Raw genomic sequence first — 54,593 nt, 5'->3', positions numbered from 1 at the left:
CACCGAGCCGAAGATCCGCGTCTACGCGGAATCCGCCGACGCCGACCGCGCGGAACAGCTCGCGACCGACATGCGGGTCGCGGTCGAAAGCGGACGATAGCGGACGACAGCGGACGATAGCGGTCGACGGCGGTAACACAGTTCTTCCGATACCGTGACCACTGACGGTGCGCGGCACACTCGCTCGACACGGCCATCCCGTCGTAGTTTTCCGGCTGTGACGGTGGACACCGATCGTTTCGGCTTCGAAACACGCGCACGTCGAATCTGCACAGGTACACAGACACACAGACGCATAGACACACAGACACACAGACACACGGACGCATAGACACACAGACGCACAGACACACCCGTCGAGGGCAGCGCGAGAGGCACTTGTTCGTCGGTTCCCTTCCGGCCGCACAGGAAGTGTCACCTAGCGTATGATAACCGGTAGAAATATATTAACTCGATATGTAGTAAGAATCGACATGGCCGCCACAACCCCCGACATGACATCGCAAACCGATCAGCGCAGCCCAGCCGACTCGGCCGAAATCGTACGGATTCTCGACAGCGACACGGAGACGCTCACCGGTGCCGTCGCTGCCGGAACGCTCTCGCTGGAGGATTTGGACCAGTTCGTGCGGGAGGCTGATCGCGGCGTCGTCGGCGGTCGCGGCAGTGCTGGCGCTGTGATCCGCATCGTCCGGTCGTTGCTCGGAGACACCGCGCCCGCGTGGGAGGAGATGGAGCCTGCGGGATTGCCGGTCGGAGCCTGAGTCCCGTCGAAATCTGCCTCGATTCGTTCTCTCTGCGCTCTTCGTTTTCTCCCGTTTCGAACTATCGATCGAGCGCCGCGAGCGCCTCCGCCGCCTCCCGCGCGGCCCGAAGGTGCTCCCGCGCGCGCCGCGGGTCGTCGGTCTGTTCCGCGGCGCTCGCGAAGCGGGTCAGCGTCCGGACCAGCGACTCCCGCGCGTCGTCGACAGCTCTCGGCCCGGCCGCGTCGGGTGTGGTCTCCGTCACCGGCGACGACGTCTGTGCGGCCGACGCCCTCGTGCCGGGCGCGTCCGCGGTGCCGACCCCGTTCGCCGCGTCCGCCCCCTCCGCCGTGTCACCCGCATCCGTCACACTCGTCAGGTCCCCGCCGTCAACTCCCCCTGCCGGTGTCGCCGCCGCGTCGCCGTCTCGCCCCGTCGGTTTACCGGCTCCAGCCTCCGGCACATCCGCGGCGTCGACCGTGTGACACGTCGGGCAGAACTCCCGGCCGTCCTGTCGGAAAATCGGATCGCCGCAGTCGTCGCAGTGGCGGTTCGTCATCGTGGCGCCCTTCAACAGGAGTTCCGACATCCGCTGGGTGTGTTCGCGCTTCTCGTCGTCGTCCGCGAGCTTCTCGCGGAGCTTCTCCCGTTCGGCCTCCTTGTCGAACCCGTCGCTCATACGCGGATGAACGTGACTCACGAGCAAAAGTCCGGTGGGCTCGGGACGGCGGGGTTCAGAGGGCGATCTCGGCCCCGTGACAGCTACTCCTCGGTGATGGTGTGGTCGTCAGGGTCCAGCTCGCCGCGGTGGATCTTCGCGCCGTCCTGTGCGACCTGCCGGCCGAGCACCGCGCACTTCACGCGCATCGGCGAGATGTCGACGCCGAGCATCTCGGTGATGTCGTCGGTGTCGAGCGCGTCGAGGTCGTCGACCGACATCCCGTGGAGTCGTTCCGAGAGCATGCTCGCGGAGGCCATCGAGATGGCGCAGCCGTCGCCGGTGAACCGCACCGCCTCGATCGTCTCTTCGGCGTCGTCGAGAGCGATTTGCACCCGTATCGTGTCGCCACAGGAGGGGTTCTCGCCGACGTGCGTGAAGTCCGGATCCTCGAGTTCCCCGTAGTTTCGCGGGTTTTTGTAGTGGTCGAGAATCTGCTGCCGGTACATGTCCGAGCCCAGTCCCATATCGCCTCACCGTAGGGTTGTATCGGTCAAAAGGGTTCCGTCACCCGGGGAGTGGGGGAGTCCTACAGAAGGATAGCGGCCCCCGCCGGGGACGAAGCCACGAGAAACAAGGTAGGCTTGGGACCGTTTCGCGTTCCGGTGTTGGGGAAATCGGGGGTGCTACGTTTGCGGTTGCTGGCATCCTCAGCGGGGTCGCGAACGGAATCGCACCGCAATGAATCTCCGGCGTGTTGCTGTTCAGAATCGGCTTAGTGCTCGCATCCGTGTTCCGGAGAATATTCAACTAAGCTAGATTATCAATAAATCTATGACAAAGCCGCGTCACCGATGAGTATGAAGTGCGACCACTGCGGTCGCGAGATCGAGGCGCTTGGGCATACTTGCCGCCGGTGTGACGGAACATTTTGTACCCAGTGTCGACTACCCGAATCGCATGATTGTGTCGCTCTTAAAATTAAAAAAGCGGAACAACAACTGAAGCATGAAGCGGATCAGGTGGAACCGTGGTTTAAGGACGATTTTCGCTTATCGAACGTCGACGCTTCAGATCCTGCGGATCAATCCCGAAAACAACCAGATGACGAGAAAAAGGAGCCAATAGCCGAGTGTGAACGCTGTGGAACACCGCTACGCGACCACGAGATTGCGGGCTGTCCGCATTGTGACGAGGTGTACTGCGGTGAACATATCGGCGGACACCGCTCGAAGTGTTTCGATCCTCCCACAGCAGGCGCCTCAACCGATCAAACAGACAAGGCCCCCGATACCAAGTCTGAAAACGCCGAGTCAGAGGAGCGTAAGCGGCGTACAGTAGATCGACCCGCGAAGGATGAATCCGAAAGTCATGGAGATACACTAGACAACGTTCACGAGGACAAAAAGAGAGGGGAAAATCTACGTGAGGCAGCTAAGGAAGCTGAAAACAAGAGATATCCCAATACTGAAGGGTCACCCGACGTCGCACCTGACGGTTCGATAAATCATCATAGTGTAAACAAAAGTAAGAAACCTAGAAATGAAAGTACCGATAGCAGTGGGTTCTCAGACGCTTTTTCGCTCGTATTGGATGTGCCAATGTGGTTGGTCTCATCAGTAGCCGGTTTCGCGAAGCACGTGTTTAGATATCCAGTTGACAGCGTCTGGAAGGTGACTAAACTGGCCTTAATAGTCGGTGCCGTACTCTTAGTCGCTGGTCAGATAGGCGTGGGTCCTGTCGGTTCATCTCCCGGGGAGATAGTATCCCCGCTGGTAGATGCAGCGTCGAACGCTACCGAACCGAGACAGCTCGACGAGCAGAAGGTTGAGCGGCTCGTTCGAGAGGGTATCAACGAGAAGAGGGCAGAAAGAGGATTGGCCGGACTTTCATCGTTAGCTAGTCTGCAAGAACGAGCCCGGTTACACAGCGTTGATATGGTCGAACACGACGAACTAGCGCACGATCTCCCGGGGTCAACCACAGATGAACGTCTCGAAATGGCAAATTGCGACATCGGCGGTGAAAACGTCGCACAGTCGTGGTATCAAGAGCGAGTAGAAACATCGGAAGGAGAGGTCTACATCGGGGATGAAGAAACTCTCGCCGAGGAACTCGTTGCCCAGTGGATGAACTCACCGGGGCACCGCGAAAACCTGCTTCGGCAAGAGTGGTCACAAACTGGTATTGGTATCGAACTCACAGAAGACGACAAGATCTACGCGACGCAGAAGTTCTGCGCCTGAGTTGTTAAATCTGATTATATACCGTATGCCCGCAGCTCTTACACTCCGTGGGTTCTGAGCGGTATTTTTTCCCACAACTAGCACATTCCCATTTTTTAAATCGGTCAAACAAACCCATACAAGACATACTTGATGAATAATATATAAAATATTTGTTTAGATAGACAATATATACTTCTGCTTCGCTCCCTGACTGGCTTTTTTATACCCACGTGTCTCGGCTGAGACACGCCAGTTCACAAACAACAGGTTGTGCTCCGAAAATATTCCATCGAGCGCGCTATTGGTGTCCGAATGTGTACACTTACGCGAACAAGTCGCGCGCCTCGCCGACCGCCTCGACCAAGGCGTCGATCTCCTCGACGGTGTTGTAGATATAAAAAGAGGCACGCGCCGAGGCGGCGACCCCCATCTCGTCGTGGAGGGGTTGCGTGCAGTGGTCGCCGGCGCGGATCGCGACGCCGTAGTCGTTGAGGATACTGGAGAGGTCGTGCGCGTGGACGCCGTCGACGTTGAACGCGACGAGGCCGCCGCGCTCGTCGCCGGGCGGGCCGTAGATCTCGACGCCGCCGAGCGCCTCCAGCTCGTCGTAGGCGTACTCGGCCAGCAGATCCTCGTGGGCCTCGATGCTCTCCATCCCGATCTCCTCTAGGTACTCGATCGCGGCGGCGAAGGCGATCCCCTGCGCGATCGACGGGGTTCCGGCCTCGAACTTCCACGGGAGGTCCTCCCACGTGGAGTCCTCGAAGGAGACCCGGCGGATCATGTCTCCCCCGTAGAGGTACGGCTGCATCTCCTCGAGCAGCGCCTCGCGGCCGTACAGCGCGCCGATCCCGGTGGGGCCGCACATCTTGTGGCCGGAGAAGGCGAAGAAGTCGACGCCCAACTCTTTGACGTCGACGGGTCGGTTCGGGACCGACTGCGCGCCGTCGGCGAAGATGAGGGCGTCGTGGTCGTGAGCCAGCTCGGCCAGCTCGCCGATCGGGTTGATCGTGCCGAGCGTGTTCGAGACGTGCACGGCGGACACCATCTCGGTGTCGTCGTCGATCAGCGCGGCGGCGTCGTCCATGTCGAGTCGTCCCTCGTCGGTGACGTCGATGAACCGGACGTCCGCGCCGGTTCGCTTGCCGATCTGCTGCCACGTGACGAGCGACGCGTGATGCTCCATCTCGGTGAGGACGACGTTGTCGCCCGGACCGAGTTCGTTGAGCCCCCACGCGTACGCGACGAGGTTCATCGCCTCGGTCGTGTTCTTTGTGAAGACTATCTCCTCGCGGCCCGACGCTCCGATGAAGTCGGCGACGGTGTCGTGCGCCTCCTCGTAGGCGACGGAGGCCTCTTGGCTCAGCTGGTGGATACCGCGGTGGACGTTGGCGTTGTAGCCGCGGTAGTAGTCCGCGATGGTGTCGACGACGGGGTCCGGCGTGTGCGAGGTCGCCGCGTTGTCGAGGTAGACGAGCGGCGTGTCGTCGCCCGGACCCTCGCCGGGCGACTCCGGATCGCCGCCGACGAGCCGGTCGAGGACCGGGAAGTCGGCGCGGACGGCCTCGACGTCGAACGGGTACTGTTCCTGAACTCCCATTACGTCGAGTTGGACCCCGAGCACTAACACACCTTCGGTCCGGTACGTGTTGCCCGTACCTCGGAGGCCGCGTTGGTGAACCCCACTGCTGGTTCGACCTGATGAACCCCGTTATGGCCTCTCGTGCAAGAGAGTACATTTCGTGTGTTCTTCGCCGGACGCGGAAGTGGTCTCGTCCACGCTCTAAGAGAGTGCATTTCGTGTGTTCTTCGCCGGACGCGGAAGTGGTCTCGTCCACGTTCAGAGAGAGTACATTTCGTGTGTTCGCGAAATACGGAGAGCGCCTTTCGTCTGTTCCCCGGTGCTGAATATAACTACAGACTTAGGACCGAAATCCACTCAGCGGGTCTGTTCAGCGATTTTCTTCCGCGTTTGGACGATGATGCTAGGATCGAGATCCAGTTCGTACTCGTAGTACTGTCCGCCACTTCGACCGTGATTCTGTTCGTGCCGGATGAGGAAGCCGAGCATGTGGAGATCGGAGAGATGGTCCTGCACGCTTTTCAGCGTCGTCAGCGGTGACGCTCCGTGAGCGTCGGCAACCCTCTCGTATACTGTCTGGATCTCCTTGGATCGTGCCGGGAGTTCACCTTCGTTGGCAAGCGTGGCGATCCCTTCGAGGATATACTGGGCGTGCTGGGTCTGATCACGGATCTTGTTCTGGAGACGGCCCCGCTGGACGAGCGTCCGTGCCCGCTCGATGTGATCGTCGATCACGTGTCGGTCGCCTTCCCGTTCTGCGACTTCCGATCCGACACGGAGAAAGTCGATCGCTTGTCGTGCGTTCCCCATATCTTGTGCGGCGAGTGCTGCCGCTTTCGCGATAGCCGACTGGTCGCAAACATCGTCAACGAACGCCGTCTCCGCCCGATGACGAAGGATCGTTTGGAGTTCACCTGCGTCGTACGGGCTGAACGAGATCTCCGTCTCCATCAGCGTGTCTTTGACCTTCGGCGACAGCGACCGACGAAACGTGTAATCGTTGCTAATTCCGACGATACCGATGAGCGCCTCCGAGATGTGGTTGTTCGCACGTGCCCGCGGCAGTTCGTACAAGAGCGTGTTTGCGTCGTCGAGGTGGTCGATTTCGTCGATAACGAACAGATGGGTGCCACCGATTCGATCGAGTTGTGTGTACAGTTCGTCGAACGCGTCGCCCGTGCCGAGCCCCCGCTTCGGGAAGTCACTGGCCGCTTCGGGTAACAACCTATTGACTAGTTGTCGAACGACCATAAAGAGCGTCCGACCGTTACAGTTTATCTGGTGGATATGCAGGTCGTCCGCCTGTTCGCGGGTTGCTGCCTCCTCCCGCAACTCGTTCATCATATACTCCGTGACAGCAGTCTTCCCGAGACCGGCCTTTCCGTACAGAAAGACGTTCTCAGGCTCGCGTCCGAACAACACGTCCTGAAGGGCATGACTGTACGCGTCGATCTCTTCGTCGCGTTCGAGGATCGTCTCTGGTTGGTAGCTTTCCGTGAGAACCGACTTATCAGTGAAAATCGTCTCCGTAATATCGCTGAAGGGCCCCGACATCCGTTGAAAACAGCAACGACCCATTTTAATATAAAACTACTGTTCGTGAGTTTCATATGTTTCTACGTCACAGCGTATCTCTTGTGACCAGCCTACATACACTCGATTTGCTACGCTGGTTTCTCAAGAACACACGAAACCTACTCTCTCATTCTGAGCAGCTTGCGGGTCTACGGTATCCGCTGTGCCACGTAGCTGTCTCAAGAACACACGAAACCTACTCTCACCCCAAATAATTCGTCGGACTGAGTATCCGACTCAGCCCGCAATGACCTCGAAGAACACACGAAATGTACTCTCTCACTGTCAGCGAGGCTCAGACCGTTTCGGGCTCGTGATAGTGTTATTCGTGCACATCGACGCCTCGAATATCGGCTATCACTCGTTGCTATCGCAGTAGCCGCATTCAACTTCCCGGCTGCTCGCTTATAAGTAGTCGGCGGTAGAGTGGCGGTGAACACCGCCAAAGCCCCGCGCAACGACCGCAGCCTCACGCCTCCCCAACCTCGTCGCCGGTGGCGGAGCCGCCGGCTGTCAGAGAGACCAAAGGTCTCTCCCTCCTCGCGCCCTTGTCAGGGCGCTCGGAGGCACGCGCCGACTACTTTCATACGCGCTCACTCGCATCTCCCCGTCCGCGCTCCGGTAGCACGGCCGAACTAATGCCCTTTTGAACGCGGGGGACCTCACGTCGGGTATGACCGAGACCCTTAGGCTCGCCACTCGCGGCTCCGACCTGGCACTCCGACAGGCCGGAACCGTCCGCGACGCCTTATCGAGCCGGCGACTTGACGTCGAACTCCGGCACGTCGAGACCCGCGGCGACCAGATCCCCGACGAACTGATCCACCGCCTCGGCAAGACCGGCGCGTTCGTGCGCGCGCTCGACGAAGAGGTGTTGGCCGGTGACGCCGACCTCGCCGTCCACTCGCTGAAGGACGTTCCGACCGAGGGCATGGACGATATGGCCGTCGCCGGCGTCCCCGAGCGCGCTCCCTCCGGCGACGTGCTCGTGCACCCCGACGGACTCGGGATCGAGGACCTCCCGGCCGGGTCGGTGATCGGCACGGGCTCGCTCCGGCGGACCGCCCAGATCAAGGCGGCGCGACCGGATCTCGTCGTCGAACCGCTCCGTGGCAACGTCGATACCCGACTGGAAAAACTGCTCGCGCCGCGGCTGCAGGCGGAGCACGAACGACGACTGATCGCCTCGGGCGAGGCCAGCGCGGAGACGGCGGAGGAGGGTGGAAGCGGCGACGGGAGCGGAGAGAACGGCGACGACGAGCCGAACTGGGACGCGCTCAGCGACGACGAAGACGACGGGGAGGACGCGGGCGACGGAACCGAAATCGACGAGGAGTTCGACCGAACGGTCGAGGAGTGGTTCGACTCGCTCTCGGACTTGGAGCGGGCCGCGATGGAGCGCAAGGTGGAAACGGAGTACGACGCCATCGTCCTCGCGGAGGCGGGCCTCCGGCGCTCGGACCTCTTTTATCAGGTCGAGACGACTCGGCTCCCGCGCGAGGAGTTCGTTCCCGCCGCGGGACAGGGCGCGATCGCGGTCACCGCGACCGACCCCGACGTGATCGAGACGGTTCGCTCTGCGATCGATCACCCGCGGACCCGCGTCGCGGTCACCGTCGAGCGGACAATTCTCGGCGAACTCAACGGCGGCTGCGTCGCCCCGATCGGCGTCTCGGCGCTGGTCCAGGGCGAGCACGTCCACACACGGGTTCGCGTGCTCTCGACGGACGGCACCGAGGAGGTGGCCGGCACTCGCGACCTCCCGATCCGGTCCCACGCCAAGGCGGCCGAGGCGTTCGCGGCAGACCTGGCAGACCGGGGCGCGGCGGACCTGATCGCGGCCGCACGAGCGGAGACGGAGCGAGACGCCGAACCGACGCGTGAGGGGACGGGAGACGATGAGTGACCGCGGCGCGGCGGACGCGCACGGGACCGCCGATACCCCTCCCACCCGCGAGCGCGACGACGACGTGGGGAAGGTGTACCTCGTCGGTTCCGGCCCGGGCGACCCCGACCTCCTGACCGTGAAGGCGGCGCGGCTCCTCGACGCGGCCGACGTAGTGCTCCACGACAAGCTCCCCGGCCCGGAGATACTCGGGCGGATCCCGGAGGCGAAACGCGAGGACGTGGGGAAGCGCGCCGGCGGCGAGTGGACCCCGCAGGAGTACACGAACCGTCGACTGGTCGAACTGGCGAGCGAGGGGAAGTCGGTCGTCCGGCTGAAGGGCGGCGACCCGTTCGTCTTCGGTCGCGGCGGCGAGGAGGCCGAGCACCTCGCGGACGCGGGGATCCCCTTCGAGGTCGTTCCGGGGGTCACCTCGGCCATCGCGGGACCCGCGGTCGCCGGGATCCCCGTCACCCACCGCGATCACGCCTCTTCCGTCTCCTTCGTCACGGGCCACGAAGACCCGACCAAAGACGAGTCGGCCGTCGACTGGGAGGCGCTCGCGGCGACCGGCGGGACCATCGTCGTGCTGATGGGCGTCGGGAAGCTCCCGGGGTACACCGCCGCGCTCCGGGAGGCCGGGCTCGACGGCGACACCCCGGTCGCGCTGGTCGAACGCGCGACGTGGCCGGACATGCGCGTCGCGACGGGTACGCTCGATACCATCGTCGACGTCCGCGACGAGGAGGGGATCGAACCGCCCGCGATCACCGTGATCGGCGACGTGGCAGCGACCAGAGCGCGAGTCGTCGCGTTCCTCGAAAACGCCGGATCGGCTCCCGTGCGGAGCGCGGGCGATGCGGAAGGCGGTGCGGAGGAGGGTGGAAGCAACCACTCTCCCGACGACGAGACCGGGGGTGACATCGCGTGAGCGACGGCGGTAGCGGTGTCGGTACCAGCGGCGACACCGACCGCGACGGCGATATCGACGCCGAGGGAGATACCCCCCGCATCGCCGTCTTCCGCCCGGACGACGAGCGGATCGACGACGCCGTTGCGCTGCTGGAATCGCTCGGTGCCGATCCCGTACCGGATCCGATGCTCGCGGTCGAACCGACGGGTGCGATCCCCGCGGACGCCCCGTACGTCGTCCTCACGAGCAAGACGGGCGTCGAACTCGCGGCCGAAGCGGGATGGGAGCCGGGCGACGCGACGCTCGTCGCGATCGGGCCAGCGACGGCGGACGCCGCCCGCGACGCCGGCTGGAGTGTCGACGTCGTCCCCGACGAGTACACCTCCGCGGGGCTCGTCGCGGCCCTCGAAGGCCGGGTCGACGGCGAGCGTGTCGAGGTCGCTCGCTCGGACCACGGCAGTGACGTGCTCTTGGACGGGCTCCGAGCGGCGGGGGCGAGAGTGAACGAGACCGTGTTGTACCGCCTGACACGCCCGGAGGACGCAGGGGAGTCAGCCGAGCTGGCCGCGGCGGGCGCGCTCGACGCCGCCGCCTTCACCTCGTCGCTCACGGTCGCCCACTTCCTCGACGCCGCCGAAGAACGAGGAATTCGGGATGCAGCGCTCGCGGGATTGAACGACGCGGTCGTCGGTGCGATCGGTGCGCCGACCGCGGAGACGGCTGCCGAACACGGGATCGACATCGACGTGGTCCCGGACGACGCCGAGTTCGAGACGCTCGCGGAAGCGGTAATCGAGGCGGTGAAAGGCGAGGAATCGGCTAGCGACGTCGATACGAGACGGTAGCTCTCGAGATCGATACTCGATCGCAACCCGATTCGGAAATCGCCCGGGCCATCGTTTCGGATGTTCTCACTGCATCTTACGTCGTCCCGTTCTGTGTGACGAAATCAGAATAGATAATTTGGAGGGTGCATTTATCATCCGACAAGTGAGAAGACGTGACATGCAACCGAGCGAGCGCTGGTCGCTGCGGACCGACGATGAGGTGTTGGTCGTCGAGTTCCCACACGGGACGGGGCTCAGCCCCGCCGACGGCGAGGCGCTGCTCGATCGGTGGCGGGCCGTTATCACCGAACGCGCGGTCGACGCCGTCGTGATCGTCGTGCGGACGAGCCGTCCCTGTTCCGACGCCGGTCGGCGGGCGCTGCGCGAGTCCGCCCAGCTCGCCGTCGCCCGCGGCGTGGACCGGTTCGCCGTCGTCGGCGAGCGCTCGAAGCGCCGCTACCTCAAGCGGACGATCGACATCGAGGGAATCGACACCGAAGTGTTCAACGACGACGACGCCGCACTCCGGTGGGCGAAGTGTCGATCGAAGCCGTGCCCACCGATCGGATCGAGCTGAGCCGCACCTGTGACGATCATCGCCAACGACGGAGAGCCTGGCGAAGCGGTTGACGTGGCCGAGCTATCGTGTCGTACCGATCAGTCCCGCGAGACGAACGAGCGGACGCGCTCGGTGAGCGGGCGCGTGGATTGGTACCGCTCGTTCCCCCACGCGACCTCGCCGCTCGGATCCACTGCGAGGTACGGATCGCGCCGCGTCTCTCGGGAGACGTACACCAGCGGCTCGTCGACGCCGTGGATCCCGAGCAGTCGCGGTGTCGCTCGCCGCGGCGTCACCGTCCACGTCGATTCACCGGTCCGGGTGTCGTACGCGTGGACGCTGGCGTCAGGCCGTCGCGTGGCGACCGCGACCAGCTCGCCGGACGGACTCGCGACCACATCCGTCACCGTGGCGTCGAGCGTTAGATCGAGCGTCTCGGTACCGTCGACGAACGCGCGAACGCGTGATGTCGTGGTGTTCGACTCCCCTCGCTCGACGACGGCGACCGTCCCGTCGTTCGCGACCGCGCCGGCCGCGGGATGAGCCGACTGAAAATGGGTGTCGATGTCGCCGTCGCGGAGTCGGAAGACGCGTGATTCACCGCCGTCGGCGCGGCGACCGTACGCGAGCGTCCATCGCCCGTCTGGCGACGTCACGGCGTGGCACGAGAACGGCCCGTTCGCCGTCTCGACGGCGGTCTCCCGCGGTGCGTCCGGGACCCGACTCGGATCGAATCCCGGAGGGTCCGGCGTCCGTCGTCTGAGGCGATCGAGCACGACCGACGGAACGGCGGGTGGAAAGTTAGCTTTTTCGAGGGTAGCAGGCCTCACGAGCGATATATACCGGTATTGAGGAGTCACGAGTGGTCGGTTCCGGCATCGATTCAACCGGACCGACACGGAGTAGGACTCACCACCCAATACACCGACATACGGCTCATAGCAGCCTTCTTACGCCGATATGGGAGTCATACAACTGCAATGGTGGACCACACGGGCAATCGGACGGGCACAAGTTCGCGGCGAACATTCATTCTCGCCGGCGGCGCAGTCGGAATCGCCGGCCTCGCGGGTTGTACCGGCAGTGAGGACGACGGAGGGGATGGGGGAGATGGCGAGGCCGGGGCGGGTCTCGGCGGCTCCGGAGACGACGGCGACGGCGAAAACGGCGGCGAGCCGGGCGACCCGATGCTCTCCGACGACTTCGCTCCCGAGGACCCCGACTGGATGAACAACAACTACCTCGGCAGCCACATCGTCGAGAACAACTACATTCGGGGCTCGCAGTTGGACCTCGAGAACATGGCGAACCGAGGGCGCGAGGACGCGGTCTACGGCAACGACGTGCGAGAGAACCCCGACGACCCGGACGACCGGATCGATCCCGATCCCATCGTCTACGCCGAACTGCCGCGCGAGGACAGCGAGTCCGCCTACCGCGAGCAGCTGCTGCCGATGCTGGAGAAGCTCGAAGAGGAAACCGGCCGACCGGTCGAGTTCCGCGCGATCGACAGCTACGCGGCGGTCGTCGAGGGGATGCGGTCGGAGCGCATCCACATCGCGAACTACGCGACGGGCAACACGCCGTTCGGCGTCAACCTCGCCGGTGCGGTTCCGTTCGCGGTCGGCCACGAGGCGGACGGTCAGTTCGGTTACCGGCTCCTCGCAGGAACGCACGCGAACAGCGACGACATCCAGAGCGTCGAGGACTTCACCGACGTGCGCGTCGCGCACACCGAAGAGAGCTCCAACTCCGGCAATCAGGCCCCCTCGGCACTGTTCGACGAGATATTCGGCGTAACGCGTGGCGAGAACTACGAGCCCGAGTTCGCCGGCGGCCACGAGCAGGTCGCCCGCGGCATCGCGTACGGCGACTTCGACGCCGGCCCGCTGTGTAGCTCCTGTTGGGAGAACACCGTCGAGGCGGTCGACGACATCGAGTACGACGACTTCAAGATCGTCTGGGCGTCCGACCCGTTCCCGTCCGGTCCCATCGCGTACCGGTACAACCTCGAACCCGACATCATCGAGGGGATGGAGCGGACGTTCCTCGAAACGGACTGGGAGGGGACGAGCTTCGCGGAGGCGAACTACCCGACGTACGTGCCGGTCGATTACAAGAACCACTGGCACGAGATCATGGTGATCCAGCAGTTCAACGGCGTCGAATACGAGCAGGGCGCGCTGTAAGCGCCGCCACACACGCTATCACCCATTCATGCTCACCACAACGGACCTACGAAAGGTGTACCCGACCGGCGACGAGGCGTTGAAGGACGTCTCGACGCAGATCGAGGGGAACGAGATCGTCGCGATGATCGGCCCGAGCGGGGCCGGTAAGTCGACGTTTATCAGGTGTATCAACCGGCTCACCGAGCCGACCGAGGGCGAGGTACGGCTCGACGACACGGAGCTGACGACGCTGAGCGACGACGACCTCCGCGCCGCCCGCCGAGACATCGGGATGGTGTTCCAGGAGTACAACCTCGTCGAGCGGCTCACCGTGATGGAGAACGTCCTCTCGGGGCGGCTCGGCTACGTCTCCAACTGGCAGGCGTTCCGGCGGAACTTCCCGAGCGAAGACGTCGCTCGCGCGTACGAGATCCTCGACACGGTCGGCCTCGCGGACATGGAGAACAAGCGGGCCAACGAGCTCTCGGGCGGCCAGCGCCAGCGAGTCGGCATCGCCCGCGCCGTCATCCAGAATCCGAAGATCCTGCTGGCCGACGAGCCGACGAGCAGCCTCGACCCGGACACCTCCCACGCGGTGATGGACCTCCTCGTCGACATCGCCGCCGAGGAGGACATCCCCGTCCTCATCAACATCCACGAGGTGGATTTGGCCGTCGAGTACGCCGACCGGATACTCGGGCTCCACGACGGCGAACTCGTCTTCGACGACGACGCGTCGGCGCTCGACGACGGCGCCCGCGACGTGATCTACCGAGGCGCGACGCCCGCCGAACTGCACGGCGGTGCGAAGCCGACTGCGGCGGCTCCGAGCGACGACGACGGACCGCTCGACTCACCGAGCCGACCGGAAACCGGAACGCCGGTCGCGGAGGACTGAGATGGCGACGGAACAGCCGACGACGGACATCGGCGGCACTGATACAGAGTGGAGTCGGCCGACGTCGTTTTACAACCGGTACGTGAAATACGGTATCTACGTCGTCGCCGGCGGGTTCGTCCTCTGGTCGGTCGCGGCCCTGCTTCAGGGGATGACGATCGGGCGGATCACCGCCGGCGCGGGGTACGGCGCCGCGCTCGTCCAGTCGATGGCCCCGCCGGACACCAGTCAGGCGGCGCTCGACCGAACGCAGCGGATGATGTTCGAGAGCATCGCGATGGCGATGGTGGCGACCGTCACCGGAATCGCGGTCTCGGTTCCCATCGCGTTCGGCGCGGCGGAAAACCTCGTTCCGAAGCCGGTGTACGCGCTCAATCGCGGACTGATTAGCGTTTCGCGGGCAGTCGACGGCCTCATCGTCGCCATCATCGCGGTGAAGGCGGTCGGCCTCGGCCCGCTCGCCGGCATCATCGCCATCTCCTTCAAGACGGTCGGCTTCTTCTCGAAGCTGCTCGCGGAGGATTTAGAGGACATCGACATGGGCGCGCTGGAGGCGACCCGCGCGACCGGCGCGAGCGGCTTCCAAGCCGTCCTGTACGGCGTCGTTCCACAGGTCGTTCCGCGGTTCGTCGGGCTCTCAGTCTACCGCTGGGACATCAACATCCGCGCGTCGACGATCATCGGGATCGTCGGCGCGGGCGGCATCGGCACCCTGCTCATGCAGGCGTTCTCCCGGTACGAGTACGACTTCGTCGCGACCATTCTGCTGGCGATCATCGCGGTCGTGCTCGTCGGCGAGATAACGAGCGCGTACGTCCGAAAGAGGGTCCAGTGATGGCGGCCGAATCCGACACCCGAACGTGGCAGCGGTTCGACCGTCGTCGGCGGATCGGACGCGCCGCGCTCGGACTGGCCGCCGCCGCGGTCGCCGTCGGCTCGTGGCTCTACCTCTCGATGGACCTTCAGTACATCGCGACGGCTCCGCGGGAGATGGCGGACCTATTCGAGCGGATGGTCCCGCCGAACCTCGGTTACACCGACGCGATCGTCGGTCCGCTGATCGAGACGATCCACATCGCCGTCGTCGGGACGATCCTCGCGGTGATCGTCTCGCTCCCGGTCGCGTTCATGGCCGCGGAGAACACGACGCCGAATCGGTTCACCTACTGGCTCGGCAAGCTGATCGTGACGGTCTCGCGCTCGGTACACGTGATCATCTGGGCGCTGATCTTCGTCGTCGTCTTCGGCCCCGGCGCGTTCGCCGGGATGGTGGCGATCGGGATCCGCTCGATCGGCTTCGTCGGCAAGCTGCTCGGCGAGGAGATCGAAGAGATCGACTTCGCACAGGTCGAGGCCGTCCGCGCTACCGGCGCGAACGGTCTCCAGACGTTGTTGTACGGCATCGCGCCGCAGATACTCCCGGCGTTCGTCGGGGTCTCCGTCTACCGCTGGGACATCAACGTCCGCGGCGCGACGATCCTCGGATTCGTCGGCGCCGGCGGCATCGGCGTTCCTCTGTTCGCGGCGATCGACAGCTTCCAGTGGCGATCGGTCTCGACGATCCTGATCGCGATACTGCTCATCGTGTTCGTCAGCGAGGGGGTGTCCGCGTATGCCCGGAAGAAGGTCCGCTGACGTGCCCGCCATAGACCCTCCCACGGCTCGCCACACGCGACGGGGGCTACTCGTCGCCGCCGGCGTCGCCGGATCGGCCGGTCTCGGCGGCTGTCTCGGCGTCGCCGGCGACGGCGATCAGGTGGGTACGGACGAGAGCGCTCGGACAGACCCGGACGAAGCAGGTGACCCGACCCAACCGATCGACGTCGCCGTCGAGGAGCCGACCGCGGAGGCGACCGTCTCGATGCCCGGCGATCACGCGAACCGGTTCGGCCCGCAGCTCGTCCACGTCGCCGTCGGGGGGCGCGTGACGTGGCGTAACGACGATCCGGACCACGACCACGACGTGGTGTCGATCGGCGGTCGCGCTCCCGAAGACGCCGCCGGATGGTCGACCGGGCTCTTGGAGACGGGCGAAACGTCCGGTCGGACGTTCTCCGAGCCCGGAGTCTACGACTACGTCTGTACGCCTCACGCGTCGCGAATGGTGGGGCGCGTCGTCGTCGGGACGCCGGACCCGGAGACCGAGCCGGCGCTTTCCGCCGGAAGCGACGGGCTCGCGGGCGACGAGGCACGCGCCGTGCTCGCGGCGCTCGACGACCGGACGCGGGCACTGCTGGGTGACGGGCAAGCAGAGAGCGACGAGTCGGCGTGTGACTGTCCGGACTGAGCACGGACGGAGAAGCGAACCGAGAAGTGAAGAGACGACGAGCGACCGACGACCACGAACGAACGGATATCACAGCCATATGACGACCCAAACCACCGCCGACGCCCGCATCGATCGACCGACAGACGACGTCGTCCTCTTCGACATGGACGGCGTGATCTTGGAGGGACACGGAACCGATTCGATCGTCCACAGCCGCGCGCTCGACGACGTGCTGCAAGCGCGTGAGATGGAAATCGAAGACGACCTTCGACCGGCGCTCGAAACGTACGAGTACACGGACGCCTTCGTGAGCGCCTGTGAAACGCTCGAGGTCGACCCCGCCGCGTTCTACACGGAACGGGAACACCGAAGCGTGAAACGGAGCGTCGAACGGCTCGCGGCCGGATCCCGCGGGCTCTGTCCGGACGCCGACGCCCTCGATCGACTGTCCGATCACGTGACTATCGGCCTCGTGAGCAACAACTACGACCCGACCGTCGAGTTCGTCGTCGACCACTTTCGGCTCGACGCGTTCGACTTCGTCCGCGGTCGCGACCTCGGTCCCGACGGGTTCCACCGCCGGAAGCCCGAGCCCCACTATCTGAACGAGGCGCTCGACGCGCTCGACGCGACCGGCGGCTACTACGTCGGTGACCGCGAAACCGACGTGATCGCCGCCGAAAACGCCGGATTAGACCCCGTGTTTATTCGACGCGACCACAACGCCGAGACGGCACTCGACGTCGAACCGACCGTCGAGATAGGGAGCTTGAAGGAGCTCCTGTCGCTCGTGGCGGATCCCAGCCCGTAGCGCGCGTAGGGACGCGTATCGCCGTACGCGTCTTTTCGTCTCCCTTCGAGACCGTCCCACTCAGCCATTGCTCACGTCGATCCCCGCCTCCTCGACCACGCGCTTCGCCTGGCGCGTGGCGCGCTCGCGGACCGCGTCGGCGTCGATACCGACGTGTTCCCCGTCGTCGTATCGGACCTCGCCGTCGACCATCGTGAAGACGACGTCGTCGCCGTGGGCCGCGTAGACGAGGTGCGAGAGCGGGTCGTGGATCGGCGTGGCACGGGTGCGATCGGTGGTGAGCCCGATCACGTCCGCGCGCTGCCCCTCGCGGAGGGTTCCGAGCCGGTCGAAACCGGCCGCGCGGGCCCCGTTCGTCGTGGCCATCTCCAAGACGGTCGAAGCGGGGAGCCGCGTCGGGTCCCCGGCGTCGACCTTCCCGAGGAGACTCGCCTGCCGCATCTCGGTGAACGGGTCGAGCGTGTTGTTACACGGGGGGCCGTCGTTGCCGAGCGCGACCGTGATCCCGCGCTCGAGGTAGTCGTGAACGGGCGCGATGCCGGAGGCGAGTTTCATGTTCGAGGAGGGGCAGTGAGTGACGACCGTGTCGGTCTCGGCGAGGGCCTCGCGCTCGCGCTCGTCGGTGTGCACGCAGTGGGCGAGCGTCACGTCCGGGCCGGTGAGCCCGACCTCGTCGAGCCACAGGACGTTTCGGCGACCGGTGTCGGCCTCGACCGCCTCGATCTCGTCTTCGTTCTCGCTGGCGTGGGTGTGGATCGTCACGCCGTCGTACCGGTCGGCTATCTCGCGGCACCCGCGGAGGCACGCCTCGCTGCAGGTGACGGCGAACCGCGGGGTGACCGCGTACCGCACCCGGCCGTCGGCGGCGCCGTGGTACTCGCGGATCAGCGCTTCGCTCTCCGCGAGGGCGGCGTCGGTGTCCTCCAGCAGACCGTTCGGCGAATCCTTGTCCATGAGCACTTTCCCGAGACGAGCGCGGATCCCCGTCTCGATCGCGGCCTCGAACGCCTCCGCGGCGTGGTTCACGGAGAGGTGGTCGACGACCGTGGTCGTCCCGGACTCGAGACACTCCAGATATCCCAACTCGGCCGCGGCTCGGGTCGCGTCGGCGTCCATCGCGGCCTCCATCGGGAGCACGGCGTCGAACAGCCAGTCGAGTAAGGCGTCGTCGTCGGCGATCCCCCGCCCCAGCGACTGCACCGAGTGCACGTGCCCGCCGATCAGCCCGGGCGCGACGATGTCGACGTCGCGCCGCTCGTGGTCGGGGTACTGCTCACGGAGGGGCTCTACGTCGCCGACCGCGGTGATTCGGTCGCCGTCGACGACGACTGCGCCGTCGGGAACGACGGTCTCGGGGTCCGCGATAACGGTTCCGGCGATCAACATGTCCGTCCGTTCCTGACGGTGGGCTCTTAAGAGGGTGTCCCTCGCGGGTCGGCGGCGAGTGACGGGGTCGGCGGAGCGGCGACGCGAACACCGCCGGGCTCCGCCGTTCGCTACTCGAACTCCGTCTCGCGCTCGCGTCGGTCTGCGGAGTCGCGTCGATCCGTGGAGCCGATGTCGGCCCGATCCGCCAGATCCTCGGTCTCCAGCAACCGGTCGAGCCGTCGCTCGAACTCCTCCTCGCCGATCTCGCCGGTCGCGTACCGCTCGCGGAGCGTCTCCAGCGGGTCGGCGTCGGTCGTCACCGCAGACTCCTCGGTTGTCTCCTCGGATCCGACGAGCGGGAAGTCATCGCCGAGCAACAGCACCAACGGAATGAGCACGAAGAACCCGAGGATGAACGTGGCGGGGATCAGCGCTTCGAGCGCCCCCGAGAGGAGGACGGCGAACAGCGCCGTGAGCCCGAACGAGAGGACCGCGATGACCCCGACCAGCCGCATCCGCTCGAACGTCGGGAGGGCCATGTCGCATACAGGTAGGTGAACCAACAAAAACGTACTGCCGGGATTCCGGCGGTCGAGTCGGCGGGCACGCGACCCGCCGACCGACGGCTATTCGTTTCGGCCGCCCTCACCGACGAACGTGCTCAGATACGTGACGACGAACCCCGGGAAGGTGCGCGAGGCGGAGTGCTATCTGCCGGACGGCTCGGTGGATCAGCTCGATTTCGATTACACGGAGATCCAGGCCGAGGAGCTCGGCCCGATCGCGGCGCGCGGCGCGCGCGAGGCGTACCACCACGCCGACGGTCCGGTGCTCGTCGACGACGCCGGACTGTTCATCGAGGGGCTCGGCGGGTTCCCCGGTCCGTACTCCGCGTACGTCGAGGAGACGCTCGGAATCGACCGAGTACACGAGATCGCGGACGACCTCGACGACCGCCGAGCCGCCTTCCGGTGTACCCTCGGCTACTGCGACGGCGACGCGTTCGCGGCGAGCCCCGACCCGGTCGATCGCGGGGAGCGGACCGCGGCCGCCGCGGCGGGTCCCGGAGACGCGGCGAGTGCCGGAGACGCGACGGCCGACTCGGACGAGGCCGCGGCCGCCGACGCCCTCCCGGTCAAGCTGTTCGAGGGGTACGTCCCCGGCCGGATCGTCGCGCCGCGCGGCGACGGCGGGTTCGGCTACGACCCGATCTTCGAACACGACGGCGAGACCTTCGCCGAGATGGACACCGACCGGAAGAACGCGATCTCGCACCGCGGCCGTGCCCTCGAGAAGTTCGCGGACTGGTACGCGGAGCGATAGCGGGACGATCGATCTGCTCGCAGTCGGCGGGGTTGATCAGGCCGCGTCCTCGATCGCGGCCGTCAGCAGCTCGCAACCGAGATCGATCTCGCGTTCGGTGACGTCGAGCGGCGGGAGAATCCGGAGCACGTCGTAGCCGCACGCGAGCGTGAGGAGCCCCCGTGCGAACGCCCGTTCGAGAACCGCGTCACGGCGCTCTTTCGAGTCGAACTCGAGGGCGAGCAGCAGCCCCTTCCCGCGGACGTCGTCGACGCCGTCGAGGTCGGCGTCGCGCATCGTCTCTTTGAACTGGCGGCCCCGGACCGTCGCGTTGTCCATCAGGCCGTGCTCGCGGATCGCGTCGAGCGTGAGCGCGCCCTGCGCGGAGGCGATGATGTCGCCCGCGCCCCACGTCGAGGAGAGCCGGCCCGTCTCTTCGGGGAACACGTCCGATCTGGAGATCGTCGCGCCGACCCGGAGCCCCTTCGCGCTCGAAATCACGTCCGGTTCGAGCGCGTAGTGGTCCGAGCCCCACAGCTCGCCGGTACGACCGACGCCCGACTGGATCTCGTCGGCGATCAGGGTGATGTCGTGCTCGTCGACCAAGGACGCGATCTCGTCCGTGAACGCGTCGGAGGGGAACCGGTACCCGCCTTCGCCTTGGATCGGCTCCATGATCAGGTAGGCGACGTCCTCCGGAGCGATGTGTCCGCGCTCAGGGTCGAGCTTCTCGCGGAGCCGGGAGACGCCGTCGACGAAGAACCCGCACGAACAGGTGTCGGGCGTGCAGTTCCGGTCGTCACAGAACGGGGCGTCGTGGACGGTGCTGATCTCGGGGAACTCCCGGCGGTACACGGATTTAGACCGGTTGAGCGAGAGCGCGCCGAGGGTCCGCCCGTGGAAGGCGCCGTCGAAGGTGATCGCGTACTTCGCGCCCCCGGAGTCGTCGTACGCGATCTTGATGGCGTTCTCGACCGCCTCCGCGCCGGAGTTCGAGAGGAAGACGGTGTCCATGTCGTAGTGGGACGTGATATCGGTGAGCCGGTCCATCAGCCCCGAGGCGCCGGGCACCCCGTCGCCCGGCGATTCGCCGCCAGCGACGTAGAAGTCCTGTCCGGCGATCTTCAGCGGGTCGACGAGGTCGAACTCCGCGAGCGGCTCCATGATCAGCGGGTTGTTGTAGCCGAGCGGGGCGGCGGCGACGTGGCTGGTGAAATCGAGGAGGACGTTGCCGTCGACATCGGTACAGAAGGGACCCTCGGCCGGAGCCGTTCGGTCCCAGACGAACTCGTAGACGTACGTGCTCGGCGCGGCCGACTCGTGGTGGTACTCGACCCACTCCCGCGCGCGCTCGCCCGGGAGGTCAGAGACGTCGGGGGTGGCCGTATCGCGATTCATGCCCGTGTGTGACACCCGACGCGAATAAAATCAACCCGGTATCCGGATCGTTGAAGAAACGTCCAACTGTACGGCAGAACGGAGAGAACCGGTCAGTGATCGACGTACTGCGACTCCCACTCGGTCCGAGCGTCGATCTCGCGCCGTCCGCGACGGGTCAGCGTGTAGTAGTTCGTCCGGCGGTCGCGCTGCCCCTTCTCGACCAGTCCCTTCTCGACGAGCGTGTCGAGGTTCGGATACAGCCGGCCGTGGTGGATCTCTTTTTCGTAGTAGTCTTCGAGTTCCTCCTTGATGGCCAGTCCGTGAGGTTCGTCCAAGCCGGCGATTACGTAGAGCAGGTCACGCTGGAAACCTGTGAGGTCGTACATACAACTGTTCGTACATACCCATTGTAAATAAATAAATATACCGTTACAATAAGCGCCGAATCGGCCTTCGACGCATCCAGGTTCCTCGATTCGTGGACCTGGGTTCTGTCAAACGAATAAATATAATCTGCGATCGTATCCGATCCCGCCGCCCTCAACTTCATTTAGTGTATGTGACAGGTGTGACAAACCGAGCCGGATCGAGCTGAATTCTCGCGGGCCGGTCACGGATCGAATCGCGAGGGACTGGGCGTACGGGTCACTCGCTGCTCGCGGCGCTGGCGCTCGACAAATTGGTTTCCGGGTTTGCGAAAGAGACACGCCCGACGCGGAAAAAAGCCGCGTCGGGCCTGTCAGTTGGTCCCCGCTGACGCTTCGGCCCTCCAGACGAAGCGTCACGTGATGGTACATCGTTCCGACTGATAAACCTAACGAGCGCGCGCCACAGGTGTTCGCCGACGCACATGTATCGGCACCGATCACATGTGTTCTTCCTCTAACACCCATCCGAGCGCCCGTTTGTAATGGGTGAAGAGCTCCTCGACGCCGCGATGGCTCATCTCCTCGTCGTCCAACTGCTCGCACAGGAACTCGTACTGCTCGCGGATCTCCGATTCGGAGCGCATGCCTCTGCGTACGGCCCGGACGCCGATAGTGTTGTGGCCGATCGCGACACGACCGGAACATCGTCGGTGACACGCCGGCTGCGACCGAACCCCGCCGCCGAGAACCCCCGTCCGGCGGCGGTTTTTTCACGTTTCAAACCGATAACACAACTATGACAGATCCCGACCCCGACGCGGCAGACGCGGACGCCGGTCCGACGGTAGTCCTGTTGGACGTGTTACCCAACGGACGTCCGGACGACGAGCGCCCGCAGTACCGGAAGTCACCGGTCGCCTACGGGCTCGGGACCGAGTCGTTCCGGCTGTACGAGCTCGCGCTCGACGACGAGGCGGACGTCTCCGTGAGCGACCGGATCGCACTCGACGGACCGCTGGTCGGTCGCTACCGTGAGATGTCGTTCGATGACATCACTCGAAACGCGGCCGCCGAGGTCGAGTACGCCGTCGCGGACATCGTCGAGAGCGACGAGCGGCGATTCGTCGACTTCTACAACGAGGCCGGACCGATCACGCTTCGACTTCACCAGCTCAACCTCCTCCCAGGAATCGGGAAGAAGCTCCGGAACGGCATCCTCGACGAGCGGAAGCGCGGTCCGTTCGAGAGCTTCGAGGAGGTGTCGGAGCGGGTCTCCGGGCTTCACCGTCCCCGAGAGGTGATTGTTGAGCGGATCGTGGAGGAGATCCAAGAGGAGGACCTGAAGTACCGGCGGTTCGCCGGACGCGAGGAGTGAGGAATCGGCGGCCTAGCGGTATCGACGTCGGGTTGTCGACACCGGGTTGTCGACGCCGCGGTCCACGTGTGCGGCGCGGCCACCGGACCCGCGTGCGGCGCAGCCGACGCACCGAAACGGGACTTTTACCCGGAACGACGGAGTAACGCGTCTATGACCGACTCATCGACGGGCGTGGGCGCGGCGTACGGGGACCGCGACCCCGATGCGCTCGCGCGACGCGCCGGGGAGCGCGCGAACCCCGACCGCGACCAGCACTTCCTCGTCGACGACCGCGTCCTCGACCGAATCCCGACGTACCTCCCGGACGACGCGGACGCGAGTCACCTCCTCGAGATCGGCGGCGGCGCGGGCGCGCTCACCGACCGCCTCTTGGCGACGATCACGTCCACCGAGAGCGCCGACGGGGACGCCGAAACGCGGGGCGGCCGTCTCACCGTGATCGAGCGGGACAGAAACTTCGCCGATTTCCTCCGCCAGGAGTTCGCCGCCGCGGTCGACGACGGCCTGCTGGACGTGATCGAGGGCGACGCGCTCGACGTCGATCTCCCGCCGTTTACCGCCTGCGTCTCCAACCTCCCGTACGGCGTCTCCTCCGAGATCGCCTTCCGGCTGCTTCCCGAGGGGAAGCCGCTCGTGTTGATGTTCCAAGCGGAGTTCGCCGAGCGGATGGTGGCGTCTGCGGGTGAATCGGAGTACGGCCGGCTCTCCGTCTCCGCCCAGCACTACGCCGCCGTCGAGATCGTCGAGCGCGTCCCGAAGGAGGCCTTCGACCCGCAACCGGCGGTCGAGAGCGCGATCGTGCGCTGTACGCCCCGTGACCCCGACTACGAGGTCGGCGACGAGGCGTTCTTCCTCCGGTTCGTGAAGGCGCTTTTCACCCAGCGCCGAAAGACGGTCCGAAACGCGATCCGTAACACCGGCCACATCTCCGGGCTCGGAGATCCGGACGCCGTCGTCGACGCCGCGGACGAGGACCTGTTGCGCCGCCGTCCCGGCACGCTGGACCCGTCGGCGTTCGCGGCCCTCGCGGAGCTCGCCCGCGGACACGGCTCACCGACAGAGGTGTGACACCTCGATGAGTTCGCTCGAGGGCGCGGTCTGGGCCGCGGTTTCGGTCGTGTCCACCGCGGACCCGTCCGGCGATTTCTACGGCGTACTCACCGGAAACACCGAGCGCGTTCTCGCCTCGCTGCTTATCGGTGTCGCCGTCCTCGGCGTGCGCCTGCTCGTCGGGTGGGCGAAGAAGCGCAACGGCGAGCTCTCTTCGATGCAGCGCCTCCTGCTGTCGACGACCGTTGCCACCGCGACTGCGGTCGGCGCCCTCTCTTTACTCGCAGTGTGGGACCGCAGCGGTGCGCTCCGTGACGCATACGACGCGGCGATGGTGGCGGACCAGCTGTCGAACGTCGTGCTCGCGGTGGTCGTGCTGGCGAGCGCGTACGCCGTCACGGACTTTTTCAGCGGGGTCATCCGGGAGGTGTCCGCCGAGAGCACGGCGCTCACGGACCATCAGGAGGAGGTGATCCGCAGACTCACGCAGCTGTCGGTGTACACGTTCGCGCTGCTCGTCGTGGTCGGACTGTTCACCGACAACGTCGGCAGTCTCCTCGTCGGGGCGGGCTTTTTAGGGATCGTGGTCGGGATGGCGGCTCGCCAGACGCTCGGCGCGGTGTTGGCCGGGTTCGTGTTGATGTTCTCGCGGCCGTTCGAGGTGGGCGACTGGGTGGCGATCGGCGACCACGAGGGGACCGTCACGGAGATATCGATCATGAGCACGCGGCTGCGATCGTTCGACGGCGAGATGATCACGGTGCCGAACGACACCGTTCGGTCGGGCTCGATCGTCGATCGGTCGCGTCGGAACCGCCTGCGGATCGAGATCGAGGTCGGCGTCGACTACGACACGGACATCGAGCGTGCGGCCGCGCTGATCGCGGAGACGGTCGCCGACACCGACGACATCGCGGCGATGCCCGAGCCCGGCGTGGTGACGAAGCGGTTCGGCGATTCGGCGGTCGTGCTCGGCGTCCGCTACTGGATCCGCAACCCGAGTATGCGGAAGCGCTGGCGGACGCAGACCGCGGCGATGAACGCGATCAAGTCCGCGCTGGAGGAGGCGGGGATTACGATCCCCTTCCCGCAGCAGACGCTCTCCGCTCGGGAGTCCGGATCGTCCGAGCCGCAGTTGGACGCATCGGTCGAGGAGCGGGCGGTGACGCGCGGAGGGTCTCACGGCTCCGCAGACGGAAACGGGGGTGCGGACAGATGAGCGACCGAGAGCGCGCCAAGAACGCAGACGCCGGCCGGGAGAGGGCCGAGCGCGCGGACGGCGAGCGGGCCGACGCGGAGTCGAGTTCCGACCTCGCCGCGCGCCGCGGGCTCGACGAGGCGGTCGTCTATCAACCGGCCGAGGACTCGGGGCTCCTCGCGGAGGCGGCCGTCGAGACGGCCCACGGTCGCGTGCTAGAGGTCGGGACGGGGTCCGGCTGGGTCGCGGCGCAGATTTCCGCAGAACGCGGTCTCGACGTGGTCGGCAGCGACCTCAATCCGCACGCGGCTCGGCAGGCGCGAGAGCGGGGCGTGGAGTGTGTCGTCGCTGATCTTCTGGCCCCCTTCCAAGCGGACGCCTTCGACACCGTCTGTTTCAATCCGCCGTACCTCCCCACCGATCCGGACAACGAGTGGGGCGACTGGATGGAGCACGCGCTCTCGGGCGGCGAGTCGGGTCGCGAACTCATTGAACCGTTCCTCACCGACGTGGGTCGGGTGCTCGCACCCGGCGGAGTCGTCCTGCTCCTCGTCTCCTCGCTGACGGGGTACGACGCGGTGCTCGCGTTGATCGAGGATTCTGGGTTCGAACACGAGGTCGTCGTCGAGGACTCGTTCCCGTTCGAGACGCTCACGGTGCTCGCGCTGCGTCGGTCGTAGCCGTTCGCCGCCGGCGACGCTCGGGGGGTCCCGCCCGGGATTACCCCCCCGATATCGGGCATCGAGACGCGGCGGAGATGCGTCAGTTCGTCGCCGCAGACTCGCCCTCGCCCCCCGAGAGGCGCCGGACCCTCTCCCCCGACTCCTCGAACCGATCGGGTCGGATCACGGTCGCTAACGCCTCCAGGGTGTCGACGACGCGGTGGCTGTGGCGGTTGAGATACGCGGTGCCGTCCATGGCGTACACCCGTCCGTCACGCACCGCCGCGAGGTCGTCGAACCGGTTCCGATCCAGCAGTTCGGCTGCCGCCCGCTCTGCCTCGCGAACATCGGCGCCGCAGGGGCCGACGACGACGACTTCGGGATCGAAGTCGCGCAGCTCCGCGGGACCGATCTTCCTCGACCGCTCGCCGCCCGACACAATCCCGGACTCCCCGCCGGCGATCCGGATCAGGTCGGGGACCCAGAGCCCGGCGTGGCGGAGCGGATCGGTCCAGTCGAGGACCGCGACCCGTGGGGCGTCGTGGGCCGCGGCGTCGTGGGCCGCGGCGTCGTGGGCCGCGGCGTCGGGACTATCGACGGCGACGGCGTCGGCGACGGCGTCGATCCGCGATTCGAGCCGCGAACGGAGGACCACACCGGCCTCGTGCCGCCCGATCGCTTCCGCGATCCGTTCGACGTTCGCGAGGACGTCGTCGAGGTCGTCGGCGTGGACGTCGAGCACCGTCGCGTCGAGGTCAAGCCGTTCGACGCCCCGCCGCGCGAGACCGGCGTCGAGCGCGCAGACGCCGCAGACGCCCTGCGTGAGCACCATGTCCGGATCGGCCGCGGCCAGCGCGTCGCCGTCGAGGTAGTACACGTCGTCGTGCGCGACGATCCGGTCGTCCGTCTCGGGGTCGCCGTCGAGATCCCGAACCAACCCGGTGAGCGTCGGTCGCTCCGCCACCGATTGCGGATAGTCGCACTGATGTGAGACCGCGGCGGGGGATGCCCCGAGCGCCGCGACCACCTCGGTGGCGGACGGGAAGAGGGAAACGACGGTCATACGCTCGGATCCACGGCCGTCGTGGTAACTGTTCGGCCTCTCGAAAAATAACCCCGATACATAAAACACATTAGCAAATATTATACGACGGCATATCGAACGATCGGTGATGACTGAACGAGTCGCAGCCACGCCGGGGCTGTACCCGCTTCCGGACTGGGCGAAAGAGACGCTCTCGGACCTCAAGGGCCATCAGAAGGGTGACCTGTTAAGCGGCGACGAGAGCGAGGAGATCGTCGAACAGTACGACGAGGTGCGCGCGGAGTACGTCGACGACCAGCTGGACGCCGGCCTCGACCGGATCGTCGAGGGCCAGGGTCGCTGGGACGACATGATCGCGCACCCCCTTACCGTCCACGACAGCGTCGAGACCGGCGGGATCGTCCGCTACTACGACAACAACAACTTCTACCGCGACCCGCGGGTCGTCGACGACCTCGACTTCTCCGGCGACGTGGCACGCGAGCTGGAATCCGCGGTCGAACTGATCGACGGCGAGGCCCCGCTGGCCGCGACCCTCCCGGGACCCTACTCGCTCGCGCGGCTCGCGACCGACGAGCACTACGGCGACGAGGCCGAGTTTCAGGCCGCGATCGCCGAGTTCCTCGCCGGAGAGATCGAGGCGTTCCCCGCCCACGAGACGCTGTTCCTCGTCGAGCCGTCGCTGGTGACGAACCCGCCCGCCGAGGGCGAGGAATCGACCGCGACGGACGCGATTTCGACGGTCGCCGACGCGACCGACGCCGAGGTCGTCGTGCAGACCTCGTACGGCGCACTCGATGAGAAGCTGTACGCGCACCTCGTCGACGAGGCGGGCGCGGACGCGCTCGGGCTCGATCTGGTCGCCGGTGACCGCGAAGATACCGTCTACAACGTCCAAGAGTTCGGATCCACCGACTCGCTCGCGCTCGGACTCGTCGACGGGCAGAACACGCTCGTCGAGGAGCCGGAGACGATCGCCGAGCGCGTCGAGTGGTTCGAGTCACAGGTCCCCGCGGAAGGCTTTGACACCACCTACCTGACCCCGAACACCGAGCTGTTCTACCTGCCTGCGAACAAGTACCGCGCGAAGCTGAACACGCTGGCCGCCGCCACGGAGGTGCTCGAGTAATGGTCCGAAATCCGTCCGCCAACCGCGAACAGTTCCGCCCGCACGACCACCCGAACGACGCGTTCCTGTTGACGACCGTCGTCGGCTCGTACCCGAAGCCGAAATGGCTCAACCGGGCCGACGAACTCGTCGACGACCCGGACTCGAAGTTCGACGAGTCGGACCTCGAAGAGGCGCACGACGACGCCTGTCGTCTCATCACGCACGAACACGAACGCGCCGGTCTCGACACCGTCGTCGACGGCGAGATGCGCCGCAACGAGATGGTCGAGTTCTTCGCCGACCGCATCGACGGCTACGAGTTCAACGGCCCCGTGAAGGTGTGGGGCCACAACTACTTCGACAAGCCGAGCGTCGTCGAGGAAGTCGCGTACGACGAGCCGTGGCTCGTCGACGAGTTCGAGTTCACCTCGAACGTCGCCGAGCGCCCGGTAAAGGTGCCCATCACGGGGCCGTACACGCTCGGCTTCTGGGCGTTCAACGAGGCGTACCCCTCGACGGAGGAGCTCGTGTACGACCTCGCGGACCTCGTGAACGAGGAGGTCGAGAAGCTCGTCGAGGCGGGCGCTCGCTACATCCAGATCGACGAGCCCGCGCTCGCGACGACGCCCGAGGACCACGCCATCGTCGGCGAGGCGCTCGAACGGATCGTCTCGGGCATCGACGAGGAGGTCCGTATCGGCCTCCACGTCTGTTACGGCGACTACTCGCGGATCTACCCCGAGATCAACGACTACCCGATCGACGAGTTCGACGTGGAGCTGTGTAACGGCGACTTCGAGCAGATCCCCACGTTCACCGATCCCGAATTCGAGCCCGACCTCGCGCTCGGCGTCGTCGACGCCCACACGGCCGAGGTGGAGCCCGTCGAGGATATCAAGGAAAACATCCGGCAGGGCCTCCGCGTCGTCCCACCGGAGAAACTCACTATCTCGCCCGACTGCGGCCTGAAGCTGCTCCCGCGCGACATCGCCTACGGCAAGACCGAGAACATGGTCAAAGCCGTACGCGAGGTCGAAGCGGAGATCGATTCGGGTGAGATCGACGTCGAGAATCCGCTCGACGACTGAAGCGGCGCTGTTGAATGTTATTCGTTCGGTATATTTCCTGCAGAGCCAGCCGTGAGGCCACTTTGTGATCAACTGCGGGAGTGAGTGTGCAGATCGATGGCAGCGACATAATGTTTAAACAACCACGAGCGACGGCGACGATTGTATATAAAAGCGGTGCGGTGGCGCGCCCCGGTGAGCGGCCTTTTGGCCGCTCGCCGACGGTGCGAGGGAGTCGGACCGGCGCGGCTGCGCCGGTCCGACGAGGCTGGGGAGGTGAGAGGTGCGGTTGCTGTGCGGGGCGGGTGGGACTCTAAGGGGCAGTCGCGAGGACGAAGCACGGCGACGTAAGCACTGGAAGGAGCGAACGGAAGTGAGCGACTGAAGCGCACAACGAGCCGCGCGAGTCCTCGCGACTGGGGCTTTGAAGGCCGTCATCGCAGAGTCATCGATCACCGATAAACAGCCGACAGCAACACCACTCAATGACTTATAAACAACTGAGCAACCGTACTGCGACACTCCTTCCGCTATCGATCGCCGCTGTGGCTGTACTGAGCGATTGCAGTATATAACGCGGTCAACTGGATCGCAACAGGACTACCGAATCGGCGGCATCACGTATAAACCGACGCCGCTCGGACCGCCGACATGGACATCGGCCTCACCGTCGGCGACGACCTCGATCGGCTCGCGGCGGCCTCGGAGCGGTTCGACTTCTACGAGCTCGGGATCGGCGAGCCGACGCTCGTGCCGGGGGATATCGACACCGACCGGCTCGATCGGGCGCTCGCGGACCGGGACCTGCTCGTGCATCTCCCGTACAGCCAGCCGCTGACGAGCTACGCGCCCGAGGTCAACGACGCGATCGTCGCCTACCAGCGCCGCCTGCTCGACGCGGCGGGCACTCTCGGTGCTGAAAAGGCAGTGCTCCACGCGACCTCGGCCGACCGCGACGACGTCGGCTTCCGCGACGTGGCGACCGAGCAGCTGCAACGCGTCGCCGACGCCGGCCGCGCGGCGGGCGTCGAGGTCGTCGTCGAGAACGTCGGACACCAACACAAGGGGATCCAGCTCTCGATCCTCGGCGAGATCGCTGACGAGACGGATACACCCGTCTGCTTCGACGTGGGACACGCGTACATGGAGGGCGGAAACAAAGCGATCAAACGGTTCCTCCGCGGCCACGGCGATCAGATCTCTCACCTCCACTGTCACGACGTGCGACGCCGGGGGGACACGCACATCCCGGTCGGCGCGGGCGAAGTCGACTACGGCGTCGTCGAAGCCGAGCTGTCGGGGTTCGACGGGACCGTCGCGATAGAAGTGTTCACGGACGACGAAGCGCTGCTCGCCGATTCCGCCGAGCGCGTCGCGGAGCGGCTCGGGGCGGAGTTCTGACCCTCGGGCGCGCTAGGCGGCGCGTGCGTCGCCGTCGGGGTCGTCGTCCGAACCGTCGTCGTCCGAACCGTCGTCGGGGTCGGCCTCGTCTGACTCGTTGCCCTCTTCGCCGTTATCGCTCCCCTCGACATCGTCTCTTTCCTCGGCGTCGTCGCCGTCGACCTGCCGTCTGATGGACTCCAGTTCGGACTCCACGTCGACCTCGGGCGAGGGGGTATCGTCGACTTCGTCGGCCGTCTCGGTCGGGTCGCTGCGGTCGTCGTCGGGGTCCGTCACGTCGATCTGAATCCCGCCGGTCTCGGCACTATCAGCCGCGTCATCGCCGTCGACCGCATCGTCACGGCTATCCCTGCCGCCGCGGCTGCCGGTCCGTCTGTCCGTCTCGCGCCGGTCTCCTCGACGCGCCGAGTCGACCTCCCGGCGACTCTCCTCGATTCGCGATTCGATCTCCGCGGTGAGATCGCGCGCGTCCGCGATGATCGAACGAGAAGCGGCCTCTTCGGGGAGGTCGGCCTCCGACAGCGCGGTGCGAAGCTCCGAGAGCGACCGTGCGAGACCGGCGCTCGCGCCGTCACGGACCTCGCCGAGACGGTCGACGGAGGCACCCGTTTCGTCGCCGATGCGTCGCCCGGAGTCGGCCAATCGGAGCGTCCCCTGCAGGAGTTCGAGCGACTTGATCGTCGTCTCGAGGAGGGCGATGATCGTCGGGATGGTATACCGCTCGGTGAAGCGGACGAGCTCGGAGAGGCTGGGCGGCCGCGGGGGCCCGCGGCGGTCGCGTTCGGTCTCGCGGAGATCGCGGCGGAGCTCGGTCAGCACGTCTTCGAGCTCGTCGAGCCGGTCCTCGAGGTCGGCGTCGCCCCCTCGCCTGCGGTCGTCGCGTCGGTCGTCGCGGGAACTCATGGCGCACCGTAGGCGGTCAGCGGATAAAAAGCCCGGCCGACGCTTGCCGTCGGGGAAGTCAGAATCCCTCTCGGAGGTGGGTCGTCCGCGACGGGAACAGCTCCCGGAGGTCGGTGGCGAGCGCGGAATCGACGGTGGGCGGTGAATCGACGGTGGGCGGTGAATCGACGGTGAGCCCACCGCTCCGAACCGCCTCGCTAACCGATTGATAGCCGACGTACAGCTGCGAGAGGGTACCGATATCGAGCGCGACCGTCGCGGCTGTATCGGCGGCTGGGTCGTCGTCCGTCGGCTCGGCCGCCACCGTCCCGTCCGCGACGGCGACCCGGAACGTCCCGTCGTTCCACTCGACGAGCGGGTCGGAGACCGAAAGCGAGAACGCGGTCTCGATCGCGGGGTCGGGAGCGAGCGCTTCGAGGGCGGCCGCGACGTCGACGATCCGGACCATCGGTCCGGTACGGGCCTCGACGTCGACGGCGCGGGGGTCCGCGACGAGGTCGAGCAGCGGCGCGTCCGGCGGGGCGCGAATCCGGGCCTCGGCGATCTGCGAATCGTGGTTGCGGACGAAGCGCAGCAGCTGGAACCACGCCTCGTCGTCCGCGACGGCGACGTCGGTGACGCGCATCACCGTGTCGTCCGCGTCGTCCGGGTCGTCGTCGAAGCTGTACGCGCAGACCGCGCGGAGCTCCCCGTCGCGCTCCCACCCGTAGACGAACGGGTCGGTCTTCCAGCCTTCGAGGGCGCGCTCGCGCCACCACTCCTCGGTCCAGTCCATCGTCAGGTCGTAGCGGTCCGCCATCGCCGCGAGCACCGGTTTCACCGCCGGGTAGTCGTCCCCGCCGAGTCGGCGGAAGGTCCCGGCGTCGTCGCCGGCGGTCGCGATCAGGTCGTCGACGAACCCGAGCTGGTCCGGCGGTGCGGTGAGACGGCGATAGCGGCTCGCGGTCGCCCAGCCGTAGTTGCTATAAAAGGGGTACTCGAAGGGCCACAGCGTCGAGACGAAGACGCCGCGGTCGCGGTACTCCGCCAGCGACTCCCGGAGCAAGCGGCCGACGTTCCCCCGTCGGCGGTGCTCCGGCGGGGACGCGACCGCGGAGAGGCCAGCGACTTCACGGTCGACACCACGGATCCGCAGCGAGAAGTAGTGGTGCGCGCAGACCGCGACCGGGTCACCGTTAGCGTCGAAGAGTCCTCGCGTGTCGGCGATAGTGTCGTGCTCCTCGGCCTCTTCGGGATCGTACGGCCCTTCGGCGGGGGAGAACGCGTACCGCATGAACGCGCCGAACTCGTCGCCGCGCTCGTCGGGAAACGATCGGTACTCCATACGCGGTCGGCTCGCGGGAGGGGAATAAGTCTTCCCGGAGCGTGCGAGGCGGTCGCAGTCAAACAGGGCGCGGTGCCCTCAGTCGAACCGCCCGCGCCGGTACTGCACCGGCCACTCGACGTCGGCGCCGAGCTCGTGGGCCGCTTCGAGCGGCCAGTACGGGTTCCGCAGCAGCTCGCGACCCAGCGCGACGAGGTCCGCCCGCCCGTTTCGAACGAGCGCGTCGGCGTGGGTCGGCTCCGTGATCCCGCCCACCGCGGCGACCGGCACGTCGGTTCCCTCGCGGATCGCCTCGGCGTAAGGGACCTGGTAGCCGGGTCCGGTTCCGGGGAGCTGCTGGTCCGGGTGGATCCCGCCGCCGGAGACGTCGATCAGGTCGGCACCGGCCTCGGCGAGCAGCGGGGCCAGGCGCACGGAGTCGTCGACGTCCCACGAGTCGCGATCGGGGAGCCAGTCGGTCGCGGAGATCCGAACGAAGACGGGCTTGTCGTCGGGCCAGACCTCGCGGACTGCGGCCACGGCCTCGCGGACCAGTCGGGTGCGGTTCTCGAAGCTCCCGCCGTACTCGTCGTCGCGGTCGTTCGTGACCGGCGACAGGAACTGGTGGAGGAGGTAGCCGTGGGCGGCGTGAACCTCGGCGATCTCGAAGCCGATATCGAGCGAGCGCTCCGCCGCGGCCGCGAACGCGTCGATCACGTCGTCGATGTCGTCCCCGTCCATCCGCCGGGTCGCGGCCCGCACGTCCTCGTCGACGCTCGGATCGGGGTACGGGGCGTCGGTCGCGGAGATCGTCTCCCACCCCGCCTCGTCGTCTGCCGGAATCGGGTCGCCGCCCTCGGACGGAGCCCGGTGTGAGGCCTTCCGCCCGGCGTGTGCGAGCTGGATTCCGGGCGTCGCCCCCTGCGACTTGACGAAGTCGACGATCGGCGCGATCGCCTCGGCGTGCTCGTCCGACCAAATTCCGAGACAGCCGGGCGTAATGCGTCCGCGCGCCTCGACCCCGGTCGCCTCGGTCATCACGACCCCCGCGCCGCCGACGGCGCGAGTTCCGAGGTGGGTCCGGTGCCAGTCGTTCGCGAACCCGTCGTCCGCGGAGTACTGACACATCGGGGACAGCATTACTCGGTTGCGGAACTCCGTGTCGCGCAGCGAGAACGGCGTGAAAAGCGAGTCGGTCATCGTCGATGACGACGAGGGGCGACGGGTAATGCGCTCCGGTTCCCCACGCGGATCGCCGACGTCAAAACGACAAAACGACAAAATGCGCGTCGGCTCGACTGGGATGCGGTTTAGGCCGACCGAAATCTATAACCCCTCGCGTCTCTGACGGACCGGCAATGAGTACCGGGGACCGGATCGAACGCAGCGTCGACGAATCGACAGACGCACGGCCGACGGTCGCGGCGAGTCGTTGTTCGCCCGACCGCACCGTCTTCACGGAACAGGGGAACACGGACGCGTGGATCGCGACCGATCTAACGGTCGAACTGAAACGATAGCGGTACCGCGGCTGCAGATTGCGGTCGCTGGCCCGAAATTAAAATCGGCCGGATCTGTTGACGTCCTACTGTTCAGACGTGTTCTCGTCCGAATAACCGGTCGCTGAGGAGTGCAAATTTTCCGTTGTCATTTTTGTCAACTCAGAGATATTTCCTGATAGCCGTGCAAGATGCAGGGCGCGTATGTGACACGCCGTATTATAAACCAGCGGTAGGGTCGAATCGGTCCATACAGGCGCATATTGTCTCATAGGATTTTATTCCGTTAGTATCTGATATCGTCGATATGGCTCAACAAACAAACCAGTCGGGTTTGCAGGGAATCGCAATCGCCCTGCTGGGATTCCAACTGATTGTCGCTGACATAGCACTGTTCCCCGACAGCGGATCGTTGCTGGTAATCGGAGGCACAGTTATTGGTGGTCTTGGGGTCCTTCACAGCTTCAGACCGCTCGTCTAACCGTATATCTACTGAGTGGTCAATTAACTGTTTTCTGTGTGAAAAAAATGAGTCGTCGTGCTGAACTCAACCTCTGTATCTTGCACGTCGCTACGGACATATTGTGGAGCGGTTGGCGTTCGGCATCGGTACGAGGTATCCTGTATTGACCGCACCCGGAACGGGATACGTCAGTCACAGGGGTTTCAGTAGGCCCAACCGACTCGGTTGAGATCTACTCCAAATCGGGCGCCTTCTCGCCGGCGGGGACGACGACCTCCAGCCAGTTCTCTTCGGGCGGGAGCGGACACGAGAACGTCTCGCTGTACGCGCAAAACGGGTTGTACGCGAGATTGAAATCTATCGTGACGACGTCGCCGTCGCCGAGTTCCCCCTCGGGCTCCAGCTCCATGTACCGACCGTGGTGGTACGTCTGTTGCCCGGTCGTCTTGTCGCGGAACGGAACGAAGATGGTCCCCTCGTCGCCCTCTTGTTGATAGCCAGCGAGCGTGTGCTCCTCGCCGCGGAGGTCGAAGGCGAAGGTGACGACTCGCAGGTACCGCACCGGGTTGCTCGCTGTCGTCTCCATCTCGACCGGTCCGGGGTCGTCGTGAACCGTCACCGTCGCTTCGACTCGGTACGCCGGGTCGGGGTCGAAGTAGTCGAGCCCCTCGAAGCCGTCGCGGTGCTCGGGCGGGATCGGCGACTGCGGGTGCTCGGCGAAGAACTCGTCTTTCTCCCGGCGGTTGGCGCTGAGGCGCTCGGCGTAGTCGTCGGTCATGGCGGGGTCGACGGTCGCCGCGGGTTTCAGGGTCGCGGTTCGGTCGAAGCATATCGGTCCGGTCGCGGGTTACGAGCCCGCACGTCGGTCGCGAGACCACCACTCGGTCACAACGCCTGCAGGTCGGCCAGACAGTCCTCGAGGTCGCGGGTCGACGTCGCCAGCGAGAACCCGTCGACGCGGGCGAGGTCGCCGGCGTGGTCCCACAGGTCCTCGGCTTCGATCCCGTGGAGCACGACCGCGTTCGGCGTCGGGCTCACGACTCGCAACGCGACCAGCGGCGACTCGCCGCGAGTCACGCCCGTAAAGACGAGCGCGCGGTTCGTCGACTGGCCGTACAGGCGGTAGAACTCCTCGCTGGAGAGTCGGGTGATCGCTTGGATCGAGTTGATCACGGTGTGGCCGTTCACGTGGTCTTGGTCTCCACGGACGATCTCCGTCGCGCCCATCGCCTCGTAGAACTCCTCGACGGGAACCGCCGTCGAGTACTCGCGGAGATCGTGGACGATGTCGCTCTCGAAGCCGGCGGAGAGCACTCGCGCGTACTGGCGGAGCCGCCCGCCGCCCCGTCGCTCGTCGATGTCGAGGAGTCCGTCGACGGTTCGTCGCACGACGCCGATTCCGGGGCTCTCACGGCGACCGCTCTCGTAGTCAGAGATCACCGACGAGGAGACGTCGAGCTGGTCGGCGAGCTCCGTCTGTGAGACGTCGAAGTCGGTCCGCCACTTCCGGAGGGTTGCCCCGGGATCGTCGCTCAGCGTTATCTCGCCCGCGATCCGGCGCGAGAGCTCCTCGCGTGCGTCGGTCATTACCGATATCGACGGCCGAGCGCCGCAAAAGCCTACCGAAACGGGGGTTCGTCGAACGTCGATACGTGGGTGAGAGCGGTTCGATCGCGGCCGTGGTCCGAGCGGTCACTCCACGTAGAGCGAGTAGACGATGACGCCGAAGCCGACGGCGGTTAACAGGCTGTTAATCGCGATTCCGACGGCCAGATCCGTGCCGATAATCTGATGCGAGACCCCGCCGACGAGCGCGCCGACGGTGACGATCCCGAACCCGATCCCGAGCGCGCGGAGGGACGGATCGCCCGTGCGACCGTACGCCCGGAGCGCGTAGTAGGTGATACTACCACCGAGCAACAGGATGGCGGTCTTTGCGACGATGATGATGAGGTTGAGGTGTGTCGTCATGTTTCTTCTCGTAGCTCGGACCACAGGTCCGCGAGTCGTTCGTCCCGCGTGCGCTCGGGTCGCGTGAACGCAACGTCGAACGTCCGGTTCCCGTCCGTCTCATCGATCGAGACGGTGACGGTCTCGAACGAGACGGCGTACCGGGTCGTGTGCTGTCCGTCGCGACGGATGTCGGTCGACTCTTCCAACAGCGAGGCGTCGGTGAGTAGCTCCAGTTTTCGATACGTCGTGGACAGTGGGATGTCACACTCTTCGGAGAGGTCACTCGCCGTCTTCGGCTCGGAGAGCGCGGCGACGATCCGCCGCGCGGCGTCGTCGGCCAACGCGTCCAACACCTCGTCTACCGACGGCGGATCCTCCTCGCGTGACGGGTCCCGCACCATACGTGACCGTTCGACCCCCGGAACTTAAACCATCGAACTTCGGTCTGCACCGCTCGCCTCGGAGCGCCCAACGGCGCGTCTGCGGCTCTCGGCGCCAGCACGAGTCGAACGCTTCAAGTATTCGCTGACTGTTCGTACCTGTATGAAAGACCAGGGACGCTCCACCCGCAAGCGAACCGGCGGCCGACTCAAGCACGCCTCGAACAAGAAGCGCCACCAGCTCGGACGCGAGCCCGCCGAGACGACCGTCGGCGAGACGCGAGTCCAGTACATCGACTCCCGCGGTACCGAGTCGAAGGTCCGCGCGCTCTCGACGAACGTCGCGCAGGTCGCCCAGGACGGCGAAGTGTCGGAAGCCGAAATCGAAAACGTCGTCGACAACCCGTCGAACGTCAACTACGCCCGCCGGAACATCATCACCAAGGGCGCCATTATCGAGACGTCCGCCGGTCGCGCCCGCGTCACGTCACGCCCCGGTCAGAGCGGACAGGTCAACGCGGTCCTGCTCGACTGAGCGAAATCGGCTCCCCACCTACCGACGCCGACCTGCCGCGACTGCTTTCTGAACGTATTTATTTTCCGACCCCGACTACCGACGTGTGTACCTCGGCGTCGACGAGGCCGGAAAGGGGCCGGTGCTCGGCCCGATGGTCGCCGCGGCCGTGATCGCGGACCCCGCCAGCCTGCCGGCTGATATCGACGACTCGAAGCGGATCAGTCCGGCGCGGCGTGACGCGATGAACAGCGCGATCCGCGACATCGACGGCGTCGCCGTCGGCGTGGCGTTCGTCGAACCGACCGAAATAGACCGCCCCGACACGGACATGAACACGCTCACCGTTCGGGGGCAGGCACGGGCGATCCGAGCCGCGCTGGTAGGCCATGCGGGCGCTGACGGATCCCACGGCGCTCGCGACCCCCACGGCGCTCGCGACGACCGCGGCGACCGCGACGGTCACGACGAACCGATCCGCGTCCTCGCCGACGCGGGCGATACGAGCGAATCGCGATTCGCTCGACGGCTCGGCGAGTTCGTGGCGGATTCCTCGATAGGGGACGGGACGGATATGCCCGCGGTCACCGTCGACGCTCGACACGGTGCCGACGGAGACGACCCCGTCGTCGGTGCCGCGAGCGTCGTCGCCAAGGTCGCCCGCGACGCGCGGATGGCCGAAGTCGACGACGCGTATCCCGACTACACGGACGTCGGTAGTGGATATCCCAGCGATCCCGCGACGCGAGCCTTCCTCCGCGAGTACGTCGCCGACCACGGCGACGTGCCGGACTGCGCGCGACGCTCGTGGGCGACCTGTGACGACGTGCTCGCGGCCGCAGAACAGTCGGGACTCGACGAGTTCTGAGACGGTCACGCGAATTCTGATCCGAGTGTGCGAGCGGATCGCGCTCGCGCTCGACCGCTACCGTACCGTCAGCAGACGCCGCAGGATGTCGCCGTACGCCGGGCGAGTGATCAGGACGCCGATGAGGACGCCGAGGATGGTGAAGATCGCGAACCCGGAGAGGTCCCCGAGCGAGAGCACCATCAGCGGCGACATCGCGATGATCGTCGTCGCGGCGGCCGCGCCGATCACCCAGAAGGCGCGGCGGAACCGCGAGTCGAACACCTTCCGGGAGTTCACGTCGCCCTCGCTCATCACCTCGTCGGCGATGATCACGAGGTCGTCGACGCCGGTGCCGACCACCGCGATGAAGCCGGCGATAACCGCCAGCTCGATCGGGTAGTTCACTAGCGCGGCGAACCCGAGCAGCGCGTACACCTCAGCGAGCGCGGTGACGATCATCGGAAGCGCCACACGCGGTTCGCGGTACCGGAGGAACACCATCCCGGCGACCGCGAAGATCGCGAGCACGCCGGTGATCATCGAGTAAATCCGGAAGTTCTCCCCCTGTGTGGCCGAGATAGTCGAGGAGGTCCCCTGTCCGCTGATGTCGAGGTCGGCCGGGAGCGCGCCGGCGCGCAGGTTGATGGATATCGTCTGTGCGCTGCTGAACTCGCCGGTCGTGAGCCGGAAGTTCCCGGTGTCGGCCCACGCTCCGCGGCCCATGCTCGCGGCGAGGTCCGAGTCCATCCCGAAGGAGTTGACGACCTCTCCGTCAACGGTGAGTAGGAGACACGGGTTGCTCACGTCGTCCGGGTTCTCTCGGTAGTCGCACTGGGCGGCGTCGGAGCTGTACGCCGAGGGGAACCCGCGATCGACGATCGCCTGCTGGAAGCTGTGTGCTGGCGACTGCTCGCCCTCAGCCGCGGTGTTACGGACCGTCACGGGCACGTACGCTCCCGGTCCCTGCTCGCTCTGTGCGGCGGTCCCGATGTCGTCGAAGTCCTCCTGAACCAGCGCCTCTTCTTGAATCGCCGTCCCGTCATCGGTCGGATACGCGATGTCGATCTGGACGGTCCCGCGCTCTTCGAGGAGTTCGATCACGTCGCTCCGGTCCTCGCCGGGGACCTCGACGAGCATGAAGTACTCGCCGGTGATCGACTGCACCTGCTGGACGCTTCCACCGGAGAGCCCCGCCTCGTTGATCTTCCCTTGGATGACGCTCTGTGCGACGTCGCGGGTCTCCTGTGTCACTCCGCTACGGATACTGCCGTACTCGTACCCCGACGCGTCCATCGCCGCCTGGAACTCTGCCTCAGTTACCGACTGGTCGGTCACCTCGATGGCCCGTTCCTCGGCGTTCGCGTTGACGTCCCGAGTCGACACGCCGTCCAACCCGTCCGCGACCGCTCTCGCCGCGTCGGCCGGGACGTCACCGGCGAAGTCGACATCGGTCGCGGTGTAGCCGACGAGCGGCGCACGGACACGCGTCCCGCCGGCCAGATCGAGCCCGTACTGGAGGTTCGTTATCCCCTGCTGGGCCTCGGCGGTGTCCTCGCCCGGCGCGGTGTCGGGCCCGAACTGCGGCGCGAACAGCGCGACCGACGCCGCGACCACGACAACGGCCAGCAGCAGGACGCGCCAGTTGTTCTTGATCGGCTCCAACATCTACCGGTTCACCCCCTCGAACTTGTACCAGCGGAGCAGTGAGACGTTCATGAGATACGTGTTCATCAAGTCGGCACAGAGGCCGACTGCGAGGATGATCCCGATGTTCCGGAGCAGGTCGATACCGAAGACGGACGCGACGATCGCCATGACGATCATCGCCGCCATCGACGTGAGCGTCATCGTCACACCGGTGCGCGTCGCGCGGCTGACCGACTCGTAAAAGTCGCCGGTCCGGCGCAACACGGAGTTGTTCAACAGGATGTCCGAGTCGACGCTGTATCCGATAATCATCAGCAGCGCCGCGATCGTTCCGAGCGTCATCTGAATCCCGAGCAGGTTCATCACTGCGATGGGGATGACCAGGTCGGAGAACGCGGATGCGACGACTGCGACGGAGGGAACGAACGTCCGGAACAGCGCGAACACGAGCACGCTCATCCCGAGGAACGCCAGTCCGACGCCGAAGATAGCCGTCTGTGCCGTGTCGGCCGCGAAGCTCGGCGACACCTGGTCGATCGCTTCCGTCGCGAGCCCGGCCGCCTCGGCTTGGTCCTCCAAGTCGTTCGCCAAGCCGTCCGGATCGTCCGCTGTCGATCGGAACGTGACGACGTACACGTCGTCGGCGGGGATGGACCGGACCGAGTCCGGCTCCTGATCGAACGCGGTCTCGATCCGCTCTTCCATGTTGCCGTCGCCGTCGTCGGCGATCCGGAGCTCGACGCCGCCCGTGAACTCCAGCCCGAGATTCGCCGGCGCACCCGTGACGAGGTACCACCCGCCGATGATCGCGAGCGAGAGGACGAGAATCGCGAGCGGAATCGCCACCAGTTGCCGGTTCGAATAGTCGGTGTAGTTGATCTCCGGTACCTCGATCGCTACCATAAATACCGGTTCCTTCGCGGGCGCGAATAAGCCTTCTTATCTCCGTACCCCTGCCGTCCGCCTGTCTCCGCACCGAGTGCGACGGCTGCGGAAACCGCCGATGAAATCTCGACCTACCGGTACCGCCGAAACCGATAGGCCCACGGCTCCCCTACGAGCGCGCATGACCGAACCAGAAGCGACCCGCGTCGTGCTCTCGTACCCGGACGGCCTCAGCGGGTGGGGACGCGACCAGATCCGAACGCCGCACTACCGCGCGTACTTCACTCGCGTCCTCGGCCGGGTCGCCGTCGGAGACATCCGTGAGGAGTTCGTCGACGTCGGCTGTTGCGGCGACAGCCTCGACCTCTCCTTCCGCGTGGAGCGGATCGAAGCCGACGGCGCGGGCGTCGACGAGGCTGTCGTCACGAGAGCGACCGCGATCGCCTACGAGACGCGATCCGGTGATGTCGAGGGCGGATGGCGCGTCCAGAGCGCCGGCGGCCCGACCTGTGCGATCCCCGATATCGAGTGAGGCGCCCGGCGGACCCGCCGCGCCGCTCACCCGTTGTGACGGCCACGCCTCCTCGACGTCTCCCGCTCAGGGCAGATACCGCACGGCGACGACCCCCGGCTCCGACCGGATTTCGACCCGGTTCACACCGAGACGAGCCGCCCGCGATAGCGTCCCCTCGCGGTCGTCGATCACGTCGGTGACGGCCTGCTCGGTCGCGTCTTCCGGAGGCGTCAGCACGTGGATCTCGCCGATACCGGCTCTCGGTTCGCGAGCGAGCTCGCCGGTCGAGGTCTCCGCGGCGAGTTCGCGCTCGTGGACCGTCGGCGGCTCCGGGCTCTCCTCGATGGAGAGCGAACGCCGCTCGGCGATCGCTATCACCTGATACGTGACTTCCATCGGAGGATCGGGCGCGACGGTGGCCTCGACCGCGTCGTCCACTGAGAGTCCGGGGTTCGAACTCAGCGTGTGCACCTGTCCGTCGTGGACGTCTTTCAGCACCGCGGAGTCGCTCTCGACGTGCGTGACGAGGAACGTGCTCTCCTTCTCGTCGGTCATTACCGGTCCGTAGGCGGTCTTCCCTTTTCCCGGTTTCGAGGGGCGGCGTCTCTTACCGCTCTCGCCGTCGCAGCCTCCACGCCTCAGTCGTCGATCGGTTCAGCGTCGGGATCGCTCGCTCTCTCGTCGGTCTCTCCCGGCAGCCGGTATCGGTAGTGAACCCAGAACACGACGGCTGCGGCCACGACCGGCGGAACGACGCCGGCGGGTTGGGGAAGCGCATACAACGCGCTGACGACGACCGATTCGGCCGGATCGCGCAGTCCCGCTGGCGCCGAGATGACCATTCCGAGGTACAGCGATCCGAGGAACAGGAAGCCGGCGTACGCCAGCATCCGGTCGTAGCCCGGCTTCACCGGGTCGTCGCGACGGTGGCGCCGCGCGACGAACAGCAGCGGCGCGAGCAGCGGCGCGACGGCGGCGAACCCGGCGAGCACGTACAGCGACCGAGAGAACAGGAAAGTCCCGCTTTGGACTCCGGCCGTCTCGCCCATCCAGACGACGAGCGCGAGGGTGACGACCGTCGCGATCAGTCCCGCAGTGATCGCACCGAGGACGCCGTAGAGGCGCATCGTCCACGAGTCGGTGTTGCGGATCGCGTAGGGGATCGCACCGAACACCCCACGGTAGCTGTCGGTCATTGCCGATCGTACGACCGACGTGGAATTAAACCCGTTGTCCGCCGTCTTTCCATCCACCCTCGACGCCACGGTGCGATCGGCGCGGACGACATCGCGGACCGCCGCAGCGAACTCCGCCGAGTCGCTTCCCGTCTGCGAGCGTGGAATTTTATACGCCCGGCCGGAACCGAAACGCGTGGGAGTGTACGACAACTATCTCGCCGTTCGCCACCGCCTCCACGAGGGGGACCCCCCTGAACACGTCGCGCTCGTGCTCACCGAGCGCGACCTCCTCGCCGACGGCGCCTTCGACACCCTCTCGTCGGCGCTCGGCTGGGCGCTGGAGTACGGCGCGGAACGCGTCACCGTGTCGGTCTCCGTGCTCGACGCCTCCGTCATCCCGACGCTCACGCGGGAACTCCGCCGGATGGACGCTCCCGAACGCGTCGTCGTTCGCGGTCCGGACGACGTGGGATCGACGGCCGATCAGCGGGACGAAGGGTCTGACGAGGATATCGATTCGGCGGACGAAGTCGCCGATTTAGCCAAGACAGACAGCGGAGACGGCGACGCACCGATTCGCATCACGGTCGGGCTCGGCGGCAAGGCGGAGTTCGCGGCGGCGGTCCGCGACCTCGCGAGCGACGTCGACGCGGGTCGCCTCGATCCCGATGCGATCGACGCGGACGACATCGCGGACCGGCTCGTGTTCTCCGAGGAGCCGGATCTCGTGATCAAGACGGGCGCGGAGCGGCTCTCCGACTTCGCGATCTGGCAGTCCGTGTACGCCGAACTCTACTTCACCGATGTAAACTGGCGCGACTTCAGGCAGCGGGACTACCTCCGGGCCGTGCTCGATTTCCAGGATCGACAGCGCCGCTTCGGACGGTAGCCGCTCCCGGCTCGTCGGCGCTACCAGACGAACGAAAACAGCACCCAGAACGTCCCCAACGCCCCTATCGTTGAGAGGAGCGGGACGATATTCTGCATGAGTACCACGCGTGCGCTGGTGGTCGGATTGAACAGATCGGACGCCGACGGAATGTCCGCCGGGTCGCCCTCACCGATCGCAGGCGTCTCGTCGGCCGCGAGCGCACCGACCGAGACGTTCGGCTCTTTCTCGCCGCGGATCCCCTGTTTGACGGACACCGTCCGCGTCGCACGACCCCATCCGAGTCCGACGATCGACATCGTGGCGATGATCACGAACGAGGCCGGGATGCCGACCGCCGAGAGCGCGATCACGATCCCCGAGGAGACGACGGCGACGACGATCGCCGCGGTCAGCGGCAGGTCCGTGATGTCGTTACCGAGCGTGTCGAGCGTCCGGCGCGCGATGGTGAACGCGCCGACCGCGACCGCCGCGCTCCCGAGGAGGATCATCGGCGTCATCTCGACGCCGTCCAACGCGACGAGCGGGGCGATCGCGTTCGCGATGTTCGACGTGCCCGAGGAGAACGCCATCAGACAGCCGATAGAGATGAGCACGACCCCGCCGACCAGCTCGCGACGAGTGGTGTTCGGTCCCGCGACGGGCTTCGGCACGAGTCCCGAGCGGTCGAACTCGAACAGCGCGCCGTCGGTGCTCTCTATCGCCACCCACCTGTTGATCGCGGGGTAGAAGTACCGGCCGACGATCCCCGAGACCCAGAAGCCGATGATCGGCGCGACGAGCCACCAGATGGCGATCTCGCCCATCACGGCTCGGTCGAGAGTTCCGGTCGCCAGTCCGAGTCCGGCGATGGACCCCACGGCCGTCATCGACGTCGACGCCGGCACGCCCGCGTAGTTCCCGACGAACAGCGCGCCGCCGATGAAAAAGAGGACGATAATGCTCGTTTCCAGGGTGAACACGTCCGCGCCGGTGATGAGGTCCTCGCCGAGTGTCGTCACGACCCGCTGACCCAGCGTGCCGGCTCCGATGAAAAAGAACACCGACATCAGCGCCGCTGCGCCCGCTTTCGAGAGTACGCCCGCGCCGACCGCCGGTCCGAACGCCGGTCCGGTCGTCGCGCCGCCGATGTTGTATCCGACGAACGCCGCGACTACAAACCCGACGAGAAGGAGCAGCTCAACCATATACCGTACAAACAGGACGTGCGGGGTTAAACGAACAGGTTCGCGCGCACGGTGAGACGGTGACGCAAGGAAACGGGGCGGGCGAAACGCGGTCAACAGATGCAGTCACTTCGTTCGCGAGTCCGCTGAACGGAGTGAAGCGGACGCTACCTGACGGAGTCAGTCGGAAGTGCACCGGCCGAGATTTGAACTCGGGTTGCAACCATGGCAAGGTTGCGTGATACCACTACACTACCGGTGCGTGCTTCGGTGCTTCGCATGTGACCGTACCGCCGAGACTCACTTAAAGCTGTCACATTCGACTGACTGCGTGGGGTCGTCTGGTTCGGTCGTCGCGCCTCGCGGTTACCGCTTCCGGCCGTCGGCGATCTCGCCCGCATGCGCTCGGACCAGTTCGGCGAACGCGGCGGCCTCTGCACGCTCTTGAGCGTCGTCGTCGCGCCGATCTCGCACCCGGGACTTGATCGCCCGAAGTGCGTCCGGCTCCCCCGCCGCGATCTCGTCGGCGACCGCACGCGGGTCGTCGACGACGCGAGAGACGAGTCCGGTTCGGAGCGCCGCGTCCGCGTCGAGCACGCGTCCCGAGAGCGAAAAGTCGAGCGCGTCGCCCTCGCCCATCACCCGCGGCAGGCGAACGGTCCCGCCCCACGCGCCGAAGAGTCCGAACGAAACACCGGGTTCCGCGAACGTCGCCGCGGGCGTGGCGACTCGCGCGTCGGCCGCGAGCGCGAGTTCGACGCCGCCCCCGCGAGCCGCGCCGTCAATCCCGCAGACGACGACGGTCTCCGCGTCGGCGATCGCCGACATCGTTCGCTGCCCGCGGCGTGCGAACGGCTCGGGGTCGTCGAGGTCGGCGACGGTATCGAGGTCGGCCCCGGCACAGAAGGCGTCGCCGGCACCGCGGAGATAGGTGACCGGTTGGTCGGCGTCCTCAACGGCGGTACGTAGGGCCGCCAGATCGGTCGGTCTGAGCGCGTTTCGCCGATCCGGCCGATCAACGGTCACGACGCGAACGCTCGCCTCGTCGGTGGTGCGGATCACGTTCGTGAATCCCGTTCGTTTCCAAAGGTCTTTGCCCTTCCCTCGACTACCGTGAGGTAATGGACGATGCCGCGCGAGCGCGTGACGCAGCCCGCGAGGCGCTCGCGGACGTCGAGCCCGAACAACTGCGTGAGACGCTCGAAACCCGTATCGTAGATGCCGCCGTGACGCCCGGCGTGCTGGCGCTGGTCACCGCCCGAGCGCTCGACCCCGACGTGGACCCCGGAGACGTCGTGGACCGTGCGGCGGGCGTACAGCTCATCTACGAGGGGCTCCGGCTCACCCGCACGGTGGCTCACGACGAACCGTGGGTGACCGCGGCGACCCGCGAGTCCGACATACAGGCCGATATGGACGTGCTCACGGCCGACGTGCTCGTCTCCCGCGGCTTCTCGCTGCTCGCGTGTACCGACGCGGCCGCCGCCGCGGTCGAGGTCGTTCGCAGCTTCGGACGCGACCAGACGCTTCGCGACCGCGATGGCGTCACGCCCGGCGCCGCCGCCGCGCTCGACCGGAACTTAGAGGTCGACGCCCTCGAACTCGCCGTCGTCGCGGGCACCACCGCCGTCGGCGGCGATCCGCCCGAGGAACTCCTCGCGTACGCCCGAGAGCTCGCCGCGGACTACGACGGCGAGTTCCCGCCGCCGGGTCGCGCCCTCCCCGAGACGACCGCTGACCGTATTGCGGACATCTCAGATCGGGCCGTGAGCGCCACTGATCGGTAAACGCGACCGCCCGACCGCGCCCCGATTGTCCCGTGCGATCTCGTGACGGGTCGCCGGAGAATCGAAACCCCTAAAGTCGGTTCCGGTCAACGGAGAGTTGCGCGCCTGGGTAGCTTAGCGGTAAAGCGCGTCCTTGGTAAGGACGAGAGCCCGGGTTCAAATCCCGGCCTAGGCTTTCTATCCCTGTTACGTCCGGTAGTTACCGGGTTCTTCGTCGGTGAAACAATGTACACCACGCAAGAACGAGTACCCGGTGTCATTTCCGACACCCCGACGCAGTACAGCGTTTTCGAGGAAAAGACAAGCATATTACATTACACATTTAAAATTTCGCGTGGAAAAGATCTAGATCAAGTAGAGGGATCGAATCCATGACGTACAGCTCTGAAAACAAAGTAGACGGGATCGTACTCGTCACCGAAGACGCAGAAGAATATCTAAACCCCAGACAGGAAGTTACCTACCGCGAGCACCGCCGCAATATAACCGAATGGATGCTCGCACTCGGTAAAAACCCGGAGAAAGCAACGGGCTACAGCCATAGCACCGTGAAAAACCGGATGAACCGATTAGACCTGTTCTACCGATTTATCTGGAACAGGAAAGGCCGGTACGTCCAAGAGCTGACCACGGATGACGCGGACGCTTGGATGCGGCACTTGGCGACCGAGGAGATGAAGGAGTCTACGAAGAATCACTATCAGAAGGCCGCGAAGTCCTTGTTCAAATGGAAACGCGAAGCCCGGAACAAGGATGTTGAGTGGGAGCCCGAGATCAGTTACAGCGATCCCTCGACTACGTATACTCCAAGGGATTACCTGACGAAGGAAGACCGGCGGAAGATGCGGGAAGCATCAATGGAGTACGGAAGTGTACCCCACTACAACAGCGTAACACCCCAGGAGCGCGATAGATGGAAGACGTATCTCTCTCAGCGGCTGCAGAAACCCAAGGAAGAAGTTACGATGAAGGACTGGCAGAAAGCCAACTCCTTCAAGTATACTTCGATGATCCACGTCGCACTGGATGCGGGTCTACGTCCTATCGAAATCAAACGCAGCAATCTTCACTGGGTCGACACCCAAAACGGAGTCCTGAGAATACCCCGCGAAGAATCTTCCAAGAACCGGGAGAACTGGATAGTTGCACTCAAAGAAGAAACCAACTCCATATTGAAGCGCTGGCTCGACGAACGAGAAACACGAGAAAAATACGATGGCCGAGACGCACTCTGGCTCACAATGTACGGCAACCGGTACAACAAAGACTCGTTTAGAGACGTCTTCCGGAAAATCGCCCGTGAAGCCAACCTCGACTTAGAGAACCGAGACCTAACACCGTACAGCATCAGACACAGTACTGCGACCTACATAGCCGAGCAAGAAGGGCTCGCAGTAGCAGCCCAACAATGCCGACACAAATCCAAACGCACCACTGAAAAGTACGAGCACAGCAGCACAAGCCGACAGCAAGACGCCGTCAACAACATAGACTAAAAGCAACACTCTCCCCCACTCTCCCAATCTTCCTTGGCCCTCAGTAATCGCATTACAGTGTATAGTCGTTCACTGTTCCAAACCTGATTCAAAGCACTCAGTCTAAGCAGGTAGGTAGATCTATGACCTCTTTAGAACCTGGTTTTCAAACCGGATGGTTTTGATAGGGGCTGTTTCGGACCTGGTTTTAAGAGCCTCTGAACCGGGGATTCTAAAAGAATATTATTACCATTCCAACTACGAAGTGCAATCAAGATGACTATCAAGCGGTCAACTCTGAAAACTCTCTGGGCAGCATCGGGGAACCAGTGCGGCCACCCTGACTGTGAAGAAGAAGTTGCGGATACCGAGCAGGAAATTGTGATCGGTGAAATCTGCCACATCAGAGCCCAAAGCGAAGGCGGACCCAGATATGACCCTGATTTGAGTGAAGACGAGGTCGACGGCTATTCTAATCTTATTCTCCTCTGTCCCACACACCATACCTACATAGACAAGAATCCGGAAGAGTACCCGATTGAGAAACTGGAGCGTTGGAAACAGCAGCAAGAGGATCAAGACTCGGCGGAGACAGAACTTTCTGACGAACTCCTGACCGAGCTACAACTAACTGACTCAAAACTAGAGACGGAAGTCGAAGTCTCCATCTCAAACGCTAAAGACCGGTATACACCGGAACTCCACGTTGACACCCGCGCCTCGGACATTTTCGAACCGCTCGGCAGAACACCGGCCTTCATAGAAAACGTTGAAAACCGGTTAGAAAACCTCGACGATGAAGCAAACAGCCTTTTCACCGATAATTACATCTCCGTCTTAGAACGTGCGGACGAAGACGCCTATCTAGAGCTACGAGAAGCGGTAGAGAAAGTCCCAGAGTTACTCCAAGATATCGACCAGGTACCTGAAGAAATCCCGATTCAAGAGCTACATGAAACACTCAATCAAGCTGATAAGGCAACACAGGAACTGGAACCAGAACTCCGCACCCTAAAAGAAGAGGCAGAAGAAGATACCAGGGAATCTACGGAAAAACGAGCTCTCTACCACTTCCGGCAGGTCCGAAGCGAAGTCCACAATCTCCAAAGATTTGCTGACAGCAAAGACCTACAGGTAGCAGAAACACCAACTCTAAAATTGCTTGGCAAAGCTGGAATGGGGAAGACCCACTTGCTCTGTAACGTCGCCAGAAACCGGGTGGAGAACGGTTACCCCACTGTCTTAGTACTGGGCGAGAACTTCTCCGACAGAGATGTCTGGACTCAAATCATCGAACGGTTCGGGCTGAACTGTACGACTGAAGATTTCCTTAGTGCCCTGAACTCCCTTGGTAAATCTCGTGGCGTCCGATCCTTGATAATGATTGATGCACTGAACGAAAGCCCTGATCCAAGGATTTGGGCAAGGCAGCTTCCAGGTGTACTGAAAAAACTAGAGGGCTACCCGTATATCGGGCTCTGTGTTAGTTGCCGTACTGGATATGAGGATCTTGTAATCCCAGACAGTATCGAGGAAGAGGTAGTTGAGACACGTCACGGTGGGTTCCGAGACGTAGAGTACGATGCGGTTCGAAAGTTCTTCGACGCTCACGGTATCGAACATTCCTCGATCCCGGTTCTAAAGCGTGAGTTCCAGGTACCCCTGTTTCTGAAATTGTTTTGTGAGAACCTGGAGAGACAGGGACAGAGCAGGGTTTCACATGGACCCGATGGGTTAACCCAGATTTTTGAAGGATATATTGATGGTGTCAATGACCGACTGTGGCGAAGGCTGGATTATGACCCAAATGAGAATAAGGTACGGCAGGCTGTAGATGCCTTGGCCCGTGAAATGGCGGAGGATGGAGAAGGGACCAAGCGTTTAGCCAAGAATAGGGCTAAAAGAATTGTGAATGAGATTTTGCCGGGGAGACGGTATTCAGAGAGTCTTTACCGGCATATCTTAAGCGAAGGTGTGATTTCGGAGGTTGTGCCGTTTGAGGAAGCTGCCAGTGAGTCTGTTAGATTCTCCTACGACAAGTTCGCAGATCACATGCTAGCACAGCAATATCTAGATCTATACGTAGAAGATGACTTCGGGCAAGCTGTATCTGAGAACAAAAATCTACAAGAGATATTTGATAACCCGAATCTGTATCCAGGCCTGATTCAGGCGTTCGCCATCCACCTTCCTGAACAAGAGGGTGTGGAGATATTCGAGTACCTTGATTCGGACGAGATACTTACACAGTTCATCAAGAGCCTAGGTTGGCGTGATCCTGAAACCCTGACTGACTCGGACGGCGGACTGAAAGAAGAGGTTGAAGAGTATCTCTGGGAAGAGATCGAGCTTCTTGATGACTTGCATGAGTTGTGGCGCGTCTTGCTTACCTTGGCTACAAGCACCGACCATCCCCTGAACGCAGAATACCTACACGAGGTACTCACAGGTTTTGACGTGGCTGACCGAGACTATGACTGGTCTAAGTTCCTTCACGAGGAATTCAAGGAGGAAACATCCGAAGTCTTCCGACTGATTAACTGGGGATACTCTCTAAAGCATGAACCGATTGAATCGCCAGAATTGAAACGCTTAATGTCAATTTCGCTCTCCTGGTTCTTTTCCTGTCCCAATAGATACGTCCGAGATCGAGCCACCAAATCAATGATCAACGTCGTCGGTTCTGATCTTGAGCTCTACATTGACCTGATCGAGCGTTTCCAAGATGTGAATGATCCGTACATTTTGGAACGTGTATATGCAGCGGCTTACGGAGGCGTTCTACGACACAGGGAGAATGACGCATTAACTGAACTAGCTGATACAATCTACGAATTAGAATTCGCGGCAAATGACCCAACGCCTCACCTCTTGACCCGAGACTACGCCAGAGGAATAATCGAACTGGCCGACCACCAGGTCGAGAGTTACACTGTAGACTTAGACAAGGTCAGACCGCCATATGATAGCTCTTTCAATATCGATATACCGACCCCTGAAGAGCTGCAGGAGCAGGTAACTGAACGACTGAAAGACGCAGATACAGAGCTGGAATCCCGTTTCTGGATAGGATTAACAGGATCAGGATTTGAGGGAGACGGTTTCAGTGACTTTGCGAGATACATCGTAGGCACCAACCACGACAGTAGCCACGTCCACGGTTATGATTTATCCGGCGCAGAGGCACTCCGCTGGATTACGAAGCGAGTATTCGATCTTGGCTGGTACCCAGACTACTTCGGCGATTTTGATCATTACTTGAATCGATGGTCAAACCACGGGAGAGGGACAAGGAAGCCGGAACGGTTCAGTAAAAAATACCAGTGGATCGCCTACTACGAATTGGTGGCCTGGGTAACCGATAACTGCGACTTCGCTAATCCGACAACTGAAAGGCCTTACAAAGGTCCCTGGGTCTATTTCGATAGAAATATTGATCCATCAGTTTTAGATCCCGAAGCTGGTTCTGAACTGTCTCTTGATGACGTTGTCGAGTATGACTGCCGTATCGACGAAGCCCCGACTGAGGATTGGATCGAGGATCACGATGAATTTCCTGAGTTAGTATCCCTACTGGAGCTTCCCGTAAGCGGTGATGAATGGATACCGTTGCATACTATCTACAAGTGGAGGGCTGAGGAGGATACAGAATCACGGCTTGACCGGGATGTCTTCTGTCGGATTGATCCTGTGATTGTAGACCAGGACAATAAACAGGAGCTCGTGGATTGGATTACTGAGAACTGGGTAGAGAGCGACGAAATGAAAAGCACACTTGTTTCTCTCCCCGTTTTCACTCAGACCTTTAGAGGCGAGTATCCGTGGCATCCACTGGTTGAAGACCGATGGGAAGACGATGCTTCGGTCATCAGAGGTTGCCCTGTTGATGTCGAGAACACGGCCCTGGACTTACTATGGGAGGCAGAGTACGATTGTTCTGTAGAAGAAAAGTACGGGATGTATGGACCGTCACCCTATCTCGCGGATCTACTGAATCTGGAATGGGTTGTGGATACGAAGGAGTTCAGACAGCAATCGTCAAACCCGGTTCGAGTAGCTGATCTCTCCAAATCGGAGGGCCTGTACGACCGGGTGAATTCCTTGTCGATGATCGGAGCAAGCAGAAATATTCTGGAAGAGTTGGATAACGAGGGTTTAGAGATTGTCTGGGTTGTCCAAGGCGAAAAGAGAATGATCACAGGGGATATGCGAGGAAATCAGATAGGTCAAACGCAGACAAGAGCAGTATTCCATCTTGACGAGGACGGAGAATTCGTCGGAGACACCGAGAGTGACTACTATAGTTTTGATTAACCGGTTTGTTGAACTCCTTAGTCGGCGGTAGGTGTGAGGGGAAAGTTATCTAACTTTTTGGTGTTGATGGTTGTTTATGCAGCTTGGTAAGCAGATTCAGCAGAGTTGGGGTGCTCTGTTTCTCTTCGTTTATGCCGCTGGTTTTCTGTACTTGTCATCGTTTGAGTTGAGCAGTCCGGTTTACTTCTTGGCTGCTGGAATTCCTTCTGCTAGCTTGGTCTTTCTCAGTGTGGTTTTCAACGATGGTTTGATGGAGTTTTTCGCGGGTGATGTGATTGAGGAGAGCTTCAAGAGCATCAATGAAGGTACGGGAGACGATGAGTTCTATTGGGATGCTGATCAGGATACGCAGGACCGTATAGATAGAATGGATGGCAAAGCACACCGCCATTTGGTAACGGTTCTTTCTGGGTTGTTGATCGGGTTTTCGCTGCCGTTTGCTGTGAACTACTTGTATGGATTGATGTATGCCGGTCTTTCGTTGATTGGGTCGCTGGTTGTTATCTACTTATTCAGCTATCGGGAATATCGGAGCCTCCGACAGGTAGTTAAAAGTTCAGTAAAATTGTACGATATAACCGATGAGGATTGACTCCCTGGATATCGAAGAGTTTGCTAGCGGCGAGCATCGAGGCATGGAAATCGAATCTGTAAGCAGGGAATCTCAGTTGCTCAGGGGAGGAAGCAGGACCGGTAAAACACTGACTTTCAACGCTATTCTCTACAATCTTCTTGGAGCACAACATACTATAGACTTAGCAACAGGACGGCAGAACAAGGTTGAACTCGAGTTCACGAACGATACCCGGTTTTTCCGGGGTAATCCAGAAGCCGAGTACGAAAGAGGAGACGAAACATTACAGGGTTCAAAAGCGTCAGAAGCATTCTCAAACGATCTTGGGGCTACTACTCTGCTGAAATCTCTCTTTGTCCACTCTCATATCGGGAAGATGCCGTTAGACGAGTTGAGTCGAAGTCAGAGAACCAAACTGATTCGGAGCGTTACCAATAGAGAGCTTGAACAGAGAATTTCCCGGCTGGAGGATGCTGAAGAACAACTAGGCGAATTAGTGATTGAGACGAAGGATGCCAAGCGTCGTCTTTCAGAGGAGGAGTCTGATCTTGATAGGCAGATCCGTGATTTAGAGTCACAGAAGGAGAAATACAACCGACTTGAATCCCAGATTGACTCTGGTAAATTGGCTGAACTCAGCCAACAGTTGAAGAAAGATGAAGAGTTGGAGAACAGGCTTGATGAGTTATTCAAGGAAAAAGAGGGATTGCGCAAGCGTCTTCGGAAGCTACACCGGAAGAAAAGGAAACAAGAGAACTACGAATCCGAAGTTAATGATATAATTGCAGAGGCAGTCAACGATTTTGTCTGTCCAACCTGTGACCGCAGAATTACGACTGAGAAGGCTAAGAACCGGATTCAACGCGGCTACTGTCCATACTGTGGTCGCGACCACTCTCTTGACGGATTGAAGCAGCGTTTAACCCAGAAAATCGAGGAGTCAGACGATCTGCTTGCTGAGTTGAAAGAAGAGATCGAAGAACTACAAGCCCAGCGAGATGAGGTCTCAGACCATATTGAAGAGCTGAAAGAGGATAGACCCGAACTCGAAGAACTTGATGGGTTCACTAAGCGAAGACTAGATAACTACGAGCATAATATCCAGCAGGTTCAGGATCACGTCCAGGAAGAGTTGGAATCGATCTCATCCAGTTTGGAGGAACTTAGATCCGACCGTGAAACTCTTGATGAGAGGGTTGAGGCGGTAAAAAGGAAATCTGAGGCCTACTCTGAGGCATATGATCATGCATCAGAGCTGGTTGAGGAACTGACTGAGGAAAGCTTTGAGGCAGGAATTCAGGAGTTCAGTGAGGCCTGGGAAGAGGCATATAACCAGATGAACTCTAATCTGCAACTTGGAATCAGTATCTCTGAGGAGGGTCGAATCCAGTTCCCTGGAAGGAACAATCTACGTGAGTACGATAGAGGAGGCAACCTGAGCGGTTCAGAACTACATCTATTGAACATCTCCTTTGCTTGTACCTTGAGCCGTTTTGCGACTGAAAGCGGGGTTATCGAGTGGGATACCATTGTCCTAGATGAGCCGTTTTCAAATCTTCAAGAGGAAGAGAATAGAGATGCAGCTCTTGAGTACATCCTATCTCTGGACAAGCAGATGATTGTAACCACGTCTAACACCTCTATTGATACACGTTTTGACCAAGTGGAGATACTGGAAAGAGAGCCTCTACAGACCAAGATAGGTGACTTCATATGAGTGAGGACAACGAGGGTGAGGAGTATCATCCGCGGTTGATGATGCTGTCTGAGTTTGACGGAGAGATAGAAGGCCGATTGAAGTTTCATAAGTCACTATACCAGTACCGGAACTCAGAGGCTGATTCTGATGA

At 63.4% G+C, this 54,593-nt stretch carries 56 protein-coding genes and 2 tRNA genes (2 of these 58 cut by a window edge); 33 read left to right on the top strand and 25 right to left on the bottom strand.

Features of this window, described 5'->3' with window-relative positions:
• Window positions 1-100 carry the final stretch of a phosphoglucosamine mutase gene (gene glmM, locus ACNSN4_RS11595; RefSeq protein ID WP_418285974.1) on the top strand. The gene continues 1,265 nt to the left of window position 1, outside the view, so only the last 100 of its 1,365 coding nucleotides appear in the window; its start codon lies beyond the left edge, outside the window; it ends in the stop codon at window positions 98-100.
• Window positions 101-473: 373 nt separating this feature from the next.
• Entirely contained in the window at window positions 474-764 is a 291-nt protein-coding gene (locus ACNSN4_RS11590) for a hypothetical protein (RefSeq protein WP_418285973.1), read from the top strand.
• Between the two features lie 61 nt (window positions 765-825).
• Here ACNSN4_RS11590 and ACNSN4_RS11585 read toward each other — a convergent pair whose 3' ends face one another.
• Both ACNSN4_RS11585 and sufU read right to left on the bottom strand, forming a co-directional pair.
• Window positions 826-1,422, bottom strand: a complete 597-nt coding sequence (locus ACNSN4_RS11585) for an Sjogren's syndrome/scleroderma autoantigen 1 family protein (protein ID WP_418285972.1) — start codon at window positions 1,420-1,422, stop codon at window positions 826-828.
• An 83-nt stretch (window positions 1,423-1,505) separates the two neighbouring features.
• Window positions 1,506-1,928, bottom strand: coding sequence for a Fe-S cluster assembly sulfur transfer protein SufU (gene sufU, locus ACNSN4_RS11580; protein WP_418285971.1), 423 nt, complete (start codon window positions 1,926-1,928; stop codon window positions 1,506-1,508).
• Window positions 1,929-2,261: 333 nt separating this feature from the next.
• On the opposite strand from sufU, the gene ACNSN4_RS11575 reads away from it, so the two are divergent.
• Complete coding sequence (locus ACNSN4_RS11575; RefSeq protein ID WP_418285970.1) at window positions 2,262-3,647, top strand: CAP domain-containing protein; 1,386 nt, start codon at window positions 2,262-2,264, stop codon at window positions 3,645-3,647.
• Window positions 3,648-3,951: 304 nt separating this feature from the next.
• Here ACNSN4_RS11575 and ACNSN4_RS11570 read toward each other — a convergent pair whose 3' ends face one another.
• Together ACNSN4_RS11570 and ACNSN4_RS11565 are read right to left on the bottom strand one after the other, a co-directional pair.
• Window positions 3,952-5,229, bottom strand: coding sequence for an aminotransferase class V-fold PLP-dependent enzyme (locus ACNSN4_RS11570; RefSeq protein WP_418285969.1), 1,278 nt, complete (start codon window positions 5,227-5,229; stop codon window positions 3,952-3,954).
• Window positions 5,230-5,568: 339 nt separating this feature from the next.
• Window positions 5,569-6,765: an orc1/cdc6 family replication initiation protein gene (locus ACNSN4_RS11565; RefSeq protein ID WP_418285968.1), complete on the bottom strand. Its 1,197-nt coding sequence runs from the start codon at window positions 6,763-6,765 to the stop codon at window positions 5,569-5,571.
• Window positions 6,766-7,459: 694 nt separating this feature from the next.
• Here ACNSN4_RS11565 and hemC point away from each other — a divergent pair.
• The 4 genes from hemC (at window position 7,460) to ACNSN4_RS11545 (ending at window position 10,988) form a co-directional block, all read left to right on the top strand.
• Window positions 7,460-8,692 (top strand): hydroxymethylbilane synthase, encoded by a 1,233-nt coding sequence (gene hemC, locus ACNSN4_RS11560; RefSeq protein WP_418285967.1) that lies wholly within the window; start codon window positions 7,460-7,462, stop codon window positions 8,690-8,692.
• Window positions 8,685-9,602: a uroporphyrinogen-III C-methyltransferase gene (gene cobA / locus ACNSN4_RS11555; RefSeq protein WP_418285966.1), complete on the top strand. Its 918-nt coding sequence runs from the start codon at window positions 8,685-8,687 to the stop codon at window positions 9,600-9,602. Before hemC ends, cobA begins: the two co-directional genes overlap by 8 nt.
• A 53-nt stretch (window positions 9,603-9,655) precedes the next feature.
• On the top strand, window positions 9,656-10,429 hold the full coding sequence (locus ACNSN4_RS11550; protein WP_418286365.1) for a uroporphyrinogen-III synthase: 774 nt from the start codon (window positions 9,656-9,658) through the stop codon (window positions 10,427-10,429).
• Window positions 10,430-10,589: 160 nt separating this feature from the next.
• On the top strand, window positions 10,590-10,988 hold the full coding sequence (locus tag ACNSN4_RS11545) for a hypothetical protein (RefSeq protein ID WP_418285965.1): 399 nt from the start codon (window positions 10,590-10,592) through the stop codon (window positions 10,986-10,988).
• 80 nt (window positions 10,989-11,068) lie between these two features.
• Here the strand turns inward: ACNSN4_RS11545 and ACNSN4_RS11540 are convergent, their stop codons facing one another.
• Window positions 11,069-11,746, bottom strand: coding sequence for a hypothetical protein (locus ACNSN4_RS11540; RefSeq protein ID WP_418285964.1), 678 nt, complete (start codon window positions 11,744-11,746; stop codon window positions 11,069-11,071).
• Window positions 11,747-11,950: 204 nt separating this feature from the next.
• On the opposite strand from ACNSN4_RS11540, the gene phnD reads away from it, so the two are divergent.
• From phnD to ACNSN4_RS11510, 6 genes are all read left to right on the top strand, one after another.
• On the top strand, window positions 11,951-13,159 hold the full coding sequence (gene phnD / locus ACNSN4_RS11535) for a phosphate/phosphite/phosphonate ABC transporter substrate-binding protein (RefSeq protein WP_418285963.1): 1,209 nt from the start codon (window positions 11,951-11,953) through the stop codon (window positions 13,157-13,159).
• 28 nt (window positions 13,160-13,187) lie between these two features.
• Window positions 13,188-14,039 (top strand): phosphonate ABC transporter ATP-binding protein, encoded by an 852-nt coding sequence (phnC, locus tag ACNSN4_RS11530; RefSeq protein WP_418285962.1) that lies wholly within the window; start codon window positions 13,188-13,190, stop codon window positions 14,037-14,039.
• A 1-nt stretch (window position 14,040) separates the two neighbouring features.
• Window positions 14,041-14,874 (top strand): phosphonate ABC transporter, permease protein PhnE, encoded by an 834-nt coding sequence (gene phnE / locus ACNSN4_RS11525; RefSeq protein ID WP_418285961.1) that lies wholly within the window; start codon window positions 14,041-14,043, stop codon window positions 14,872-14,874.
• Window positions 14,874-15,674 (top strand): phosphonate ABC transporter, permease protein PhnE, encoded by an 801-nt coding sequence (gene phnE, locus ACNSN4_RS11520; RefSeq protein WP_418285960.1) that lies wholly within the window; start codon window positions 14,874-14,876, stop codon window positions 15,672-15,674. Before phnE (ACNSN4_RS11525) ends, phnE (ACNSN4_RS11520) begins: the two co-directional genes overlap by 1 nt.
• A complete protein-coding gene (locus tag ACNSN4_RS11515; RefSeq protein WP_418285959.1) occupies window positions 15,652-16,326 on the top strand; it encodes a cupredoxin domain-containing protein in 675 nt (224 codons plus the stop codon). Before phnE (ACNSN4_RS11520) ends, ACNSN4_RS11515 begins: the two co-directional genes overlap by 23 nt.
• Window positions 16,327-16,405: 79 nt before the next feature.
• Entirely contained in the window at window positions 16,406-17,119 is a 714-nt protein-coding gene (locus tag ACNSN4_RS11510; protein WP_418285958.1) for an HAD family hydrolase, read from the top strand.
• Window positions 17,120-17,179: 60 nt separating this feature from the next.
• Here ACNSN4_RS11510 and ACNSN4_RS11505 read toward each other — a convergent pair whose 3' ends face one another.
• Window positions 17,180-18,505, bottom strand: a complete 1,326-nt coding sequence (locus ACNSN4_RS11505; protein WP_418285957.1) for a 5'-deoxyadenosine deaminase — start codon at window positions 18,503-18,505, stop codon at window positions 17,180-17,182.
• A 110-nt stretch (window positions 18,506-18,615) separates the two neighbouring features.
• Window positions 18,616-19,026: an SHOCT domain-containing protein gene (locus tag ACNSN4_RS11500; RefSeq protein ID WP_418285956.1), complete on the bottom strand. Its 411-nt coding sequence runs from the start codon at window positions 19,024-19,026 to the stop codon at window positions 18,616-18,618.
• Window positions 19,027-19,144: 118 nt separating this feature from the next.
• Here ACNSN4_RS11500 and ACNSN4_RS11495 point away from each other — a divergent pair, with 118 nt between their 5' ends.
• Window positions 19,145-19,810: a non-canonical purine NTP pyrophosphatase gene (locus ACNSN4_RS11495; protein WP_418285955.1), complete on the top strand. Its 666-nt coding sequence runs from the start codon at window positions 19,145-19,147 to the stop codon at window positions 19,808-19,810.
• 36 nt (window positions 19,811-19,846) lie between these two features.
• Here the strand turns inward: ACNSN4_RS11495 and ACNSN4_RS11490 are convergent, their stop codons facing one another.
• The 3 genes from ACNSN4_RS11490 to ACNSN4_RS11480 all read right to left on the bottom strand — a co-directional run bounded on the left by ACNSN4_RS11490 (window position 19,847) and on the right by ACNSN4_RS11480 (window position 22,181).
• On the bottom strand, window positions 19,847-21,187 hold the full coding sequence (locus ACNSN4_RS11490; RefSeq protein ID WP_418285954.1) for an aminotransferase class III-fold pyridoxal phosphate-dependent enzyme: 1,341 nt from the start codon (window positions 21,185-21,187) through the stop codon (window positions 19,847-19,849).
• A gap of 92 nt (window positions 21,188-21,279) precedes the next feature.
• Complete coding sequence (locus tag ACNSN4_RS11485; protein ID WP_050026987.1) at window positions 21,280-21,555, bottom strand: PadR family transcriptional regulator; 276 nt, start codon at window positions 21,553-21,555, stop codon at window positions 21,280-21,282.
• 479 nt (window positions 21,556-22,034) lie between these two features.
• The gene (locus tag ACNSN4_RS11480) at window positions 22,035-22,181 is read right to left on the bottom strand and encodes a DUF8555 family protein (protein ID WP_418285953.1); all 147 of its coding nucleotides are present in this window, start codon (window positions 22,179-22,181) and stop codon (window positions 22,035-22,037) included.
• A 152-nt stretch (window positions 22,182-22,333) separates the two neighbouring features.
• Between ACNSN4_RS11480 and ACNSN4_RS11475 the strand changes: the two genes are divergently transcribed.
• From ACNSN4_RS11475 to ACNSN4_RS11460, 4 genes are all read left to right on the top strand, one after another.
• Window positions 22,334-22,912 carry a DUF655 domain-containing protein gene (locus ACNSN4_RS11475; RefSeq protein WP_418285952.1) on the top strand — a complete coding sequence of 193 codons (579 nt, stop codon included), beginning with the start codon at window positions 22,334-22,336 and terminating at the stop codon, window positions 22,910-22,912.
• A 153-nt stretch (window positions 22,913-23,065) separates the two neighbouring features.
• Window positions 23,066-23,983 carry a 16S ribosomal RNA methyltransferase A gene (locus tag ACNSN4_RS11470; RefSeq protein ID WP_418285951.1) on the top strand — a complete coding sequence of 306 codons (918 nt, stop codon included), beginning with the start codon at window positions 23,066-23,068 and terminating at the stop codon, window positions 23,981-23,983.
• A gap of 7 nt (window positions 23,984-23,990) precedes the next feature.
• Window positions 23,991-25,184, top strand: coding sequence for a mechanosensitive ion channel family protein (locus tag ACNSN4_RS11465; RefSeq protein WP_418285950.1), 1,194 nt, complete (start codon window positions 23,991-23,993; stop codon window positions 25,182-25,184).
• The gene (locus tag ACNSN4_RS11460) at window positions 25,181-25,843 is read left to right on the top strand and encodes a HemK2/MTQ2 family protein methyltransferase (RefSeq protein ID WP_418285949.1); all 663 of its coding nucleotides are present in this window, start codon (window positions 25,181-25,183) and stop codon (window positions 25,841-25,843) included. The genes ACNSN4_RS11465 and ACNSN4_RS11460 overlap by 4 nt, the downstream gene beginning before the upstream one ends.
• An 82-nt stretch (window positions 25,844-25,925) precedes the next feature.
• On the opposite strand, the gene ACNSN4_RS11455 is transcribed toward ACNSN4_RS11460, so the two are convergent.
• A complete protein-coding gene (locus ACNSN4_RS11455; protein WP_418285948.1) occupies window positions 25,926-26,888 on the bottom strand; it encodes an ABC transporter substrate-binding protein in 963 nt (320 codons plus the stop codon).
• Window positions 26,889-26,997: 109 nt separating this feature from the next.
• Here ACNSN4_RS11455 and ACNSN4_RS11450 point away from each other — a divergent pair, with 109 nt between their 5' ends.
• From ACNSN4_RS11450 to ACNSN4_RS11440, 3 genes are all read left to right on the top strand, one after another.
• Window positions 26,998-27,999, top strand: coding sequence for a 5-methyltetrahydropteroyltriglutamate--homocysteine methyltransferase (locus ACNSN4_RS11450; protein ID WP_418285947.1), 1,002 nt, complete (start codon window positions 26,998-27,000; stop codon window positions 27,997-27,999).
• Window positions 27,999-29,069, top strand: coding sequence for a methionine synthase (locus ACNSN4_RS11445; protein WP_418285946.1), 1,071 nt, complete (start codon window positions 27,999-28,001; stop codon window positions 29,067-29,069). Before ACNSN4_RS11450 ends, ACNSN4_RS11445 begins: the two co-directional genes overlap by 1 nt.
• A 630-nt stretch (window positions 29,070-29,699) precedes the next feature.
• Entirely contained in the window at window positions 29,700-30,449 is a 750-nt protein-coding gene (locus ACNSN4_RS11440) for a sugar phosphate isomerase/epimerase family protein (RefSeq protein WP_418285945.1), read from the top strand.
• Between the two features lie 12 nt (window positions 30,450-30,461).
• Here the strand turns inward: ACNSN4_RS11440 and ACNSN4_RS11435 are convergent, their stop codons facing one another.
• From ACNSN4_RS11435 to ACNSN4_RS11425, 3 genes are all read right to left on the bottom strand, one after another.
• On the bottom strand, window positions 30,462-31,352 hold the full coding sequence (locus ACNSN4_RS11435) for a DUF7547 family protein (protein ID WP_418285944.1): 891 nt from the start codon (window positions 31,350-31,352) through the stop codon (window positions 30,462-30,464).
• Between the two features lie 58 nt (window positions 31,353-31,410).
• Window positions 31,411-32,676, bottom strand: a complete 1,266-nt coding sequence (locus tag ACNSN4_RS11430; RefSeq protein ID WP_418285943.1) for a GNAT family N-acetyltransferase — start codon at window positions 32,674-32,676, stop codon at window positions 31,411-31,413.
• A gap of 78 nt (window positions 32,677-32,754) precedes the next feature.
• The gene (locus ACNSN4_RS11425; RefSeq protein ID WP_418285942.1) at window positions 32,755-33,855 is read right to left on the bottom strand and encodes an NADH:flavin oxidoreductase/NADH oxidase; all 1,101 of its coding nucleotides are present in this window, start codon (window positions 33,853-33,855) and stop codon (window positions 32,755-32,757) included.
• Between the two features lie 158 nt (window positions 33,856-34,013).
• Between ACNSN4_RS11425 and ACNSN4_RS11420 the strand changes: the two genes are divergently transcribed.
• Window positions 34,014-34,175, top strand: coding sequence for a hypothetical protein (locus tag ACNSN4_RS11420; protein WP_418285941.1), 162 nt, complete (start codon window positions 34,014-34,016; stop codon window positions 34,173-34,175).
• Between the two features lie 674 nt (window positions 34,176-34,849).
• Here the strand turns inward: ACNSN4_RS11420 and ACNSN4_RS11415 are convergent.
• The 4 genes from ACNSN4_RS11415 to ACNSN4_RS11400 all read right to left on the bottom strand — a co-directional run bounded on the left by ACNSN4_RS11415 (window position 34,850) and on the right by ACNSN4_RS11400 (window position 36,971).
• Window positions 34,850-35,395, bottom strand: a complete 546-nt coding sequence (locus ACNSN4_RS11415; RefSeq protein ID WP_418285940.1) for a DUF1684 domain-containing protein — start codon at window positions 35,393-35,395, stop codon at window positions 34,850-34,852.
• 107 nt (window positions 35,396-35,502) lie between these two features.
• On the bottom strand, window positions 35,503-36,204 hold the full coding sequence (locus ACNSN4_RS11410; RefSeq protein WP_418285939.1) for a helix-turn-helix domain-containing protein: 702 nt from the start codon (window positions 36,202-36,204) through the stop codon (window positions 35,503-35,505).
• A 105-nt stretch (window positions 36,205-36,309) separates the two neighbouring features.
• Entirely contained in the window at window positions 36,310-36,588 is a 279-nt protein-coding gene (locus ACNSN4_RS11405; RefSeq protein ID WP_418285938.1) for a DUF7521 family protein, read from the bottom strand.
• Entirely contained in the window at window positions 36,585-36,971 is a 387-nt protein-coding gene (locus tag ACNSN4_RS11400; RefSeq protein WP_418285937.1) for an ArsR/SmtB family transcription factor, read from the bottom strand. Before ACNSN4_RS11400 ends, ACNSN4_RS11405 begins: the two co-directional genes overlap by 4 nt.
• 142 nt (window positions 36,972-37,113) lie before the next feature.
• On the opposite strand from ACNSN4_RS11400, the gene ACNSN4_RS11395 reads away from it, so the two are divergent.
• Together ACNSN4_RS11395 and rnhB are read left to right on the top strand one after the other, a co-directional pair.
• Window positions 37,114-37,485: a 30S ribosomal protein S8e gene (locus tag ACNSN4_RS11395; RefSeq protein ID WP_418285936.1), complete on the top strand. Its 372-nt coding sequence runs from the start codon at window positions 37,114-37,116 to the stop codon at window positions 37,483-37,485.
• Window positions 37,486-37,570: 85 nt separating this feature from the next.
• Window positions 37,571-38,332 (top strand): ribonuclease HII, encoded by a 762-nt coding sequence (rnhB, locus tag ACNSN4_RS11390; RefSeq protein ID WP_418285935.1) that lies wholly within the window; start codon window positions 37,571-37,573, stop codon window positions 38,330-38,332.
• Between the two features lie 57 nt (window positions 38,333-38,389).
• On the opposite strand, the gene ACNSN4_RS11385 is transcribed toward rnhB, so the two are convergent.
• Both ACNSN4_RS11385 and secF read right to left on the bottom strand, forming a co-directional pair.
• Window positions 38,390-39,979, bottom strand: a complete 1,590-nt coding sequence (locus tag ACNSN4_RS11385) for a preprotein translocase subunit SecD (RefSeq protein WP_418285934.1) — start codon at window positions 39,977-39,979, stop codon at window positions 38,390-38,392.
• Window positions 39,980-40,864, bottom strand: a complete 885-nt coding sequence (secF, locus tag ACNSN4_RS11380; RefSeq protein ID WP_418285933.1) for a protein translocase subunit SecF — start codon at window positions 40,862-40,864, stop codon at window positions 39,980-39,982. It lies immediately after the preceding gene.
• 163 nt (window positions 40,865-41,027) lie between these two features.
• Here secF and ACNSN4_RS11375 point away from each other — a divergent pair, with 163 nt between their 5' ends.
• Entirely contained in the window at window positions 41,028-41,378 is a 351-nt protein-coding gene (locus ACNSN4_RS11375) for a DUF7968 family protein (RefSeq protein ID WP_418285932.1), read from the top strand.
• Between the two features lie 66 nt (window positions 41,379-41,444).
• Here ACNSN4_RS11375 and ACNSN4_RS11370 read toward each other — a convergent pair whose 3' ends face one another.
• Window positions 41,445-41,915: a DUF5812 family protein gene (locus ACNSN4_RS11370; protein WP_418285931.1), complete on the bottom strand. Its 471-nt coding sequence runs from the start codon at window positions 41,913-41,915 to the stop codon at window positions 41,445-41,447.
• A gap of 83 nt (window positions 41,916-41,998) precedes the next feature.
• Window positions 41,999-42,556: a DUF8056 family protein gene (locus ACNSN4_RS11365; RefSeq protein WP_418285930.1), complete on the bottom strand. Its 558-nt coding sequence runs from the start codon at window positions 42,554-42,556 to the stop codon at window positions 41,999-42,001.
• A 175-nt stretch (window positions 42,557-42,731) separates the two neighbouring features.
• Here ACNSN4_RS11365 and ACNSN4_RS11360 point away from each other — a divergent pair, with 175 nt between their 5' ends.
• Window positions 42,732-43,427, top strand: coding sequence for an undecaprenyl diphosphate synthase family protein (locus ACNSN4_RS11360; protein ID WP_418285929.1), 696 nt, complete (start codon window positions 42,732-42,734; stop codon window positions 43,425-43,427).
• A gap of 20 nt (window positions 43,428-43,447) precedes the next feature.
• Here ACNSN4_RS11360 and ACNSN4_RS11355 read toward each other — a convergent pair whose 3' ends face one another.
• The 3 genes from ACNSN4_RS11355 to ACNSN4_RS11345 form a co-directional block, all read right to left on the bottom strand.
• Window positions 43,448-44,614, bottom strand: a complete 1,167-nt coding sequence (locus tag ACNSN4_RS11355; protein ID WP_418285928.1) for an inorganic phosphate transporter — start codon at window positions 44,612-44,614, stop codon at window positions 43,448-43,450.
• Window positions 44,615-44,784: 170 nt separating this feature from the next.
• Window positions 44,785-44,855: transfer RNA gene (locus ACNSN4_RS11350), tRNA-Gly, on the bottom strand.
• Window positions 44,856-44,959: 104 nt separating this feature from the next.
• The gene (locus ACNSN4_RS11345) at window positions 44,960-45,655 is read right to left on the bottom strand and encodes an enoyl-CoA hydratase/isomerase family protein (RefSeq protein ID WP_418285927.1); all 696 of its coding nucleotides are present in this window, start codon (window positions 45,653-45,655) and stop codon (window positions 44,960-44,962) included.
• A gap of 59 nt (window positions 45,656-45,714) precedes the next feature.
• Between ACNSN4_RS11345 and ACNSN4_RS11340 the strand changes: the two genes are divergently transcribed.
• The 7 genes from ACNSN4_RS11340 to ACNSN4_RS11310 form a co-directional block, all read left to right on the top strand.
• Window positions 45,715-46,380, top strand: coding sequence for a DUF7114 family protein (locus ACNSN4_RS11340; RefSeq protein WP_418285926.1), 666 nt, complete (start codon window positions 45,715-45,717; stop codon window positions 46,378-46,380).
• Window positions 46,381-46,483: 103 nt separating this feature from the next.
• Window positions 46,484-46,555, top strand: a tRNA-Thr gene (locus ACNSN4_RS11335).
• 196 nt (window positions 46,556-46,751) lie between these two features.
• Window positions 46,752-47,876 (top strand): tyrosine-type recombinase/integrase, encoded by a 1,125-nt coding sequence (locus tag ACNSN4_RS11330; protein WP_418285925.1) that lies wholly within the window; start codon window positions 46,752-46,754, stop codon window positions 47,874-47,876.
• Between the two features lie 255 nt (window positions 47,877-48,131).
• Complete coding sequence (locus tag ACNSN4_RS11325) at window positions 48,132-52,169, top strand: HNH endonuclease (RefSeq protein WP_418285924.1); 4,038 nt, start codon at window positions 48,132-48,134, stop codon at window positions 52,167-52,169.
• A 76-nt stretch (window positions 52,170-52,245) separates the two neighbouring features.
• Window positions 52,246-52,761 (top strand): hypothetical protein, encoded by a 516-nt coding sequence (locus ACNSN4_RS11320; protein WP_418285923.1) that lies wholly within the window; start codon window positions 52,246-52,248, stop codon window positions 52,759-52,761.
• Entirely contained in the window at window positions 52,751-54,460 is a 1,710-nt protein-coding gene (locus tag ACNSN4_RS11315) for a hypothetical protein (RefSeq protein WP_418285922.1), read from the top strand. The genes ACNSN4_RS11320 and ACNSN4_RS11315 overlap by 11 nt, the downstream gene beginning before the upstream one ends.
• Window positions 54,457-54,593: the beginning of a hypothetical protein gene (locus ACNSN4_RS11310; RefSeq protein ID WP_418285921.1), read on the top strand. 313 nt of this gene lie beyond the right edge of the window; 137 of the gene's 450 nt are visible here — the first part of the coding sequence; the start codon lies at window positions 54,457-54,459; its stop codon lies off the right edge, out of view. Before ACNSN4_RS11315 ends, ACNSN4_RS11310 begins: the two co-directional genes overlap by 4 nt.

Origin of the sequence: Halorubrum marinum (assembly GCF_048381195.1) — an archaeon.
In the GTDB taxonomy this organism is placed as follows: domain Archaea; phylum Halobacteriota; class Halobacteria; order Halobacteriales; family Haloferacaceae; genus Halorubrum.
The sequence above is the reverse complement of the archived record's forward strand: the minus strand, read 5'-3'. Positions and strand labels throughout refer to the sequence as shown.

Bases quoted from the DNA above. Each gene is read 5' to 3' on its own strand.
- ACNSN4_RS11590 (WP_418285973.1), top strand. From the start codon at position 474: ATGGCCGCCACAACCCCCGACATGACATCGCAAACCGATCAGCGCAGC.
- ACNSN4_RS11585 (WP_418285972.1), bottom strand. From the start codon at position 1,422: ATGAGCGACGGGTTCGACAAGGAGGCCGAACGGGAGAAGCTCCGCGAG.
- sufU (WP_418285971.1), bottom strand. From the start codon at position 1,928: ATGGGACTGGGCTCGGACATGTACCGGCAGCAGATTCTCGACCACTAC.
- ACNSN4_RS11575 (WP_418285970.1), top strand. From the start codon at position 2,262: ATGAAGTGCGACCACTGCGGTCGCGAGATCGAGGCGCTTGGGCATACT.
- ACNSN4_RS11570 (WP_418285969.1), bottom strand. From the start codon at position 5,229: ATGGGAGTTCAGGAACAGTACCCGTTCGACGTCGAGGCCGTCCGCGCC.
- ACNSN4_RS11565 (WP_418285968.1), bottom strand. From the start codon at position 6,765: ATGTCGGGGCCCTTCAGCGATATTACGGAGACGATTTTCACTGATAAG.
- hemC (WP_418285967.1), top strand. From the start codon at position 7,460: ATGACCGAGACCCTTAGGCTCGCCACTCGCGGCTCCGACCTGGCACTC.
- cobA (WP_418285966.1), top strand. From the start codon at position 8,685: ATGAGTGACCGCGGCGCGGCGGACGCGCACGGGACCGCCGATACCCCT.
- ACNSN4_RS11545 (WP_418285965.1), top strand. From the start codon at position 10,590: ATGCAACCGAGCGAGCGCTGGTCGCTGCGGACCGACGATGAGGTGTTG.
- phnD (WP_418285963.1), top strand. From the start codon at position 11,951: ATGGTGGACCACACGGGCAATCGGACGGGCACAAGTTCGCGGCGAACA.
- phnC (WP_418285962.1), top strand. From the start codon at position 13,188: ATGCTCACCACAACGGACCTACGAAAGGTGTACCCGACCGGCGACGAG.
- phnE (WP_418285961.1), top strand. From the start codon at position 14,041: ATGGCGACGGAACAGCCGACGACGGACATCGGCGGCACTGATACAGAG.
- phnE (WP_418285960.1), top strand. From the start codon at position 14,874: ATGGCGGCCGAATCCGACACCCGAACGTGGCAGCGGTTCGACCGTCGT.
- ACNSN4_RS11515 (WP_418285959.1), top strand. From the start codon at position 15,652: ATGCCCGGAAGAAGGTCCGCTGACGTGCCCGCCATAGACCCTCCCACG.
- ACNSN4_RS11510 (WP_418285958.1), top strand. From the start codon at position 16,406: ATGACGACCCAAACCACCGCCGACGCCCGCATCGATCGACCGACAGAC.
- ACNSN4_RS11505 (WP_418285957.1), bottom strand. From the start codon at position 18,505: ATGTTGATCGCCGGAACCGTTATCGCGGACCCCGAGACCGTCGTTCCC.
- ACNSN4_RS11500 (WP_418285956.1), bottom strand. From the start codon at position 19,026: ATGGCCCTCCCGACGTTCGAGCGGATGCGGCTGGTCGGGGTCATCGCG.
- ACNSN4_RS11490 (WP_418285954.1), bottom strand. From the start codon at position 21,187: ATGAATCGCGATACGGCCACCCCCGACGTCTCTGACCTCCCGGGCGAG.
- ACNSN4_RS11485 (WP_050026987.1), bottom strand. From the start codon at position 21,555: ATGTACGACCTCACAGGTTTCCAGCGTGACCTGCTCTACGTAATCGCC.
- ACNSN4_RS11480 (WP_418285953.1), bottom strand. From the start codon at position 22,181: ATGCGCTCCGAATCGGAGATCCGCGAGCAGTACGAGTTCCTGTGCGAG.
- ACNSN4_RS11475 (WP_418285952.1), top strand. From the start codon at position 22,334: ATGACAGATCCCGACCCCGACGCGGCAGACGCGGACGCCGGTCCGACG.
- ACNSN4_RS11470 (WP_418285951.1), top strand. From the start codon at position 23,066: ATGACCGACTCATCGACGGGCGTGGGCGCGGCGTACGGGGACCGCGAC.
- ACNSN4_RS11465 (WP_418285950.1), top strand. From the start codon at position 23,991: ATGAGTTCGCTCGAGGGCGCGGTCTGGGCCGCGGTTTCGGTCGTGTCC.
- ACNSN4_RS11460 (WP_418285949.1), top strand. From the start codon at position 25,181: ATGAGCGACCGAGAGCGCGCCAAGAACGCAGACGCCGGCCGGGAGAGG.
- ACNSN4_RS11455 (WP_418285948.1), bottom strand. From the start codon at position 26,888: ATGACCGTCGTTTCCCTCTTCCCGTCCGCCACCGAGGTGGTCGCGGCG.
- ACNSN4_RS11450 (WP_418285947.1), top strand. From the start codon at position 26,998: ATGACTGAACGAGTCGCAGCCACGCCGGGGCTGTACCCGCTTCCGGAC.
- ACNSN4_RS11445 (WP_418285946.1), top strand. From the start codon at position 27,999: ATGGTCCGAAATCCGTCCGCCAACCGCGAACAGTTCCGCCCGCACGAC.
- ACNSN4_RS11440 (WP_418285945.1), top strand. From the start codon at position 29,700: ATGGACATCGGCCTCACCGTCGGCGACGACCTCGATCGGCTCGCGGCG.
- ACNSN4_RS11435 (WP_418285944.1), bottom strand. From the start codon at position 31,352: ATGAGTTCCCGCGACGACCGACGCGACGACCGCAGGCGAGGGGGCGAC.
- ACNSN4_RS11430 (WP_418285943.1), bottom strand. From the start codon at position 32,676: ATGGAGTACCGATCGTTTCCCGACGAGCGCGGCGACGAGTTCGGCGCG.
- ACNSN4_RS11425 (WP_418285942.1), bottom strand. From the start codon at position 33,855: ATGACCGACTCGCTTTTCACGCCGTTCTCGCTGCGCGACACGGAGTTC.
- ACNSN4_RS11420 (WP_418285941.1), top strand. From the start codon at position 34,014: ATGAGTACCGGGGACCGGATCGAACGCAGCGTCGACGAATCGACAGAC.
- ACNSN4_RS11415 (WP_418285940.1), bottom strand. From the start codon at position 35,395: ATGACCGACGACTACGCCGAGCGCCTCAGCGCCAACCGCCGGGAGAAA.
- ACNSN4_RS11410 (WP_418285939.1), bottom strand. From the start codon at position 36,204: ATGACCGACGCACGCGAGGAGCTCTCGCGCCGGATCGCGGGCGAGATA.
- ACNSN4_RS11405 (WP_418285938.1), bottom strand. From the start codon at position 36,588: ATGACGACACACCTCAACCTCATCATCATCGTCGCAAAGACCGCCATC.
- ACNSN4_RS11400 (WP_418285937.1), bottom strand. From the start codon at position 36,971: ATGGTGCGGGACCCGTCACGCGAGGAGGATCCGCCGTCGGTAGACGAG.
- ACNSN4_RS11395 (WP_418285936.1), top strand. From the start codon at position 37,114: ATGAAAGACCAGGGACGCTCCACCCGCAAGCGAACCGGCGGCCGACTC.
- ACNSN4_RS11385 (WP_418285934.1), bottom strand. From the start codon at position 39,979: ATGTTGGAGCCGATCAAGAACAACTGGCGCGTCCTGCTGCTGGCCGTT.
- secF (WP_418285933.1), bottom strand. From the start codon at position 40,864: ATGGTAGCGATCGAGGTACCGGAGATCAACTACACCGACTATTCGAAC.
- ACNSN4_RS11375 (WP_418285932.1), top strand. From the start codon at position 41,028: ATGACCGAACCAGAAGCGACCCGCGTCGTGCTCTCGTACCCGGACGGC.
- ACNSN4_RS11370 (WP_418285931.1), bottom strand. From the start codon at position 41,915: ATGACCGACGAGAAGGAGAGCACGTTCCTCGTCACGCACGTCGAGAGC.
- ACNSN4_RS11365 (WP_418285930.1), bottom strand. From the start codon at position 42,556: ATGACCGACAGCTACCGTGGGGTGTTCGGTGCGATCCCCTACGCGATC.
- ACNSN4_RS11355 (WP_418285928.1), bottom strand. From the start codon at position 44,614: ATGGTTGAGCTGCTCCTTCTCGTCGGGTTTGTAGTCGCGGCGTTCGTC.
- ACNSN4_RS11340 (WP_418285926.1), top strand. From the start codon at position 45,715: ATGGACGATGCCGCGCGAGCGCGTGACGCAGCCCGCGAGGCGCTCGCG.
- ACNSN4_RS11330 (WP_418285925.1), top strand. From the start codon at position 46,752: ATGACGTACAGCTCTGAAAACAAAGTAGACGGGATCGTACTCGTCACC.
- ACNSN4_RS11325 (WP_418285924.1), top strand. From the start codon at position 48,132: ATGACTATCAAGCGGTCAACTCTGAAAACTCTCTGGGCAGCATCGGGG.
- ACNSN4_RS11320 (WP_418285923.1), top strand. From the start codon at position 52,246: ATGCAGCTTGGTAAGCAGATTCAGCAGAGTTGGGGTGCTCTGTTTCTC.
- ACNSN4_RS11315 (WP_418285922.1), top strand. From the start codon at position 52,751: ATGAGGATTGACTCCCTGGATATCGAAGAGTTTGCTAGCGGCGAGCAT.